Raw genomic sequence first — 55,150 nt, forward strand, 5'->3', positions numbered from 1 at the left:
AGTCGCTGACCCATTATACAAAAGGTACGCCGTCACCCCGAGGGGCTCCGACTTTTTGTATGCATACGGTTTCAGGATCTATTTCACTCCCCTCCCGGGGTTCTTTTCACCTTTCCCTCACGGTACTTGTTCACTATCGGTCGACTACGAGTATTTAGCCTTGGAGGATGGTCCCCCCATCTTCAGACAGGATTACACGTGTCCCGCCCTACTTATCGCATACCTAGTTCCGCATCAGGCATTTCACATACAGGGCTATCACCTTCTATGGCCGACCTTTCCATGTCGTTTTGCTATACCAAATGCTAAATTATGCAGGCTACTCCGATTTCGCTCGCCACTACTATCGGAATCTCGGTTGATTTCTTTTCCTCGAGCTACTGAGATGTTTCAGTTCGCCCGGTTCGCCTCTTTGACCTATGAATTCAGTCAAAGATACCCTTTCGGGTGGGTTTCCCCATTCGGAAATCTGCGGGTCAAAGCTTGTTTGCCAGCTCACCGCAGCTTATCGCAGGCTACAACGTCCTTCATCGCCTGTAGTCGCCAAGGCATCCACCGTATGCACTTAGTCGCTTGATCCTATAATTTTGACCACTGGTCATCAGGATTGAACTCAAGTTTGCGACGCAATCGCAATACGTGATTTATCACGCAATATCAGCTTTTGAATTGTTAAAGAACACAACGATGATTTCATCAAAAGAAATTGACTTTCTTTTGATGCCTGGTGGAGGTGAACGGGATCGAACCGATGACCCCCTGCTTGCAAAGCAGGTGCTCTCCCAGCTGAGCTACACCCCCAGGGCAAACTCCAGTGCTGGTGGGTCTGGTTGGATTCGAACCAACGACCCCCGCCTTATCAAGACGGTGCTCTAACCGACTGAGCTACAGACCCGCTTGGGCCACGAAGTTCGGTATCGCAACCACCATCAACGTTGACAACCGATAAGTGTGAGCGCTTGACCTGCTGCTTCTCTAGAAAGGAGGTGATCCAGCCGCACCTTCCGATACGGCTACCTTGTTACGACTTCACCCCAGTCACGAACCCTGCCGTGGTAGTCGCCCTCCTTACGGTTAAGCTAACTACTTCTGGCAGAACCCGCTCCCATGGTGTGACGGGCGGTGTGTACAAGACCCGGGAACGTATTCACCGCGGCAAGCTGATCCGCGATTACTAGCGATTCCGACTTCATGCAGTCGAGTTGCAGACTGCAATCCGGACTACGAACGGTTTTATGGGATTGGCTCCCCCTCGCGGGTTGGCAACCCTCTGTACCGCCCATTGTATGACGTGTGTAGCCCTACCCATAAGGGCCATGAGGACTTGACGTCATCCCCACCTTCCTCCGGTTTGTCACCGGCGGTCTCATTAGAGTGCTCTTGCGTAGCAACTAATGACAAGGGTTGCGCTCGTTGCGGGACTTAACCCAACATCTCACGACACGAGCTGACGACAGCCATGCAGCACCTGTGTCCAGGTTCTCTTTCGAGCACCAAGCCATCTCTGGCAAGTTCCTGGCATGTCAAGGGTAGGTAAGGTTTTTCGCGTTGCATCGAATTAAACCACATCATCCACCGCTTGTGCGGGTCCCCGTCAATTCCTTTGAGTTTTAACCTTGCGGCCGTACTCCCCAGGCGGTCGACTTCACGCGTTAGCTACGTTACTGAACAGTATCCCGTCCAACAACTAGTCGACATCGTTTAGGGCGTGGACTACCAGGGTATCTAATCCTGTTTGCTCCCCACGCTTTCGTGCATGAGCGTCAGTACAGGCCCAGGGAGCTGCCTTCGCCATCGGTGTTCCTCCGCATATCTACGCATTTCACTGCTACACGCGGAATTCCACTCCCCTCTGCCGTACTCTAGTCGGGCAGTCACAAATGCAGTTCCCAGGTTGAGCCCGGGAATTTCACATCTGTCTTACCCAACCGCCTGCGCACGCTTTACGCCCAGTAATTCCGATTAACGCTCGCACCCTACGTATTACCGCGGCTGCTGGCACGTAGTTAGCCGGTGCTTATTCTGCGGGTACCGTCATCACTGCATGGTATTAGCACGCAGCATTTCTTCCCCGCCAAAAGTGGTTTACAACCCGAGGGCCTTCATCCCACACGCGGCATTGCTGGATCAGGCTTTCGCCCATTGTCCAAGATTCCCCACTGCTGCCTCCCGTAGGAGTCTGGGCCGTGTCTCAGTCCCAGTGTGGCTGGTCGTCCTCTCAGACCAGCTACGGATCGTTGCCTTGGTAAGCCTTTACCCCACCAACTAGCTAATCCGCCATCGGCCGCTCCTATGACGTGAGGTCTTGCGATCCCCCACTTTCACCCGTAGGTCGTATGCGGTATTAGCTACGCTTTCGCGTAGTTATCCCCCATCACAGGGTACGTTCCGATGTATTACTCACCCGTTCGCCACTCGCCGCCAGGTTGCCCCGCGCTGCCGTTCGACTTGCATGTGTAAAGCATGCCGCTAGCGTTCAATCTGAGCCAGGATCAAACTCTATAGTTCGATCTTTTTGCATTGCGAACAATGCACACTCAAGGAATTACGGAAAATTTCCGTACTTCGTATGAGCGTTTGGTATATTTGCATCAAGCCAAACGCCCACGCTTATCGGTTGATTTCTTAATGAACTCGCCTACTTGGCGTTTGCTGCATAAGCAGCGAAGACATCAATTATTGCATCAATTTTATTTCCGAGTCAAGCGTAGGGGCTTTTCTTACGCTCACTTCGCTCTCGACGGAAACGAAAATTATTGCAGCTTTTCGGCGCTAAGTCAACAGGAAATTTCTGCCACTTCGCTTGCAGCGTCCTTAAGCAGCACATTCGCTTTTGAGCAACGCCGAAAAAGAAATTGTGCGACACGCCTGCCCAGCTGTCAAGTACATTGTGTGCAGCGGCGCAGATCAGATTGTTTGCTTGGTCTTGGCCTCTTGGTAGGCGGCATACAGAGCTTGGCCTACGTAGCCAGGTACACCGCCCGAGACGGGACGACCGTCCAGGGTGGTGACCGAGAGAACTTCCTTGGTAGCAGAAGTGAGCAGGATTTCGTCTGCGCAGCGCAGCTCCCATTCTCCAACGGGGCGGAAATCGAGATCAATGCCGATCTCTTGCGCCAATTCCTCGAGCAGGCCGATGCGGATACCCTCGAGCTTGTCGTGATCGCGAGGGGGCGCGCAAAGACGGCCGTTACGCACCACCCACACATTGGACGCGGAAGCCTCGGTCACCCAGCCGTCGCGGATCAGGATGGTTTCCGCCGCGCCCGACGCGGCCGACAACTGGCGTGCCAAGACATTGCCAAGCAGAGAGGTGGACTTGATGTGACCGCACCTCCAGCGCAGGTCGGGCGCGGTGAGACAGGCTACTCCGGTTTCGCGCATGGCCGCGGGAACATGTGGGAATGCAAAGCTCATCATGAAGACCGTGGGTTGGACGCCACGAGGAAATGCGTGGTCCCGCCGTGCGACACCCCGTGTCACCTGGATATAGATGCATTGATCATCGGGATCGTTGCGGGCGATGAGTTCGCGCACCAGCGCCTGCCAGTCTGCCCGGTCGCAGGGATTGGCGATCTGCACGGCGTCGAGACTGCGCGCCAAGCGTGCCAGGTGGTGCTCCGCGCGAAAGGCGCGTCGGCAATAGACCGGAATCACCTCGTACACCCCGTCACCAAAGATAAAGCCCCGGTCAAGCACGGACACCTGACATTTCGACAGAGCCTGGAAAGTGCCGTTCAGATAGCAGACGGAATCGGCGATCTCGGATGCTGCAGACATGAGGTTGTCAACAGGAGTGATTCGGGGCCTATCGATGGTGCATCAATTGCATGAGCAGACCCTAGCGAACCAGGCCGCGGCGGACCGCCTCGAGCGTGGCCTCGGCGCGCGACGAGATGTTGAGCTTGCGGTAGATCTGTTTGACATAGTCGGCCACAGTGTGGCGCGACAGGCCCAGTTGCACCGCGATTTCGGGCAGGGTGTAGCCCTTGCCGACCAGTTGCAGCACCTCGCTTTCACGCTCGGTGAGCGCCACATGGTCTTCGGGCAGCACATTGGGCTGTGCTTGGGTGGCGCTACGCAAATGGGTGAAGTGCTGCACCATGCGCCGCGCGATGCTGGGCGACAGCGGCGGCTCGCCGTCCTGGATGCGGCGCAGTTGGGCGCGCAGCTCGATCTTGGGGCGATCCTTGAGCAGATAACCGAAAGCCCCTGCCTGAAGCGCCGAGAACAGGTGATCGTCGTCATCGAAAATGGTGACTACGACCGAGCGCGCCTGCGGCCGCTTGTCCGCCAGGGCGCGGATCAGTTCGAGGCCGCTGGCATCGGGCAGGCCGAGGTCGACCAGCAGCAGGTCGACCGGTTCGCGCAGCAGGATCTGCATGGCGTCAGCCATCCGGCCCGCCTCGAAAACCTGCGCGCCGGGATAGCTTTCTCGCAGCAACTCGACAAAACCGGTGCGCACTGCCGGCAGATCGTCCACGACCAGCGCGCATTGCATGGTGCCCATAGGTGCCTTCCCTCGCTTGGCGCCGCACAGACAATGGCGGCTTGGGGCCGATACTATCAATACACGCCGCATGTTCCGGCAAATCTCGACGGGTCGGTCCGTCCAGCAGATCAACGCCATGTCCGCCTCCTCCGTGCAGCTTCGACACACCTTCTCCCCTCCCGACAACGCGCGACTTGCCCAGTTGTGCGGCCCGCTCGATGAAAACCTGCGGCAGATCGAAGTGGCATTCGATGTACGACTGACCCGCCGCGCAGACACCATCCGCATCGAGGGCGAAAGCGGACCGGCGCACCAGGCGCTGGACTTGCTGCAATCGCTGTGGTCGCGCGCCGATGCCCGGTTCGATCTGGAGGACATTCAGCTGGAACTGGTGCAGGCAGCGCAGGGGCTGCAGCCCAAACTTACCGCCGCGGCCGACGAGCCGGTGCTCTACACGCGGCGGGAAAGCCTGCACGGCCGCACACCCAATCAAGTGCAGTACATCCGCAACATCCTGCAGCACGACATCACCTTCGGCATTGGCCCGGCGGGCACAGGCAAGACTTTCCTCGCCGTGGCCTGCGCAGTCGATGCGCTCGAGCGCCATGCGGTCACGCGTCTGGTGCTGACCCGGCCCGCGGTGGAAGCCGGGGAACGGCTGGGCTTCCTGCCAGGCGACCTCACGCAGAAGGTCGACCCGTACCTTCGTCCGCTGTACGACGCGCTCTACGATCTGCTGGGCATGGAAAAGACACAAAAAATGTTCGACCGCGGCGTCATCGAAATCGCGCCGCTGGCGTTCATGCGCGGGCGCACACTGAACCAGTCGTTCATCATTCTGGACGAGGCGCAAAATACCACGCCGGAGCAGATGAAAATGTTTCTGACGCGCATTGGCTTCGGCTCGCGGGCGGTCATCACCGGCGACACCAGCCAGGTGGACCTTCCCCGCGGCGCGCAAAGCGGTTTGGCGCAGGCGCAGAAGGTGCTGGCAGACGTGCGCGGCATCGCGTTCAATCTGTTCACCAGTCAAGACGTGGTGCGGCACCCCCTGGTGGCGCGCATTGTCGACGCCTATGACGCGCATGCCCTGCACAGTCAGCCCGCCACGGCGCCTAATGCCGATGACAAGAGCGTTGCCGCAGCGCGCACCCGCAGACGCGCGCCGACGAAATCGTGAGCCGGTCTACAGGGCAAGCCCGCCGCGCCGCGCTGCGCCTGTCGGTGCAGTTTGCTGACCCCAGCCACCGCGCGCTGCTTCCGCGTGCGCTGCTGCTGCGCTGGGTACGCGCAGCTCTGCGCGTGGGCCCAGAGCCGACGGAGCCAGAGGCTGCATGGCATCGACCGACCGAGCCGCACCAGGTCACGCTGCGTCTGGTCGATGCGCAGGAGGGGCGTGCGCTCAACCTCGCATACCGTGGCAAGGATCACGCGACCAATGTGCTGACCTTCGATTACGGCCACTGGCCTGTGCAAGCCGATGTGGTGTTGTGCTGCCCGGTGGTCGAACGCGAGGCGGTGCAACAAGGCAAGCCTCTGCTAGCGCATTACGCCCATCTGGTGATTCATGGCATGCTGCATGCCCAAGGGTGGGACCATCAGACCGTACGCGAAGCGCAGCAGATGGAGCATCAAGAGGTGCAGGTGCTTGGGCGCCTGGGCTTTGCCGACCCCTATGCCGACGGCAGCGACATGCCGGCGGGTTAAAGTGTGGTCAGCTATCGGCCTTCCCTGACGTCCTGCAATCGCATGTCCGAGTTTCCTGCCCACGGCGCCAGCACGGCCTTGTCCGACACGACGCCGCGTCGCGGTCTGATGCGCTTTCTGGCTGCGCCGCAGCTTGCGCCCTGGTTGTCGATTGCCTTGGGCGCCGCGCTGGCGCAAACCTTCGGGCGACCGCGATTCGGCGCCTGGTCCGTGATCATCCTGGCGACATGGATTGCGCTGCTATGGGCGGACGCGCAGCCCGCCGTCGGCAGACGCGCCCGTCGGGGCGCCCTGCTCGGCTTCAGCCTGGGCTTGGGATGGTTTGCCGGCGGGCTGTGGTGGCTCTACATCAGCATGGCGGTGTATGGCGGCATGGCGCCGCCCATCGCCGGCGGCGCGCTGCTGTTTTTTTGCGCCTATCTCGCGGTTTACCCTGCACTGGCCGCGGCGCTGGCGGCAGCGTGGGCACCCCCAGCCGGGCGCTCGGCCTGGGCATTCGTCCCGGCCTTGGGCGCCGCGCTGATCCTGGCCGGCGGCTGGACCGTGGCGGAGTGGCTGCGCGGCACCGTGTTCACCGGATTTCCTTGGCTGGCTCTCGGCTACGCCCAGGTGAGCAATCCGCTGTCGGGCTATGCGCCGGTCATCGGGCAATATGGGGTGAACTTCGCCGCCGCGCTAGCTGCGGCGCTGCTGGCGTTGCTCACGCAGGTGAACCTGCCCGGCGCCGCGGCCAGCGTGGCGCTGCTGTGCGCGGTGGTTGCCGGAGGGTGGCAGTTGCAACAGGTGCACTGGACACGGCCGAGCGGCCCAGCACTCAGTGTCGCGCTGCTGCAGGGCGATGTGGCGCAGTCGGAAAAATTCCGCCCGGAATCACTCGGTCCGACATTGCGCTTGTATGGGCACTGGTTGCGCGACCTGCGCGCCGACCTGATCGTGACACCGGAAACCGCGGTGCCGGTGTTGCCCGACGATCTCGCCCCCGGCTATCTGCGAGAGATCGAGCGTGCGCTGCGCGCGCACCATGCCCAGGCGCTGCTGGGCATTCCGCTCACCCGCGGTGCGGCGCAGTACACCAACAGTGTGCTGGGGCTCGGGGGTAGCGCGCCTTACCGATACGACAAGGCGCATCTGGTGCCCTTTGGCGAGTTCATCCCATATGGCTTTCATTGGTTCGTCAAGCTGATGGATATGCCGCTGGGCAGCTTCGCCCGCGGAGACGACGATCAGCCGCCTTTCATTGTGCGCGGCGTGAAGATCGCACCCAATATCTGCTACGAAGACCTGTTCGGTGCGGAAATGGCGCAACGTTTTCGCTCGCCGGCAAATGCGCCCAACGTCTTTGCCAACCTGACCAATCTCGGCTGGTTCGGCAACACCATCGTCATCCCGCAGCATCTGGAGATCGCGCGCATGCGTTCGCTGGAATTCCAGATTCCCGGCATCCGCGCCACCAATACCGGAGCCACCGCGATCATCGGTGCCGATGGCCGGGTGCTTGCGGAACTGGCGCCGTACACCGTCGGCGTGCTCGCCGGCACGGTGCAAGGCCACTCCGGGCTGACACCGTATGCCTGGCTAGCCGCACACTATGGCGACTGGCCCGAGGTCCTGCTGGCGGCGCTGGCGGTACTACTCGGCTGGGTGTTGCGCCGTGCGCAGCGCGGCGGCACCGAGCGCCACAGCAGCACGGTGTAGAACCCGACCGCGAGATAGATCGCGGTGAACACTGGCAGCGGAAGATTCCAGTAGATCAGCCGGTCGACCCAGCTCTGGATCAGGCCGCCGTCCAATCCCTGTCGTCCTGCGCGCTGCATCAGCGCGCTTTGCCACAGGGTGAAAAAGCAGGCCCGACCGGCCGCCGCCTGCGCGGCGACCACGGCCATCGACAGCAGGTGCAACGCGCGCAGCGGACAGTTGCGCACCCAGGCCCAGCCACGCCATGCGCCCAGCGGGACGAGCAACAGGCCGCCGACATTGAACACAATGACCAGCAGATGCACCGCCAGCAGCAGGTGGGCGAGCTGCAGGGCGTCCAGATTCGGCATGGCAGGTGAAATCACGACCGAGGACAGCTTATTGATTCGGCACGCAGCGGTTTGAACTACTCCCCCTTCGAACTTTCCCCACACGGTGGGGGAGGATCCATACCTTTCTACGCTTGTCGGGAATGTGAGGTGGTGAAGTTGTTTTTGGCAGACACTCTTTATCCTTCATACATCTAACAGGCCGTTGAAAAACGTCGCGAGGATGGCCAGATGCACGGCGCGCAGCGACCGAGACATATCAAATAGATAGGCGAGGCAGCAAGCACCCCGCAACGCCCCAGATGGCCCACCGCAGTAGTTTTTCAACGGCCTGCTAAACCAGCGTGCCGAATCAACCAGCCTAATCGGTTCTACATGCAGTTACAGCAGGGCGCAGATGCGACCGCTATGGTTCTGACTAGATTTTCCCGCCGCGCACAACGTACATCATGCGGGATTGCAAGATTCATGCCCCGGAGTCGTCCCATGTCTTTCCGCTTTCGCCTTCTGTGCAGCCTCTGCGCGGCACTGGCCTTGTCGGCCATGTCCCTGCCAGTGCAGGCCGCAGCATTCACCTTCACGCCATATCCGAGCACACATGCGCTGCCGCTGGCGCAGGTGCACTTCGAAAACGCGCAGGGCAAGACCATGACCCTGGCCGATTTCAAAGGCAAGGTCGTGCTGCTCAATATCTGGGCGACCTGGTGCCCGCCGTGCGTGCGCGAGATGCCCACGCTTGACAAGCTGCAAAAACGGCTCGGCGGCAAGGATTTCGCCGTGGTGCCGCTGTCGATCGACAAGGGCGGCGTGTTCACTGTCAAGAGCTTTTATGACGACAACTTCATCAGCCACCTGCCGATCTATGTCGACCCGACGACGCAGGTGCTCGACACGCTCAACATTCTCGGCACGCCGACCACCATCCTCATCGACAAGCAGGGCCGCGAGGTCGCGCGCACGATGGGGCCGGAGGACTGGGATCAGCCCGCGGTGATCGCGCAGATCAAGCGCTACATCGCCGCGCCAGCGCCGAAACCGCCGCAGGCGCGCGCGGTGCAGATGGGCGGCGCACGCCTTGGCACGGCCGCAGTCCGCGCGCACACCGGCTGAGCCGCCCAGCCCCTGCACGATGAAGGCCGCACGGTCGGCGCTGCGCCCGGCCGCACCCGAGCGCAGCGCCTGGTCGCAGATTTCGCCGGCGACGCGGCGCGTCATCCTGGCGCGGGCGTCGCGCAGCGTCGGGCAAGGAGCGCTGGTGGCAGCGTTTGCGCTGTATCTGCATACGCTGCAGTGGAGCGCGTCGCAGATCGGCGCGGTGCTGAGCGGCGGGCTACTCGCTGGCGCAGTGCTGACGATCGGGATCGGGCCGCTGAGCGACCGGCTCGGCCGTCGCCAGTTCCTGCTCGGCTACGAGGCGGTGATGATCGCCTGCGCAGCGCTTGCGATCGTGACGTCTGCGCCGTGGGCGCTTGCCGTCGCGGCGGTGATCGGCGGTTTTGGCCGCGGCGCCAACGGCGCAGCCGGCCCCTTCGGCCCGCTCGAGCAGGCGTGGCTGGCGCACGGCACGCCTCCTGCGCTGCGCGCGCGCATGTTCAGCTTGAACTCGACGCTCGGCATGCTCGGCATGGCGCTCGGCGCGCTGCTCGGCGCGGCCCCCGCCTGGCTGCAACACTGGCTGCCGCCCGACTGGGCTTGGCGCAGCCTGTTCGTACTGCCGCTGTGCGGCTCAGCCCTGGGTTTCGTCTTGCTATTGCGCGCGCAGGATGCCCGCCCCGCAGCGGCCGAGTCTGCCACGAGCAAGCCGCAGTCGATGCAACCCGCCGCTGACCGCAGCGCGCAGCTAGCTCGCCAGCGTGAAAACGCCTTGCTCGTGCGGCTGGCGCTGGTCAACGCGCTCAACGGTCTGGGCATCGGCATCGTCGCGCCGCTAATGGCGTATTGGTTCATGCTGCGCTTCGGCCACGGGCCGGCGAGCATCGGCCCGGCGCTGGCGGCGAGCTTCGTCGCTGCCGCCGTCGGCGCGCAACTCGCCTCGCTGATTGCGCAGCGCATCGGCTTAGTGCGCGCGGTGGTGGCGATGCGCGCCGCGGGCCTCGTTCTGCTGCTGCTGACTCCGCTCGCCCCGACGTTCTGGCTGGCGGCGACGTTCCACGCGCTGCGCGCCAGCGCGAACCAAGGCACGATCGGCGTGCGGCAGGCGCTGAGCATCAGCCTGACCGCTGCCAGCCGCCGCGGGCTGGCAGCGACAATCAACAATGTCTCGATCCAGACCCCGCGCGCCATCGGGCCGCTGCTCGGCGCGCTGCTGCTGCAACGCGGCTGGCTAGTGGCGCCGTTTCTCGCCGTCGCGCTACTGCAGGCAGGGTATCTGCTGCTCTACCACCGCTTTTTCCGCACGGTCAAACCCATGCTGACGGCGGACTGAGGCCAGCGCTGGCCGCGCGCGGCTAAGGCCTGTGAACGCTATTGTGCACTCGCGTTGCCCCCAAGCGGGGCGTCTGCGGCGTTGTCGGGCCCTAGCGCTTCTTCGGCGGGCCGATGTCGCCGAGCAGCTTGCCGTTGATTCGCGTTCCGTACAGGCTGAACTTGCTGTCGTGATACTTGGCGCGGGTGGCGGCGACGCTCCCAGCCCAACGCGGGTCTTGCGCACGCTCGTGCGCGTCCATGAAATAGGCCACGTCCCAGGCCTCCTGCGGGGTGAGGCTGTAGCTCATGCCGTAGGGCATGTTCGCGTAGATGAACTTGGCGGCGTTCTTGTAGCTGCCCATCCCCGCGCCCCAGTTGAACGATTTGTCGCCCCACAGCGGAGGGAACACGGTCTGACCGTTGACATATTGCCCCTGACCATTCTGCGCATGGCAAATGGCGCACTTGGCCTCATAGACTTTCTGGCCGCGCACATAGTCGGGCGCCTGCGCCGGGTCGGGCAGGTTTGGGTAGCCCCGCCCCGGCACTTTTTCGTCCACCGGCAACCCCTTGGCCAGCCAGTAGGAATACGACTCGAGCGCGACCAGCACCTCACTGCCCAGCGGCGGTGCCTTGCCGTTCATACTGAAACGAAAGCATCCCTGCAGCCGCTCCTCGTAGGTGTTGACCTTCTTGTTCTTGCTGCGATAGGCGGGGTAGCTGACATACGCCGCCCACAGCGGGGCCGATCCGGCCATGCGGCCCGCGTCGGTATGGCAGTTGACGCAACTCAGCGCATTGCCGACGTAGGTCTTGGCGTATTTGGGGGTGTCGAGCATGATGTCGCGGCCGAGCTTGACCATCTTGCCAAACGCATCGTCCGGGATACTCGATTCCTGCGGCGGGGTGAACTTGACTCCGGTGCCGACCGAGGCATTGATTTCCGATTTGGGTGGCGCAGAAGGCGCATCGGCGGCGTGTGCGGCGCAGGCCATCAGGCCCATGGCCGACAGGCTGCAAGCCAGCAAAGACAGTTTGCGGCCAGGCGCAGGCCGGGATGCGGCAGGCCGCGCGGCGGTGGAGAAAGACGTCGTCATGGCGCGCTCCAGTTCAGGGTTTGACGGATGAGGACTTGCCCGGCGTGAGCGGCTGCGCAGCCAGCCACTGCGCCACCGCCTGCGTCTGCACATCGGTCATGCGCAGCGCCACGGTGTGCATCAACCCCAGTGGGTCGCCGCGTCGGCTGCCGTCCTTCCAGGCCTTGATCTGCGCCTCGATGTATGCGGCAGACTGTCCGACCAGCGGCGGAAAGTTTTCGCCGACGCCCACGCCCCCCGGGCCGTGACAGCGGTAACAGGCCGGGATGCCTTTTTCCCAGTCGCCGCGCAGCGCCAGCCGCTCGCCCTCGGCGGCGACGGCACCGGTAGGCATCGGTGCGGGCTGGCCGCTCGGTTTGAGCTTGGCGTAGTAGTCGGCCAGCGCAGTGATCTGCGCTGCCGACAGCGGCTTGGCCATGCCGGACATGACCGCGTTTTTGCGGGTGCCGTCGGCAAAGTAGCGCAGCTGATCGGCAAGATAGGTGGCTGGCAGGCCTGCCAGCCGGGGATAGCCGGCTGCTGCATTGCCCATGCCGCCGGCGCCGTGGCAAGCGGCACACGACGCGGCTTCAGGCGGAGAAGCCGCCCAGCTTGCTGGCCCGGCCAGCAGCAGGCCGCCCACAATGGCCCAGGCCTGCGGGCGGCGTTTTGACAGAGATCGACGCATGACGTGCTCCCAGTGGATACGGCCCTGCGATATATTCACGCAGATTCATCGAAGAGGGGAAACCCTCTTGGGGTTCGACCGCAGTCTAGGAGCAAATCGCCGGAAAAATCCAACGGATTGTGTCGATCAGCCTCAGAAACGATGTGAATGTCCCGACAAAATGTTTCGACCCCGATCAGCCCAAAAATTTGCCCAGCAGCTGCTGCACGCTGCCCATCAGTTCGCCCTCCGCGGGAAGTTGTCCGGTGGGGGTCAGTTTGTCGACCACCTCGGGCAGGGCCTGCGCCAGCTGGTCAGCCGCCTGGGCCGGCTGCACCCCAAGCTTGGCGGCCATGTCTTGCAGCACGCCGCTACCCAGCACCTGCTGGATCTGCTCGGCAGACACGGGAAGATTGGCCCCGGTGCCCACCCAGGACTGCACCACATCGCCCAGCCCGCCCTGCTGGAATTTTTCGAGCAGGCCGCTGAGCCCGCCGCTGCTGCCCAGCAGCCCCGCCACCGCATGGACGACCGGGCTGTCTGCCGCCCCAGTCTGCACCTGCTGCCCACCCAGCATCTGCCCCAATCCCCCTGCCACGCTATCGAACAGTCCCATGATGCTCTCCCGAAGTCAAAAACACATGCAGCATACCCAGGGCCCTTGACGCACAATTGCGACTTTCTCGGCCCCGGTATGGCGAGCTTAAGGCAACACTGAAGTGTCCTTGTGATGCTGCGCGACGGGCTGCGGGATGGGATGCAAGGTGAACACCGCTGCCGCAGCCGTGACTATGGCGAGCGAGGGTTGCGCCTCAGACCGCCCGCAGGCTGGATGCGCGGCACGCGAGGGACTTGTTCAGTGTTGTCTCAAGGCCAGCGCCTACATTTTTGCGCGCATCGGTGCCGCGGACATTCCACCCCCGGCAATTTTTACAGTCTCATGGACGCTTCCTCTGACCAGATCCACCCCCTGATGGCCGACCTCGGCGCACGCGCGCGGGCGGCCTCGCGCGACATGGCACGGGCTGCCACTGCAGCAAAAAACCGCGCACTCGCCGCGCTGGCCGCGGCGATTCGCGCCCACCGTCCGCAGTTGCAGGATGCCAATCTGCGCGACCTGCATGCGGCGCGGGAAGCCGGGCTGGAGGCCGCCTTCGTCGATCGCCTGACCCTGAGCGACAAGGTGGTGGAGCAAATGGCGCAGAGCTGCGAGCAGGTGGCCGCGCTGCCCGATCCAGTGGGCGAAATCGCGCATGTGCGCCGCCGCCCGTCGGGCATCAGCGTGGGGCAGATGCGCGTGCCGCTGGGGGTATTCGGCATGATTTACGAAAGCCGCCCGAACGTGACCATCGAGGCAGCGTCGCTGGCGATCAAATCGGGCAATGCGGCCATCTTGCGCGGCGGCTCGGAAGCCATCCACAGTAACCGTGCGTTGGCGGGTCTGGTGGTGCAGGCGCTGGGCAGCGCCGGTCTGCCGGCAGATGCGGTGCAGCTCGTCCCCACCACCGACCGCGCCGCTGTGGGCGCGCTAATCACCATGCCGCAATATGTGGACCTGATCATCCCCCGCGGCGGCAAGGGTCTGATCGAGCGCATCAGCGCCGAGGCTCGGGTGCCCGTCATCAAGCACCTGGACGGCAACTGCCATGTGTATGTGGACAGCGGTGCCGACCTGGACATGGCCGTGCGCGTGACCGAAAACGCCAAGACCCAGCGTTACAGCCCGTGCAACGCGGCCGAATCGCTGCTGGTTGCCGCCGACATTGCACCGCAGTTCCTGCCGCGCATCGGCGCGGTGTTCGTTCGCAAAGGGGTGGAAATGCGCTGCTGCCCGGCTAGCCACACGATCTTGTCGACCGTGCCCGGTGCAGCGCCACTGTTGCGCGAGGCCACCGAGGCGGACTGGTCGACCGAATACCTTGCGCCCATCATCTCGATCAAGCTGGTGGAGGACGTGAACGCCGCGATAGACCACATCAACCGCTACGGCTCGGGGCATACCGATGCCATTCTCACCCGCGACCATCCGCGCGCAATGCAGTTCCTGCGCGAAGTCGATTCCGCCAGTGTGATGGTCAACGCCTCCACCCGCTTTGCCGACGGCTTCGAATACGGCCTGGGGGCGGAAATCGGCATTTCCACCGATAAGTTCCATGCCCGCGGGCCGGTCGGGCTGGAGGGGCTGACCAGCATGAAGTGGGTGGTGCTGGGTGATGGCGAAATCCGCAACTGACGCACGGCCATGACGCCCCCCCAAATTGAAACCGCAGTCCTCACCCTGCCCACCCTCCTTCGCATCAACGCGGCCATCGGGGCGGGGTTTGGGCTGCTCAGCGCGCTGTTCACCGCCATTGTCAAATGGCGCGATTTCAACGCCCTGGAACTGCTGGCCATCCTGCCCGGCGCGGTGTTTTTCAACACCCTGGCGCTGCTGTTCGTGACCCTGGTGGGATACTGGCTGTACCGCTGGCTAGCCGAGCGACAGCATTGGAGCCTGCATCATCTGCACACCCGGCACACCCACCCGCGTCACAAGTCAGCCTGACACCCATTCGAGGAGACCCACATGAACCCACGCGATCGCATCCGCCTGCTCGGCGCCGGCTTCATCGGCCTGGGAGGTGCCCAGCTTGCGCAGGCACAAACGCAGGGCCCGGTGCCCGCGAAGCAGATTTCCAGCGAGCCGTGGAAAGTGGTGATGCAAATCAGCGACAGCCTGGAGCAGGCCTACGAGGGGCTGATCAACATCCAGAACGTGCTCGAGCTCGATCCCAAGATGCGCTTTGTCGTCGTCGGCTACGGCAAGGCCATCCACTTCCTGCTCCACGGCGCGAAAACTCCGCAGGGCGCGCTGTTTTCCGGGATGATCGGCGATCTGGCCAACCAGGGGGTGCAGTTCAAGGCCTGCAACAACACCCTGACCTATCTCAAGATTCCGCAAAGCGAACTGGTGCTCGAAGCCACTGTCGTGCCCGCCGGGGTCTACGAGCTGGTGAAGCTCCAGTCCGAGGGCTGGTATTACATCAAACCCTGAATTCGGCCGAGGTTCCCGTCTGGCATGGCCCGGCCAGCGCGCCAATGGCCGGTGAGCGCGCTGTGTGACCGTCATCACACAAACAATACACACTCCCCAGAGTACTTATCGCACTGGATTGCACGCCAGCATACGGATGGCCTGCTGGTTCTCCCGAATGTATCTATTTGCTACATTTCGATACCTTTTGCCTTAGATCAAAGACTTTTGATGTCTTTCGATCCCCAGGCCATCCCACCCAGGAGATATCGGATGTTGCGCAAACTGTTATTGAGTTTCCTACTGTGCGTCGCAGGCGCGGCGCAGGCGGCCACGCCCGTGGTCACTCCGAGCCAGTCGTTGGCTGCCACTTGCTACAACTGCCACGGCCCCAAAGGCGTATCGACCGCGGCCATCCCGTCGCTGGCCGGACGCTCGGCAGCATCGATCGTCCAGACCATGGCGGAATACAAGTCGGGCAAGCGCACCGGCACCATCATGCCGCAGATCGCCAAGGGTTACACCGACGAGCAGATCCAGCTCATCGCCACCTATTTCTCGCAGCAAAAACCCTGAGGGCGCCCCCATCATGCAAACCCGTCGTAAATTCCTCGCCGGTGCCGCAACCGTGGGCACCATCGGACTCGCGCCCGTGCTGTCGGGCTGCGCCAGCACCACCCGCAGCGCCGCAGGCAAGGGCAAGGTCGTGATCGTCGGCGCCGGCTATGGCGGCGCGACCGCAGCCAAGTACATCCGCGAATGGTCGGGCAACACGGTCGAGGTCACCGTGGTCGAACCCGGTGATGCCTTCGTCTCCTGCCCCGTCTCGAACCTAGTGATCGCCGGAGCCAAGTCGATCCAGGACATCACCGTATCGTACGACGATCTGCGCAAACGCCACGGCGTGAAGTGGTTCAAGAGCACTGTCGAGAGCATCGATCCGGCCGCGCATACGGTCAATCTCGCCAGTGGCGACACCCTCAAGTACGACAAGCTCGTCGTCTCTCCCGGCATTGAGCTGATGTTCGACACGGTCAAGGGCCTGAAAGAGGCGCAGGCCAGCGGCCGCATTCTGCAGGCGTGGAAGGCCGGGCCGGAAACGGTTGCGCTGCGCAAGCAGCTCGAGGCCATGCCCGACGGCGGCGTGTTCGCGGTGAGTGTGCCGCCGGTGCCGTACCGCTGCCCGCCCGGGCCGTACGAGCGTGCGACGATGGTCGCGGCGTACTTCAAAAAGCACAAGCCCAAGTCGAAGGTGCTGATCTTCGACGCCAACGACAAGGTTCAGTCGAAAGAGCCGCTGTTCAAGAAGGCTTGGGCCGAGTTGTATTCCGGGATGATCGAATACATCCCCAACCACAAGGCGGTCGGCGTGAACCCGCAGGCGATGCAAATCGAGTTCGAGGTGGACGCCCCGGTCAAGGCTGATGTGCTCAACGTCATCCCGATGCAACGCGCTGGTGTCATCGCGCAGAAAACCGGACTGGCCAACATGAACGGCCGCTGGTGCGCAGTGGACTACCGCACTTTCGAGTCTGCGGTGCACAAGGACATCCATGTGCTGGGCGATGCTATCCAGATCTCGCCGCTGATGCCGAAATCTGGCCATATGGCCAACCAGCATGCCAAGGTTGCCGCCGCGGCGATCGTCGCCATGCTGTACGACCAGCCGGTCAACCCCAGTCCAGTGGTGATGAACACCTGCTACAGCATGGTCAGCTTCGACCGCGCGATCCATGTCTCCAGCGTCCATCAGTACAACGAGAAGGAAAAAACCTTCCTCACCGTACCTGGATCGGGTGGCATTTCTGCCGGGCTGAGCGATGTCGAGGCCGCTTACGCCGAGGACTGGGCCGCCAACATCTGGCGCGACTCGCTCGGCTGAAGCCGCTTGCCCCGGCGCGCCACCGTTCCTTCCCGGATTGTGCGGCGCGCCATTCGCAGGCATCATGAGTGGGCCGATCTGATCGGCCTTTTTCATTTTGGCCACGGTTGCCACAGAGTGCCGGGTCACCACCCTAAGGAGGAGTGCATATGGAGAACACAACGAATCGCCGCAAGGCGCTGACCGCCGCGACCGTGGGCGCTGCTGCGCTGGTGGTCGCAAGCCCTGCACGCGCGCAGGGCCGCGCCGAAAAGGAGGGGCCGGTCAAGGTCGTCTACCACGTCACCCAGGGCGATGCCCAGGCCTCGCGCTGCCTGGGCAATGTGCGCAATCACTTGGCTGCAGATCAGACCGCGAAAATCGTGGTCGTGGGCAATGGCGCGGGCATTGACTTCATGCTCAACGGCGCGGTCGATGGCAAGGGCGCTGAGTTCGCCGGACTGGTCGGCGCGCTGGCCTCGCAGGGTGTGTCATTCCGCGTCTGCAACAACACCCTGACCAACCGCAAGATTCCCAAAGACCGCGTGCTGCTCGATGCCACCATCGTGCCCTCCGGCGTGGCCGAAGCGGCCAATCTGCAATACCGCGAGGGCTACGCCTACATCTGCCCCTGAGCGGTCGTCGCGCCGCGCCGGTCGGGCAGCAGGGTGGCGCCGATAATGTGCGGGTGACGTCGCTCGAACCACACACCGCAACCACACCCAGTCTTCGCCCACTGTGGCGGGACCTGCTCGCCGCCGCACGGCTGGTGGGGGCAGTGCAGGAGGGCGCGTCTCTGGCGACTGCGCTGCCGCAGGCTGCAGCTGCCAGCCGGTGGGACACCGCACAGCGCGGTGCGGCACAGGCGCTGAGTTTTGCCACGCTGCGCCATCTCGGCACAGCGCGCGCGATCTTATGCACGCTGCACCCCAAGGGCTTGCGCCCGCCATTGTTGCGCGATCTGCTGCACACCACGTTGGTGCTGCTGTTGCCCGAAGCGCCGGTGCACTATGCGGCGCACACCGTGGTCGACCAGGCCGTCGAAGCCTGCAAGCGCACCCCGCCGCTGCGCCATGCCGCCGGATTTGTCAACGCGGTGCTGCGCCGTTTCGTCGGCAGCCCAGAGTTGCGCGATGCGGTGCGCAACACCAGCCTCGAGGCGCGCTGGAACCACCCGCTGTGGTGGGTCCAGGCGCTGCAGCAGGCCTATCCGGCGCAATGGGAGGCCGTGCTCGACGTCGCGCAGCGCCCGCCGACCATGACCCTGCGGGTGAACACCCGGCGCATCAGCCGCGCGGACTACCAGGCCGCACTGCACGCCAGCGGACTGCTTGCCGTGGTCCCGGCCGATCCCCTGCTCGACCAGGCCTTGATGCTGCGGCAACCCGTGCCCGTCGATCGCCTTCCCGGATTTGCCGCCGGCTGGGTCAGCGTGCAGGATGCCGCAGCGCAATATGCCGCGCCCCTGCTCGACGTGCGACCGGGTCAGCGGGTGCTCGACGCCTGCGCCGCACCGGGCGGCAAGACCGCGCATCTGCTCGAGCGCGCCAATTGCGCGGTCCTCGCGCTGGACAAGGACGCGCAGCGCCTGACGCGCGTTGACGACACCCTGCAACGCCTGGGGCTGCGGGCCCAGACCCGAGTCGCCGATGCGGCGCAACCTGCGACATGGTGGGACGGCCAGCGCTTCGACCGCATTCTGCTCGATGCGCCGTGCAGCGCGTCGGGCATCTCGCGCCGCCATCCGGACATCCGCTGGCTGCGCCGCGCTTCGGACATTCCCGCGCTGACCGCTACCCAGACCGCGCTGCTCGATGCACTCTGGCCTCTGCTGCAACCGGGCGGCAAGCTGTTGTTCGTGACCTGCTCGATCTTTCCGCAGGAAGGCACGCAGCAGGCCGCAGCGTTTCTCGCCCGCCATGCCGATGCGATAGCATCGCCAGCGCCGGGCCAGTTGCTGCCGCAGGAACCTACGCACGGCATGGAGGGCAACGCGGACGGCGTCACCGCGCCGCATGCGCAAGACGGTTTTTTCTACGCCCTGTTTACCAAGTGCTCGTGAAACCCGCCCCCCTCCGCCCCGACCTGCAGCGCCGCAAGCTATTGCGCTCTGGCCTGGTTCTGGCCATCGGCGTCGGTGTGACGGTGTCGGCACAGGCGGTCACGGTGGACACCGAGCCCCTGATGCTGACCATGAGCCCGGAGGGGCTGTTCGTCACTACGGCGGCGGTCTTCGCAATGCCGCGCAGCCTGGAGGATGTACTGCGCCGCGGCATTGCGCTGTATTTCGAGACCGTGGTCACGGTGGTGCGGCCGCGCTGGTACTGGTTCAACGAAGATGTGGCGCAGGTCCGGCGCGAGGTCCGGCTGGCCTATCAGCCCCTGCTGCAACGCTACAGGGTGTCGGTCGGTGGTCTGCAGCAGAACTACGACAGCCTCGATGAGGCCTTGGGTGTGGTGCAGCGCACACGCCACCTGCGCGTGGCCGATGCCGCGCAGCTCGTGCCGGGGCAGACCTATCAGGTTGAGGCGCGCTTTCGGCTGGATCTGTCGCAGCTGCCGCGACCGTTCCAGATCAATGTATCGTCGCAGTCGGACTGGAAGATCGAGGCCAACTTCCCGCCGCAATCCTTCGTGTGGACGCCGTGAGCACACCGGCAGGCACCAGTTGGGACAGCCGCACCTCGCGCTGGGCGCTGCGCCTGGCCGTGGCGCTGGGCTTGCCGCTGGCGGTATTCCTGGTTTTTTTGCTGGCGGTGTCCACCGACAACACCGCGCAGCCCAGCCCTTTGTTTGCCTGGCTGTACTGGATCAATTTCGGCGTCGCCGGGTTGCTGCTGCTGCTGGTGCTTGCACTCGGGCTGCGGCTGGGGTGGCGGATGCACAAGCGACGCTTTGGCAGCCGGCTACTGTTCAAGCTCGCTGCGGTGTTCGCGCTGGTGGGGGTGCTGCCCGGGGTGGTGATCTACACCGTGTCGTATCAGTTCGTTGCCCGCAGCATCGAGACCTGGTTCGATGTCAAGGTCGAAGGCGCGCTGAGCGCCGGACTCAACCTCGGTCGGACCACGCTCAACGTGCTGCAGGCCGATCTGCAGAACAAGGCTCGCAACCTGGCCGTGCAGATCGCCGAAGACCCCACCCTGCTGTCCCCGCTGAGCATGGAGCAGTTACGGCAACAGCTCGGTCTGCAACAGATCACCGTGTTCGATGGCAACGGCACCGTGCTGGTGACTGCCGGCGGCAACCCGTTCTCGCTCATTCCCGACATCCCCGGCCCGAACAGTATGCGGCAGTTGCGCACCATGGGCACCTTCTCCGACATCGAGGGCGGCGATGACGGCGCCGGCAAGTCGCCGCAATCGCTCAAGCTGCGGGTGGTGGTCAGTCTGCCCACGCGCAACTTCATCCTACCCGGGCATGGGCGCTATCTGCAGCTCATCCAGAACGTGCCGCAGGCCATTTCCAGCAGCGCGCTCGAGGTGCAGCGCGCCTACGCCGAGTACCAGGAGCGCGCACTGGGCCGCGAAGGGCTCAAGCGCATGTACATCTCCACGCTGACCCTGACCCTGTTTCTCGCCGTGTTCCTGGCCGTGCTGCTGGCGGTGATGCTGGGCAATCAGCTCGCCAAGCCGCTGCTTTTGCTGGCCGACGGCATGAAGGCAGTGGCCGAAGGCGATCTACGCCCGCGCCCGCACCTGGAACGCAACGATGAACTCGGCGTGCTGGTGCGTGCGTTCAACACCATGACCAACCAGCTCGCCGAAGCGCGCGCGCAGGTGCAGATCAACCACGACGCGCTCGAAGCCTCGCGCGCCTACCTGCAAAGCGTGCTCGACAACCTCAGCGCTGGCGTGCTGGTGCTGGGCAGCGACCAGCGGCTGGCCCTGGCCAACCCCAGCGCCACACGGCTGCTGCGCGCCCCATTGCAGGGCATGATCGGGCAGCCGCTCGGCCAGCATCCCCATCTGGAATCGTTCGCCCGCACACTGGCCGAGGCCTTTGCCGCGCTGGACGAACAAGACCCGACGGGCACCAGCCCACACTGGCTGCAGCAGATCGACTATCAACTACCGGGCAGCGATGCCAGCATCACCCTGCTGGTGCGCGGAGCGCGTCTGGTGCTGCCGGGGCAGAGCGCATCGGTCGTGGTGTTCGACGACATCACCGAGGTCATCTCCGCGCAGCGCTCGGTGGCCTGGGCCGAAGTCGCACGGCGGCTGGCGCACGAGATCAAGAACCCGCTCACCCCCATCCAACTCTCGGCCGAGCGTCTACAGATGAAGCTCGCCCCCAAGCTCGAGGGTGCCGACCGCGATCTGCTCAATCGCAGCACTGCCACCATCGTCAACCAGGTGCAGGCCATGCAGCACATGGTCAACGACTTCCGCGACTACGCCCGGCTGCCCGCGGGCGAGCCCGAGGCCATGAACCTCAACACCCTGATTCGCGACGTACTCAACCTCTACGCCAGCCTGCCCGCGCACGACGGCGCCAGCCCCGAAGACGACCCCGAGATCGAGGCCGATCTGGCTCACGCGCTGCCCGACATCCTGGGCAACGCCACACAGCTGCGACAGGTCATCCACAACCTGCTGCAAAACGCCATCGACGCCGTGTCCGCGCAGCCCGAACGCAAGGTGCGCATCCGCACCGAAGTCCTGCCCGCACAACCCGGCGGCACGCTGCGCGTGCGACTGAGCGTGAGCGACAACGGCCCGGGCTTCAGCGACAAAATCCTGCAGCGCGCCTTCGAGCCCTACGTCACCAGCAAGCCGCGCGGCACCGGCCTGGGCCTTGCCGTGGTGAAAAAAATCGCCGATGAACATCATGCCCGCATCGAGATCCAGAACCTGCAGACAGAAGGATCGGTCTGCGGCGCGCGCGTTTCCCTTATATTCCCTGCGCTGGCGCAGCAAGCAACGGTGCAAGTGCCACAGCAGCACACATGACCGCCCGCGGGTCGGCCGCGCCCAGCCCATCTCCCAGGCGGATCACACCACCCGGGAGGGACGGCGTTTTCCTGTGAGAGTGAATTGGTATGGCAAGCATTTTGGTGGTCGATGACGAGATGGGAATCCGGGAACTGCTCTCCGAGATTCTCAACGACGAGGGACACAGCGTGTCCCTGGCCGAAAACGCTGCGCAGGCCAGACAGCTTCGCGCCCAGGCGCGGCCCGACCTCGTGCTGCTCGACATCTGGATGCCCGACACCGATGGCGTGACCCTGCTCAAGGAATGGGCTAGCAATGGCCAGCTGACCATGCCGGTCATCATGATGTCAGGCCACGGCACCATCGATCATGCCGTCGAAGCCACCCGCATCGGGGCCCTGGCCTTTCTCGAAAAACCCATCGCCCTGCAAAAACTGCTGCAGGCCGTCTCCCAGGCCCTGACCAAACCCACCCCCCGCCCGCTCGCCGGCAGCCCGGCGCCCGCCGGCAGCGCCGCCAGCACCGAGACGTCCCAAGCCCCGTCCCTGCCGGCCGAGCGTGCTTTCCTGCTCGACCGGCCGCTGCGCGAAGCGCGCGACGAGTTCGAGCGCGCGTACTTCGAGTTCCACCTCGCGCGCGAAAACGGCAGCATGACGCGGGTCGCAGAAAAGACCGGCCTGGAACGCACCCACCTGTACCGCAAAATCAAGCAGCTTGGCGTCGATCTGGGACGCAGCGGCCGCAACAAAACCGACCCACCCGACGACCCCAACTCCGGCCCCACCGCCAACTGACATCACCTGCCAACAGGAAGAACGCCCTGCGAAATTTGGTAATATGGCCGTTTTTCCAAGACATGCTCAGCGCAATGTCTTGCCAAACAGCCTTGGCCAGGTAGCTCAGTTGGTAGAGCAGCGGACTGAAAATCCGCGTGTCGGCAGTTCGATTCTGCCCCTGGCCACCAATCCCAAAAGCCCGAACCCGTTTCGGGCTTTTTTACGCCTGCCCGGAACGCCCGTGTTGGCGCGCCTGCGCGGGTTGGCCTCGCGCGCGCCACCCTGCCCATTCTTGGACTTTTGGCCCGCTACCGCCTCTCTGTTCTCTGTTTTTCTCTGCTTGCCTCGCGCGCGTGCGCGAGGCCGTGTCGTTATGAATCAATGCGTGACGAACCATGGGTTGGCGATGCAAACTGCCGGGCGGCGGCGACTGAAAACACGCCTGTGACATGGCGCCGACGCTGTTGGGCAAGATCATGCTGGCCCGTTTGCTGGAGTTGTCCTTGCGCCAGTTCGAGCGCTACGTCGCCCGGGTGGAGGCCAGCGCTTCATTTGCCTTATTGCGCGAGTCCGGTCGGGTAATGGCGGGCACCTGGAGCGGGGCGGTGAGGGTGGACGTGGGGGAGGTCAACGCCGCGCGCGCGGCCTGTCTGGGACAGGTGTGCGACCACGCCGGGGGCCTGTCGTTCGTCTACGCCAACACCTGCCATGTGCGCGCGTACCGCTTCGACGAGGCGCTGCTGCGGGCGCTCCCGTCGCGCCAGGCCTTGCCCAAGGAACTGACGGCCACGCTTCATCGGCTGCGTCTCATCAACAGCCGTAACCGGCTCACGCACGCGCTGATCGAAGCGCTGCTCGACATCCAGGCGCCCTATCTGATCTCTGGCGACCCGCTTATGCGGGTGCTGCTCCCCCAGGCGCACCTGTCCAGGCGGCTCGTGGCGCGCGGCGATCTTCCCCTGGTCGCGGATGCAGGACGGCTGTCCCGCCTCATCCGCGGCTTGTCGTTCAAAATGACGGATGGAAGGACCCTGCCGTTGAACGTGCTGTTTCCCAACGAGCGGCAGCTTCACTGCCTTCGTGTCGATGCCTTGATCAAAGGCGAAAAAACGCAGATTCGGGAAGGGCATTTGGCACGTCCGCTGTCCGACGAGGCGATTGCAGCGCTTCTGGAGAGCCAATACGGGGTTGTGCTTTCGCGGCGCTCGGTGGCGGCCATACGGCACCAGCTGGCGATTCCTGACTGGCGCCGGCGGGGTGAGCGCAAGGACTATCTGGCGGCCACGGAAGGATTCTCCCCCTTGCTGCCCTTGACGCCGCAGGCGACTACGGCCCGGACTATATCCGCCACCGCCTGCGGGTGGGCATCGCGCACCAGCGCGTGGGTCTTAAGACCCAGTGGTATCTGGGCGCCTATGCCAAGTATCTCGTCGATCTGCTCCCCGAGATCTTTCAACGGCTGGAAGGGGAGCAAGAACGGCTGGCCGCCATCCAGTCCCTCATCAAGATTGTCCTCCTGGACATGGCACTCGCCATCGACACCTATATCCACGCCGACCGGCAGGCCATCTTGGCGCTCGAGGAATACGCGGAACGGGTGTTTTCCGCGATTCCCGACGGGCTGGTCGTATTGGCTTCGGATCTGACGGTCCTCTCCGCCAACCGGGCGTTTCTCGAGCGGTTCGATCTGCGGGATACCGACGTGCGCGGCCGCCCCCTGCCGACCCTCATCGCTGCCGAGGGACTGGAAGCCCGCTTGCATGAAGTGCGCGACTCTAGCGTGACCCTGCGCGATTTGCCGTTCGAGATGGGTCTGGCCAACGCAGCCATGCGCATGCCGGTACGCAGCCGCGCAGACTCATCCGAGTGCGTACGCATCCAGACTGAGCGGCCGATCTCGCCGCCGTCTTGCGACAGGAACAGGGCGATCAGATCGTTGTCGTTGAGCTGTTCGGCGACGGTGGCGAGGATGGCCGAACCGCGCGGCGACGCGAGACGCAGCACCCGCAGCGCCTCGCGCTCGGCCGGATCACGCTGTTCTTTGCGGAGATGCTTGATGTGTTCGACCAGGGCCGCCGGAAGCGCGCCATCATCCTGCGGCCAGTCGAAGCCGCGGGCCAGCGCTTGGCATTCGGGCAATCCGCTAAAGGCTTTGAGGACACCTGCCTGCGCCTTCTCGGTCAGTTCCAGCAGGCAGTGCGAGTTGGTCAGGGTCTTCTTGCCCATGCTTTCTCCCTTGGCCGTTCACATGGCCACGATCCATTGGCGCATCACCGCCACCGATTGCGTCAGCCCCTGCGCCAGTAGGGTGTCCAGATATTCGTCCGCCGTCTTGGGCGGGTTCTTCAGTGATCGCCGGTGGCTGGCTACAGCCTCCAGCACTCCTGCCGGATGCAGGTCCAGCAGATCGACGATGAAGTCGTCCGGATGCTGGGCGGCGAGGTTGTAGGGCCTGAGCGCCTCGGGCGGGAAGTCCTTGAGATTGAAGGTCACGATCAGGCTGGCCCCGGAGTGGATGGCGGCCGCCACCACATGGCGGTCGTCCGGATCGGGCAGATCGATCGAGGGAATCAGGTACTCGAAGCCGGTGACCAGGCAATCCCGGACGTGGGCGTTCATCAGCTGGCGCGTCCGGTTCAGCTGGTCTTGAGTGAGATCGGGACGGCTGGCCAGTACGTTGCGCGTCCACTCATCGTGAATCATGTCGCTCCAGCGCGCCCGGTACAGATCCGACAGCGCCAGATGCATCAACAACAGGTCGCGCAGGGGTGCCGGATAGAGCACGCAGGCGTCATAGACGACGGTGAAGTGCGAACTCATCCAGTCAATACCCCATGCCGAGTTCCTGGGCCTGGGCCGCCAGTTCATCGAGCGCCTTGCGGCGCTCGGCGTCGATCCGGTTCTTGTAGGCGATCACGTCCTGGTAACGCACGCGGCGATGCGTGCCGATCTTGTGGAACGGGATCTCGCCTTTCTCCAGCAACTGGACGAGAAAGGGGCGCGAGACGTTGAGCACGTCGGCAGCCTCCTGCGTCGTCAGCTCGGCATGGATGGGGATGATCGACACGGCGTTGCCCTGGCCGATCTCGGTCAGGACGTCGAGCAGCAGGCGCAACGCCGAAGTCGGGATCGACACGGTGCGCACCGCGCCCTTTTCGTCATGGAAGTCGATCTGCTGGGTTTCGGCGCGGGTCTGGAGCACGGTCGAGAGCACGCGCCCGGATTCCCGGGCGAGCGCGATGTCCTCGGCTGACGGCAGCGTTTTCGGGATGGCGGGAGTGTTCATGAGGCTCTCCTCAGCGGCTCAAAGTTGGGTCTGAGGCCATTATAAACGAAATATCCGAAATCGCAATAACCGAAACGGCGCGACGAAAGCATTGTGAATCAACGGCTTAGCCGTTCATGGGTTGCACTTGCCCCGACGAGCCCGGCATATCGGCGCCCGCTGGCGGCCTGTCGGTCAAAACCCTGCGCCGCTGGCGCGACATCTACACCCGCTTGGGCTGCGACCGCACCACGGCGTGGCGGCGGTGGCAGCGGGCGTTGCAGATCGTGGCCAACCGTCTGAACGGAGAGCAAGGAACCTCTCGACACATAGTGCCACTAAGTGGCATACTTTATAGATGAGAAGAGTCTTCAAGACGCGCCACTTCGCCCGTTGGATGCGCAAGACCGAACTGACAGACGCCGGTTTATGTCAAGCGGTCGAGGAGATGGCCGCGGGCCTCATCGATGCCGACCTGGGCGGTGGCGTCGTGAAAAAGCGCGTGGGCTTGGCTGGCCGCGGCAAGCGTGGTGGCGCGCGCACCTTGATCGCCACCAACAAGGGCGATCGCTGGTTCTTCGTCTACGGCTTCGAGAAAAACGAGCGGACCAACATCGATGACGAGGAACTGGAGGCGCTGCAGGATCTGGCGGCCGATCTGCTGGCCCGTCCCGCGCGCCAGTTGGATGAATCCGTTGCCGACGGAACATTGCAGGAGATTTGCCATGACAACCAAAGCTAAGTCCAAGAGCCGCCTGCTGCAGGCCGTTCATGAGACGGCGCGTGACCTGCATCGCCTGGGCTTCATCGACAAGCGCAAGATGCGCAAGTACGACGCGCTGTGCCTGGAGCCGGTGCATGAATACGACGCTGAGAAAGTGCGCGCCTTGCGCGAACGCCTGCACTTGAGTCAGGCCGTGCTGGCATCGGTCCTCAACACCAGCGTCTCGACCGTGCGCAAGTGGGAAGTGGGCGACAAGAAACCCAGTGGTCCCTCGCAGAAGCTGCTCGACCTCATCGAACGCAAGGGGCTGGAGGCCGTGCTCTGAAGTCGATGGCGCGAGCGCGTGTCCCACGCGCCTGCGTGTTTTGGCGTGATTTGGCGGGTTGGATCGTGCCTCCGCGTGCATCTGCGGCGAAATGCGGCTTTGGCCGCTGCAACAGATCCGCCGGTCCGGAGGTGCGCCTAGCTGGCGCAATCGTGTCGCGCTGGCCTCACGCCTTTGCGCGTCGAGGTCGCCTATGTAGACGTGCGTGAATGGAGCGCCGCCCTCGCAGCCCTTCTTCCAGGCAGCTACCGCGCCCCCGTCAATCCATTCGCTTGTCTCACGAACTTTCGAGCGCCCTGGGCCACAAAACGGATCGATGAATGTGGCGCCAGCTTTGCCTGGCGCCGTCCATCCAGAGCAGACCGCCCGCGAAATATCGATGTAGCGACAGAGGTACTGGTGCTTCTCTTTCGCCCAGACACCAACGTCCTCAGCGGGCAAGCCGTCATCCCCATCAATCAGTCGTCCCATGGTGGCGGCTTCCTCGGTTGCTGTGACCCAGTCGAAGTGGTTAACCCTACCGGACTTCCCTTTGAGCGGGGACGGAGCACAGTTTGCAGGTCGCCCAGACAAGATCGGGCTCTGCGTTGCCACCACCTGACCACGTCATGTCGAAGCGCTCGAACTTCGCGCCACTCTGCCAGTGTGAACCGCTCCAGTTCGACCCCTTGTCGAGTACGTCGGCCGTTTCAGCCGCGCCGCACTGCGGGCACGTGAGGCAGTGGGTGGTCTTGTCGATGATGCCCACAGCAGATCTGCTGCTCCCTCAGGCGCACCTGTCCAGGCGGCTCGTGGCGCGCGGCGATCTTCCCTTGGTCGCGGATGCAGGACGGCTGTCCCGCCTCATCCGCGGCTTGTCGTTCAAAATGACGGATGGAAGGACCCTGCCGTTGAACGTGCTGTTTGCGGCGGTGCCGGAAAACTGGACAGTTGGATACGCCAAGGCCGACCGGACAGTTGAGGTGTGAAACATGGGCGTGAAACGCAAGCAGCACAGCGCGCAGTTCAAGGCGAGGTCGCGATGGCGGCGATGAGCGGGGAGAAGACGCTGGCCGAGTTGTCGGCCGAGTACGGGGTGCACCCGACGATGATCAGCACCTGGAAGCAGGAGCTGGCGCGGCGGGCAGCGGAGCTGTTCGAGCGCGGGGCGAAGAAGGCCGAGGGCGACCCGCAAAAGACGATCGACGAGTTGTATTGGCAGATCGGGCAGTTGAAGGTAGAGCGCGATTTTTTGGCCGGGCAGCCCGCACACTCCCGGCTGCTCAGAGGCGGGCGATGATTGGGCGCGGCTAGGGCGAACTGTCGGTGGTGCGCCAGTGCGCGCTGCTGGGCGTGGCGCGCAGCAGCCTCTACTACCGGCTGACGGGCGACTCGGCCGAGGAACTGGCGCTGATGCGACGCATCGACCGCATCTTCACCGACCACCCGATGTACGGCAGCCGGCGCATGCAGGGGGTGCTCGCGCGAGAGGGCACGCCGGTCGGGCGAAGGCGGATTCGGCGGCTGATGCGCAAGATGGGGCTGTGGGCGGTCGGGCCGCGGCGCAACACGAGCCGGCCGCATCCTGCGCACCCGGTCCATCCGTACCTGCTGCGCGGGCTGAAGATCGACCGGCCCAACCACGTGTGGGCCACCGATATCACCTACATCCCGATGGCCAAGGGCTTCCTGTACCGGGTGGCGATCGTCGACTGGGCCACCCCTCGGGTGCTCGCGTGGCGGCTGTCGAACACGCTCACGACCGACTTCTGCGTGGCCGCGCTCGAGGAAGCCATCGCCCGCTACGGCGCACCCGAGATCTTCAACACCGACCAGGGTTGTCAGTTAAACGCCCGACGAGGCGTACTTCGGGCAACAGGAGACCGCCCTGCGGGCGGCCTGAGGGAGGGACGCTGTGGATTTGTGGACAATTCGCCTGCGGTGAACCGGGGTGCTTGCCGTGGAAAAGTCTGGCGACTCTCCCACCGCGCGCCCCTTTGCCCACAAGCTCCACAGCGCTCGTGCCATTTTGGATAAAAACCGGGAAAGTCAAAACCAACCCCCGGCCACCGGCCTTAGCTTATTCCGACCCGGTAGCTGTCCAGACGACCGGAACCACCGCAGCGGAGCACAGAATGATGGACATTCTCTGATGTGACGTTTGCGCGCAGCGCTGCGTCCGAACAGTCGACCTCAGGCTGTCAACTCGAACGGAGACCATGACATGACATCCACCGACCATGATTTCGAGCACCGTCTGGCGCAGCAGCTGCATGCCGCGCCGGAGGATTTGCCGGATTTGCCCGGCGTGCTGCGGCGGGCGCGGCGTCGCGTGGACGCGCGCAATATGCTGTCGCTGATCCTGGGGCGGATCTGGCTGGCCCTTGCCGGCTTGCTCGCCCCTGCCGCGGTGCGGCTGCACCGCTTGAGCAGCACGCGCCGCGCTGGCTGAATGACTTTCTGGAGATCGATGATGGAAACCGTCAACCAAACCCTGACCTATCTTGGCAACCCGCTGCTGGCCCTCTATGGCCGCTTGGCTGCGGCATTGCCCAATCTGCTCGGTGCGCTGTTGCTGGTGGTCGATGGCCTTCGCGGTTTGTGTTGACAGGCCCTAACAGGCTGTTGAAAAACGTCGCGAGGATGGCCAGATGCAAGGCGCACGGCGCGCAGCGACCAAGACATATCAAATAGATAGGCGAGGCAGCGCGCACCGCGCAACGCCGCAGATGGCCCACCGCAGTAGTTTTTCAACGGCCTGTTACAGTGCAGACATGGCGTTGCAACCCTCAACTGACCCGGCAGTGGAAGACGGTCTGGAAATCGCAGCCCGGATTCGTCGCGGCGAATTGACGGCGGCGCAGGCGTTGGAAGCGGCGCTGGCGCGGTGTGATGCGGTCAATCCGCGGATCAACGCGGTGATTGCCGATTTTCGTCAGCAGGCAGCGGCGCTGGTGCGGCAGCAGACGCCCAACTCGGGAGCGTTTGACGGGGTTCCCTTCCTGCTCAAGGACCTAGGCATGGATCTGGCCGGCGTACCCACCAGCCAGGGCAATGCCCGTCTGGCCCGCATCCCCGCCAAGCAGACCGATGCCGTCGTGCGGCGCTGGCAGCGGGCGGGGCTGGTCATGTTTGGCAAGACCAACACGCCGGAGCTGGGTCTGAAGGCCATCACCGAACCGGTGGCATTCGGGCCCGCGCGCAATCCCTGGAATCTGGATCACACGCCGGGTGGATCGTCCGGCGGAGCGGCCGCGGCGGTGGCTGCGGGCATCGTGCCGGTGGCCGCCGCGTCGGATGGCGGGGGCTCGATCCGCATTCCTGCGGCGTATTGCGGCCTGTTCGGACTCAAACCCTCGCGCGGGCGGGTGAGCTGCGCGCCCCAGTTCGACGAGCTGTGGGAGGGGGCGGTCAGCACGCATGTGATTTCGCGTTCGGTGCGCGACAGCGCGGCGCTGCTCGATGTGATCACCGGCAACGAGCCCGGCGATCCGTTCATCGTCAAGCCACCGGTGCGCCCGTATGCGCAGGAGGTGGGTCAGCCGCCGGGACATTTGCGCATCGCGCTGAGCACCGCCTCGCCGATCAGCGGTGCGGTGGATGCGGCCTGGTCGCAGGCCGCAGCCGATTGCGCCGAGCTACTGCAGTCGCTGGGCCACAGTGTGGAGCGGGTCGATCCGGTGGGCGACGGCATGCAGATCGCGCGCGACTATCTCACCATGTACTTCGGTCAGGTGGCTGCGCAGCTGCAGTGGTGGCAGACGCAGGGCGTGCCACGCTCGGCATTCGAAACCGACACGCAGGCGCTGGGGCTGATCGGGCGTCATCTGCCGGCCGGCACATATGCGCTGTCACGGACCCGCTGGAACGCGCCAATGCGCGCGCTGGGCGCGCTGTTCTCGCGTTTCGATCTGTACCTCACGCCGACCTGCGCGCAGCCGCCGGCGCGGATCAAGGAACTCGCTGCCCCACCCTGGCAGCAGGCCGCGCTGCGCCTGATTCTGCGCTTTGGCCTGGGCGGACTGCTGCGCCGCACCGGTCTGGTGGAACAGCTGGCGTTCGACAACCTGCACCGCACCCCGTTCACCCAACTGGCCAACCTCGCCGGCGTGCCGGCGATGTCGGTGCCCTGGGCGATCGACCATCGCGGCCTGCCGACGGGTGTGCAGTGCGTCTCGGCCTGGGGCAGGGAAGATCTGCTGCTGCGCGTGGCCAGCCAGATCGAGCAAGCCCGGCCCTGGGGCCACCTGCGCCCGCCGGTGTTCACAGGCCCTCATCCTGCACGCCCGGGCGCCGGATCAATCGGCGAGACCCGAGCACCGCGCAACACCGCCAGCGGGCTGCGCAGCAGAAAGATTCACAACTTCTGAGTTGATTGACCGCCTGCGCCGCCTCAGGCCGAGGCCCATTGCAGACCCGGCTTGAACAACAGCTTGACGACCAGCCGCACAAACACCTGGATGGTCTTGGCCTGCACGAGGACGAATGGCGTCATCAGCAGGAAATACCCCAGCGATCCGTCCTCGATCAGCTGCGGATTGACCAGACCAAAGGTGATGAAAAACATGCCAAAAACGAAAAAGGCCGCGCCGGCCAGATGTAATTGAAAGTCGCCATCGGCGTATCCGGGTGCGGCAGCAGAAACATTGGATAGTTGAAAAAGGACACCGACAGACCTCCTGCACCGAGCGCGGCAAGAAAGTACAAGGGTGAGTAGCGCTCTCAAAGATTGTTGACCAGCATGCGAAGTTCTCCTGAAAAAGACGTGTGGATCGTTGGGCGCCGCGCTCGTCTGGCGTGGCTCCCAAAGTTTCATCTCATTACAAATATTCAAACATTTGGATGCTTGATGGATCGCAATTCTGCGAAATGATCCGGGCGCGAATCGCGAAGTGTTGCCGCGAGCTCACGGCGATTCGCGAGCTTATTCACTCCACGGACAAGAACACCTCGCTGACCCACAGCGCGCTGCCGCCAAAGACAAAAGCCGAGCGGCGCGCCCACAGCGGGCTGCCGCAGGCGTGCGCTGCGGCCAGGCGCAGCAGGGGATCGCGCGAGGTGAGGCGCTTGACGCGCATGATGCTGCGCCGGGTTTGCGCGCGGGTGAACACCGCGTCACCCACGGGCTTGATGCCCAGATGCCGCAGCAGCCGCCACGGCCCGCGCAGCGCGGAAAGCTGGCACACACTGTGGCCGAGCACACGTGGCATGCCGTCGGCGATCAGCAGCACGTCGCGGCGCCACACCTTGCGGCCCGGCGGCAGGCCAAGCAGCGGGTATTCATCGCGCAGCGCGCGCGCCGGGCCCTGCCGCAGCAGCCGCAGTTCGAACCGGGTGCTGTGCTGCCGCAGGCGGTGGGTGAGCGAACCGGGATGGGTCAGCCAGCGCTTTATGCCGCTGCGCCGCCCGCAAGGCAGGGCAGGCAGCCAGGTTTCGGCAGGCGGCGCGGGAATGCGGCGGATACGGTGCAGGGCCATGGGCGAAACGGTGAAAACGCGCAGTATCGCCCATCGCCGCGCGCTCCTTCATTTCAAGTGTTTGGCGAAAAACGCCAGGGTGCGCCCGCGCGCCAGTGCCGCGGCCTTGGCGTCATAGCTTGCGCGGGCGTCGCAGTTGAAACCGTGGTCGGCGTCGTACACATAGAACTCCGCGGTGGGGTTGGCCGCGCGCACCGCCTCGCGCTCGGCCTCGGAGATGTGTGCATCGCGCAGGCCGTAGTGGAACAGCAGCGGCCCCTTGGCCTTTTCGCCGATCAGTTGCACATTGCGGCCGCCGTAGTAACTCACCGCGGGTAGGCCATTGCGGATCGCAGCCAGGTAGGCGACGCTGCCGCCCCAGCAAAAACCCACCACGCCGACCTTGCCGGCAAAGGCCACCGCCTTGGCCGCAGCCCGCACCGATTCCAGCGCACGGTCGAACCCCAACGCGGCGACCAGGGCGATGCCCTTTTCCATGCCGGCCTGGTCGTAGCCGAGCTCGACATCTTTTTCGATGCTGTCGAACACCGCGGGGGCAATGGCCGCATAGCCCTCTGCGGCATAGCTGTCGGCCACGCTGCGGATGTGCGCGTTGACGCCGAAGATTTCCTGAACGACGACAATGCCGCCCCGCGGCTTGCCAGCGGGTTCGGCGAGGTAGGCGCCGATGGTCTGGCCGTCGGCAGTGTGCAGGGTGAGGGTCTTATGTGGCATGCCTTGCTCCTTCAGGGGTTGGAAAATTTTGGGCAACACTGCACAAGTCCTTGTGATGCTGCACGCCGGGCTGCGGGATGGGATGCAAGGCGCACACTGCAGCCATAGCCGTAACGACGGCCAGCGAGGGCTGCACCGCAGACCGCCCGCAGGACGGATCGCAGCGCGCAGGGGACTTGTTCAGCGTTGCTTTTGATTGTGCGGCGCTGCCGCCAGACGTGCACAGCGTGTCAGCTTGCCCTGCGGACCGCACTGCCCTTGCGCTCACAGCAGTTGCACGCCGTCCAGACGTGTGGCAATGCTCTGCCGGGCGATGTCCACCAGGTCGTGCACATACGGTCGCTGTGCCAGATCGCGCGGCACGGTGGCATACAGCTCGCTCCACAGCCCGCGCGGGCCGATACGCCGCGCCTGCACATAGCCACTGTCCACCGAGGGCTTGAGCGCCCAGTTTGGCAGCGCGGCCACGCCGCGGCGACTGGCGACGAGCTGCAGGATGGCGATCGTCAGCTCGGCGGTGCGACGCGGCAGGGTGATTCCGGCGGGCTGCAGCACCTCGCGGATGATGTCGATGCGGGCATCGGGCGCAGGATAGGTGATCAACGTCTGTCCTACCAGATCGGCCGCGCGCACCGAACGCTTGCTGCACAGCGGATGGCCAGGAGGCAGCGCCAGCAGGATTTCGAAGCGAAACAGCGGCAGCGACACCCACTGCCGGCCCGCGGGCCGCAGCGCGCCGATCACCAGATCAGCCTTGCCCTTGCTGAGCAGCGCCTCGGGGTCGCTGTGGAAGCCCGACACCAGGTCCACCTCGACATCCGGCCAGCGCTGGCGGAACGCGTCCATCACCGGCATCAACCATTCGAAGCAGGTGTGGCATTCGAGCACCAGCCGCAGGCTACCGCGGGTATCGCCCTGGATGCGCTGCAGATCCAGCTCGGCGGCCTGCACCGCCTCGCGCATCTGCCGCGCCAGCGCCAGTAGCCGCTCTCCCGCCGGGGTGAAGCGCAGACCACGCGCATCGCGCAGCAGCAGCGGCATGCCGTAATGCGTTTCCAGCGCACGCAACTGGTGCGACAGCGCCGACGGCGTGAGGTGCACGGCTTCGGCAGCAGCGTTGATCCGCCCGGTTTCGGCAATCGCCAGCAGCGAGCGCAGGTGGCGGAGTTCGAGCATCGCAGCCTCCAGGTTGAATGGATTTCAGCATAACCTAAAAATTCATCGCTTGATTCAATTGCGTCCGTTGCGCACACTGCCGGGCTGTTTCGTATTTCCCTCTGGAGAATCGGCATGACCACCACCCACATCCTCGGCTATCCCCGCATCGGCCCACAGCGCGAACTCAAGTTTGCACTCGAGAGTTTCTGGCAAGGCAAAAGCGACGCAGCCGCGCTGCAGGCCACTGCGGCGCGACTGCGTGCCGGCAACTGGGAGGTGCAACGCGCCGCCGGGCTGGGCTTTGCTACCGTGGGCGACTTTGCGCTGTATGACCACATGCTCGACACTGCGGCGCTGCTGGGCGCGCTGCCTGCGCGCTTCGGCTTCGACCCCAAGACGCTGGACCTGACGCAGTATGTCGCGCTGGCCCGCGGCAACGCGGCGCAGCCGGCGATGGAAATGACCAAATGGTTCGATACCAACTACCACTATCTGGTGCCCGAGCTGGACGCGGCCACCCGTTTCGACGGCGGCGTGGACTGGCTGTTCGACCGCGTGCGCGAGGCGCAGGCCGCCGGGCACACGCCTAAGCCGGTGCTGGTCGGGCCGCTGACCTTTCTATGGCTGTCCAAGTCGCACCAGCCGGGATTCGACCGCCTGAGCCTGGCCCCGGCGCTGTCCAGGGCCTATGCACGCATCCTTGCGCGCCTGGCCGAACTCGGGGTGCAATGGGTGCAGCTCGACGAGCCGGCGCTGACCCTGGACCTCGACACAGCCTGGCGCGACGCGCTACCCACGCTTTACGCCGCGCTGCCGGCTGTCGCGTCCACCTCTGCCGGAACGCTGCGGCCCAAGCTGCTGTTGACCACATATTTCGAGTCGATCAGCTTGTCCCCGGCCACGCTGGCCGCGCTGCCGGTCGACGGGGTGCATCTCGATCTGGTGCGCGCGCCGCAGCAGCTGACCGCCTGGCGCGACGCGCTACCGCCGCACTGGGTGCTGTCCGCAGGGGTGATCGACGGCCGCAATGTGTGGCGCAGCGATCTGGCCGCGGCGTTGTCCACCTTGAAGCCGCTGCACGCCGCGCTAGGCGAGCGGTTGTGGATCGCGCCGTCGTGCGCGCTGCTGCATGTGCCGGTGAGCCTGCGCGGCGAGGACGGCGGCCGGCTGAACCCCGAGGTACGCCCGTGGCTGGCCTTCGCCGAGGAAAAGCTGGAGGAACTGCGCGTGCTCGCCACCGCCCTCGACCACGGGGAGGATGCGGTGCGCGATGCGCTGCAGGCCAATGCGCAGGCGCTGCAGTCGCGCCGCAATAGCCCGCGTATCACCCTGCCGCAGGTGCGTCGCCGTGTGGCCGCGCTCACCGAGGCCGACGCGCGCCGCGCCGCGCCGTATGCGGTGCGCATCGCCGCGCAGCATGCACGCCTGCAACTGCCTGTGCTGCCCACCACCACCATCGGCTCGTTCCCGCAGACCGCCGAAATCCGCGCCGCACGCGCCGCGTGGCGTCGCGGCGAGCTGCGCCCGACCGACTATCTGCAGAAAATGCGCGCGGAAATCGAAATGGTCATCCGCAAGCAAGAGGACATCGGCCTGGACGTGCTGGTGCATGGCGAGGCCGAGCGCAACGACATGGTCGAGTTTTTCGGCGAGCAGCTGTGGGGCTACACCTTCAGCGCCAACGGCTGGGTGCAGAGCTACGGCTCGCGCTGCGTCAAGCCGCCCATCCTCTGGGGCGATGTCTGGCGCCCCGAGCCGATGACCGTGGACACCGCGCGCCATGCGCAGTCGCTGACCACCAGGCCTGTCAAGGGCATGCTCACCGGCCCGATCACCCTGCTGCAGTGGAGCTTCGTGCGCGACGACATGCCGCGCAGCGAGGTGGCACTGCAACTGGCGCTGGCGGTACGTGACGAGGTGGACGATCTGCAGAACACCGGCATTGCCATCATCCAGATCGACGAGCCCGCGTTCCGCGAGGGCCTGCCGCTCAAACGGGCCGACTGGGACGGGTATCTCGCCTGGGCGGTGCGCGCGTTCGGCGTGTCCGCCGCTGTGGCGCGCAACGACACGCAGATCCACACCCATATGTGCTACTCGGAGTTCAACGACATCCTGCCGTCGATCGCCGCGATGGACGCCGACGTCATCACCATCGAAACCTCGCGCTCGAACATGGAACTGCTCGACGGTTTCAGCGACTTTGCCTACCCCAACGACATCGGCCCGGGCGTCTACGACATTCACTCGCCGCGCGTGCCCTCGGTGGACGATATGGTGCAACTGCTGCGCCGCGCGGCGCAGCGCATCCCGGTCGAGCGGCTGTGGGTCAATCCGGACTGCGGGCTGAAAACCCGCGCCTGGCCGGAAACCGAGGCTGCGCTGCGCCACATGGTGCAGGCCGCGCGGACGCTGCGCGAAGAACTGCAGCGCACCGGGCGCATCGCGCCGCCAGCGGCCGCGGCTGCCACAGGTCATCCGGAGCACGGCACGCACGCCGCCTGCTGCGCCCGCGCGCAGGATTGATCTGTCGCAACACCGCACGGCCCGGGTACAGCGCAAGGCGCGCCCGGGCCGTGGATTTTGCGCAAAAGGAGGAAATCGCCGCGTAAATCGGATTACATTGTGCAAAGTGTCCGAGGTTCACCGAGGACTGCAGGACGTCGCCCTCGCATTGCACCATGCTACCGTCCAAAATTTTTCAGTCGTGCATCGACGATGCCATCCAGCGTTCAGACGAACTGATGCGCTCGGTCGTGCGCCGGGTGATCGAAACGCTGGAACAACAAGCCGAGACTGCCGGCAGCGGCCGCGACCGACAGCAGTTTTCCGACATGAGCCACGCGTTGCGGCAAAACGAGGCCCGGCTGGTCCAAGCCTTTGCCGAACGCTTTCGCGCGGTGCTCGACGAGGAACTGCACGGCAAAAAACCGGTTGCCCCGAAGGAACTGCAGCTCGACGTGCTGGAACTGGTTGATGAATCCGACCTGGAAGAGGGTGTGGAAGTTTCGCGCCTGACCCATCTGCTCGAATCGGAAGCGCAGTGGGAGGTGCGTGACCTCGGCGCGCGCCTGGACAGCCTGCGCGCGGGCACGCACGCTACGCCGCAACCCAACCCACTGCGCCCGGAGGTATTCAGCAAATCGCTGCATCACGCTCTGGGCGTGGTCGAACTCGAGGCCGAGGAACGCCTGGGTCTGCTGCGCGCGTTCGGCAAGGGCATGTCCGCGGCGCTGAAAGACACCTATGCGCTGTACAACAAGCGGCTGGCCGAGCTGCATGTCGAGCCTGCGCACTACCGGCAGCCGCGCCGCGACCCGGCGCGCGCCGCCGCAGACGTGGCGGGCGACCCAGCGCCGCAGGCCGTTGCCGGCAGCGGTGCCGAGCTCAACCTCGACGCGCTGCAGCAACTGCTGTCCGGGAGAATCAGCAGCGCACCGGCTGGCGGCGAACCGCAGGGCGCGCCTGCGTCCGGACTCGGCCCCTCCGTGTTCGGCCAGGCCGTTGGCCTGAACCCGCAGCTGCGCGACACCCTCGACCGCCTGCTGCTGACCGACCGCCTGGGCCTGCGCGACGTGCACTGGCCAGACGAGTCGGCCAGCGCCGCCGCAACGGTCAACCTCATCGAACAGCACCGGCAAAGCCTGTACGAAGCCACCAACCGACCCCTGGAGCGGTTGACCATCGACGTGGTGTCGCTGCTGTTCGATCACATCCTGGCCGACCCCAAGCTGCTGCCCGCGGTCAAGGCACAGCTGGCGCGGCTGCAGATTCCGGTGCTGCGCCTAGGTCTGCGCGACGCCAGCCTGTTTTCATCGCGCAACCACCCCACGCGCAAACTGCTCAACCGCGTGGCCGAATACAGCGCCGGATTCAGCAGCGTGGACGAGCCCGCGGCGCAGCGCTTTCTGCCGTTTCTCTCGCGCATGGTCGAGGCCATCGTCAACGCCGAGGAGGACGATGCCACGGTGTTCGCGCAGCAGCTTGCCGACCTGCAGCGCCACATCGCCGACACCGCCGCCGCGGTCGAGCAGCAGCAGGCCGACGCGGTGGAAGCGCTCAAGCGCGCCGAGTTCCGCAGCCTGCTGCACGGCGCGCTGTACCGCCATCTGCAGGAGGTGTTCTCCCGGCTGCAGACCCACACCCAGCTGCGCGACTTCATGCTCAAGCACTGGTCCACGGTGTTGGCCGAGTCGGTGCTGCGCTTTGGCGAGGAAGCCCAGACCACGCAGACCTACAAGCAGACCGCTAGCGACCTGATCTGGAGCGTGCAGCCCAAGACGCAGGAGGCCGACCGCAAGGCGCTGCTCAAGCTGCTGCCCACTCTGGTGCAGCGGCTCGGGCAGGGGTTAGACCTGATCTCGCTGCCCGCCGAGCGGCGGCAGGAATTCATGAGCTGGCTGATGCAGGCGCAGGCGCAGGCGATCCGTGGCCAAGGCGCGGCGCAGCAGGCAGTGTCGCGCGAGGATGCCTTGCTGCTGCAGCGCGAATGGTCGCGGCTGCTGCACCCGCAGCCCAGCCCCGCAGCCGCCAGCGCCATGCCCGAAGCCCTGGTGCGCAACGAGGAAAAGCTCACCAGCGGCCTGATCGAAGCCAGCGACATCCCCGCAGAAGCCCAGCCGACTGCGGCCGACGCGGCACCGCCCTCGGCCGATGGCCCGGCCGGCGCACCACCTGCCCAGAGCGGCGCGCTGCTGTCGCCCGCCGAAGTCGCCGGGCTGATCGCCTCGCTAGACATCGGCACCTGGGTGCAGCTGCAGATCCAGGGGCGCAGCGCCCGCGCACAGCTCACCTGGCGCAGCCCGCAGGGGCTGTTTTACATGTTTTCCAGCAAGGTCGGCGGCCGTGCCCATTCCATGACCCGCCGTGCGCTCGAACGTATGGCCGCGCAGGGGCAGATTCTGCCGCTCGAAGCCCAGGGCCTGATGGACCGCGCGATGCAGGGCGTGGCCGACCAGCTGCGCGAGCGCCAGACCGGCGAATCGACCGGACCGGCCAGTGCAGCTTGATGCACGGCTCGACGGTGCGCAAGATCAAGCACCCCAAGGGTCAGGAAAACCGTTTTCCACAAGCTGTGCAGAGCGTGCAGATGCATGCGGTAGCGCAAGCCAGTCGACGAAACGGACGAAATGCCCTTCGATGAACAGGCTCCCCTTGGGCAGCCCACCCATCAGCTGCCGCTTGCCGGTGTGCATCTGCACGCCAAGTTTGGCCAGCTCTGCCGCTGCGGCGGCAATCGGGAATCGACAGCGGTCTGTGGCATGGTCTTGTACTGTGGTTGCGATGGCGTTCATTGGAGACCGGCTTGGCGGCAGGCGCAAGCGGCGGCGCGAACACTAACATGGCGGTTCGTGCCGCAGCCCGCCCGTTTGGGGCATCCCCGCGGCCCCAACCCGCAATCCACCCGATGAACGAGAAGTACGACGCCAGCGCGGTCGAAGCCACCGCGCAAGCCCACTGGCAAGCCACCGATGCCTACCGCGTGCGCGAGGACAAGCCGGGCACCAAGTTTTACGCCTGCTCCATGCTGCCCTACCCTTCGGGCAAGCTGCACATGGGCCATGTGCGCAACTACACCATCAACGACATGCTCGCCCGCCATCTGCGCATGAACGGCCATAACGTGCTCATGCCCATGGGCTGGGATGCATTCGGTCTGCCCGCGGAAAACGCGGCGATGAAAAACCGGGTACCGCCGGCGAAGTGGACGTATGACAACATCGCCTACATGAAGCGACAGATGCAGGCCATGGGGCTGGCGATCGACTGGAGCCGCGAGGTTGCCACCTGCTCGCCCGACTACTACAAGTGGAACCAGTGGCTATTCCTCAAGATGCTGGAAAAGGGCATCGCCGAACGCCGCACCCAGGTGGTGAACTGGGACCCGGTCGACCAGACCGTGCTGGCCAACGAACAGGTGATCGATGGCCGCGGCTGGCGCAGCGGCGCGCTGGTGGAAAAGCGCGAGATTCCCGGCTACTACTTCAAGATCACCGACTACGCCGAGGAACTGCTCGCCGCGGTAGCCGACCCGCAGAGCAAGAACTATCTCTCCGGCTGGCCCGAGCGCGTGCGGCTGATGCAGGAAAACTGGATCGGCAAGAGCGAAGGGGTGCGCTTTGCCTTCGAACATCAGATCCGCGACGCCGACGGGCAGCTGATCCAGGGCGGCCGGCTGTATGTGTTCACCACCCGCGCCGACACCATCATGGGCGTGACCTTCTGCGCGGTCGCCCCCGAGCATCCGCTGGCGGCGCATGCCGCGGCGGGCAACCCGGCGCTTGCCGCGTTCATCGCCCGCTGCCAGCAGGGCGGCACCACCGAGGCGGAGCTCGCGCTCAAGGAAAAAGAGGGCATGCCCCTGGGCCTGTCGGTCACCCATCCGCTGACCGGCGAGGCGGTGCCGCTATGGGTGGGCAACTATGTGCTGATGAGCTATGGCGACGGCGCGGTGATGGGCGTGCCGGCGCATGACGAGCGCGACTTCGCGTTCGCCAAGAAATACGGCCTGCCGATCAGGCAGGTGATCCAGGTTGACGGCGAGACCTTTTCCACAGACGCCTGGGCCGACTGGTACGGCGACAAGCAGCGCGGGGTGTGCGTGCACTCGGGCGTGCTCGATGGCCTGGCGCACAAGGCCGCGGTGGACAAGGTCGCCGAGCTGCTTGCCGCCAAAGGCCTGGGCGAAAAGCGCACGACGTACCGGCTGCGCGACTGGGGCATTTCCCGCCAGCGCTACTGGGGCACGCCGATTCCCATCATCCACTGCCCGGACTGCGGCGCGGTGCCGGTGCCGGAAAACGACCTGCCGGTGGTGCTGCCTGAAAACCTGATCCCCGACGGCTCGGGCAACCCGCTGGCCAGGTGCGCCGAGTTCGTCAACGTGCCGTGCCCACGCTGCGGCAAGCCAGCGCAGCGCGAGACCGACACCATGGACACATTCGTCGACTCGAGCTGGTACTTTTTGCGCTACACCTGCGCCGACAACCACGCGGCGATGGTCGATGCCCGCACCGACTACTGGATGCCGATGGACCAGTACATCGGCGGCATCGAGCACGCCATCCTGCATCTGCTGTATGCGCGCTTCTGGACCAAGGTGATGCGCGACCTCGGGCTGTTGAACATCGACGAGCCGTTCCAGCGTCTGCTCACCCAGGGCATGGTGCTCAACCACATCTACTCGCGCAAGACGCCGCAGGGGGGCATCGAATACTTCTGGCCGCACGAGGTCGAGAACATCCTCGACGCGCACGGCCGCATCGTCGGCGCGCGGCTCAAGGCCGACGGCTCGGCGGTGGACTACGGCGGCGTGGGCACCATGAGCAAGAGCAAGAACAACGGCGTCGATCCGCAGGACCTGATCGACCGCTTCGGCGCCGACACCGCGCGGCTGTTCACCATGTTTGCCGCGCCGCCCGAGGCCACACTGGAGTGGAACGATGCTGCAGTCGAAGGCGCGCACCGCTTTCTCAAGCGGGTCTGGGCCTTCGGCGTGAAGCTGCACGGCATGGCGGCAACCTCCGGCGAGCCGGGTGAGGCCACGCGCAGGCTGCGCCGCCAGGTGCACCAAACCTTACAGCAGGTGGATTCCGACTACCAGCGCATGCAGTACAACACCGTGGTGTCGGGCGCGATGAAACTGCTCAACGCCCTCGAGGGGGTAGACGCCGCGGCAGCCGGCATGCCCGCCGCGCTGCGCGAAGGCTTCGGCATCCTGCTGCGCGTGCTCTACCCTGCCACGCCGCATATCGCGCATGTGCTGTGGGCCGAGCTTGGTTACGTCCGCGAATTCGGCGACCTGATCGATGCGCCGTGGCCACAGGTGGACGCTGCCGCGCTGGTGCAGGACACCATCGAGCTGGTGCTGCAGGTCAACGGCAAGCTGCGCGGCGCGATCGCCGTGCCGGCGGGCGCCGACCGGGCCGCGATCGAGGCCGCCGCCTTGGCCAGCCCCGACTTTGCCCGGTTCAGCGAAGGCAAGGCGGCGAAAAAGGTGATCATCGTTCCCGGCCGGCTGGTCAATGTGGTGGTCTGAATGCAGCGGCGCAGCGTCTTCACCCTCGCCCCGCTCCTGTTGCTGGCCGCCTGCGGCTTTCAGCTGCGCGGCTCGACCAATCTGGCCTTCCAATCGCTGTATGTCCAGGGCGCGCCGACCTCGCCCTTCGTCATCGCACTCGAGCGTCGGATCGCCTCGACCACCTCCACCCGCATCGCACCGAGCGCCGAGTCGGCGCAGGCGGTGTTCACCGTGCTGGGCGAATCGCAGACCCAGACCCCGCAGGCGTACAACGCCGACGGCACGGTAGCGCAATACCAGCTGCGCTACACCGTGCGCTTTCAGCTGGCCACGCCGCAGGGCAAGGTGCTTATCGCACCCACTGAGCTGACGCAGACCAGCAACCTGAGCTACAGCGCCAGCGCCACGCTGGCCAAGGCCAACGAGTCCGATCTGCTCTACCGCGGCATGCGCGAGGAACTGATCAACCGCCTAATGTTTCAGCTCGCCGCAGTGAGGATGCCAAGCTGATGCAGATCACCGCCGACCAACTCGACGCACATCTCGCCAGCAAACTCGCGCCGCTCTACACCGTGCACGGCGACGAGGTGCTGCTGGTCAACGAAGCGATCGACGCCATCCGTGCCCGTGCACGGGCACAGGGCTTCGACGAGCGCGAGAGCCACACGGTCGAGCGCGGCTTCGACTGGGCGCGGCTGCTCGCCGGCAGCCGCGAGATCAGCCTGTTCGGCGGGCGGCGGCTGATCGAGCTGCACATCCCTGGCGGCAAGCCTGGGCGCGACGGTGCCGAGGCGCTGGCGGCGCTGCCAGGACATCTGTCGCCGCAGGTGATGGCGCTGATCGTGTTGCCCCGGCTGGACACCGCCACACAGAAATCCGCTTGGTTCGGCGCGCTGGCGCAGGCCGGTGTGGTCGTGCGGGTGGACAGCGTGGAGCTGGTCCAGTTGCCGCGGTGGATTGCTGCCCGGCTGCAGCGCCACGGCTTCACCCTGCCGTCGGGCGACGCCAAGCGCGCACTGCTCGACTTTCTGGTCGCACGGGTCGAGGGCAATCTGCTGGCTGCACATCAGGAAATCGAAAAGCTCGCGCTGCTGTGCCCGCCGGGCGAGCTCGACCCCGAGACCGTGGAGCAGGCGGTGCTCAACGTGGCGCGCTACAGCGTGTTCAAGCTCGGCGAAGCGGTGCTCGGCGGCGATGCGCCCCGGCTGCTGCGCATGCTCGCCGGACTGCAGGCCGAAGGCGTAGCCCCGGTGCTGGTGCACTGGACTCTGTCCGACGACATCCGCGCCTGGCTGCGCATCCGCCAGGGGCTGGACGGTGGCCAGCCGATGCCCGCGCTGCTGCGCGCCAACCGCATCTGGGGCGTGAAGGAAAAGCTGCTCGAGCGGGCACTGCCGCGCCTGCGCACCCCCGATCTGGAGCGGCTACTGCAGCTTGCCGCGCAATGCGACCAGGCGGTCAAGGGACTGCGCCCCGACGCCCTGCCGCACGCGCCGTGGGACGCGCTGCAGGTGCTGGCCCTGACCATGCTCGACGCGCTGTGGCCCACGCCGCCGAGCGCGCGGCAGGGGCGCCGACTCGTGCTGCATCCGGTGCTGACCTGAGAAGTGTGAAGATGTCATCGCGAGCGGCCTGCTGCCCATGCGCACGGCGCGCAGGGTCCAGACAGATCAGCCCAATCGGCCAGACCCGGGTACCGCGCTTTGCGGCCAGCGGGCCGCGCAGCAGAAAAATTCACACCTTCTGATTTGGCCGCCCAGCGGCGATCGCCATGCCCAAGCCTTTCAGCACCCCCGACGCGCAAGCGGTTGCCGTCGCGCTGGCCGAGGCGCTCGGCGGCAGCTGGTCGGCGCGTCCGCTGGGGTTGAGCGGCTTTTGCGCCACCTGGCGGGCCGAGTCGGCGCAGGGGGCTTGTTTTGTCAAGGTCGCCAGCGGCGCGGCGGCCGAAGCGCTGCGCTGCGAGGCCGACGGCCTAGCCGCAATCGAGGCGACCGGCTGCATCCGCGTACCCGCGGTGCGCGCGCTAATCGATCCTGCGGCCGACGGCAGCACCCTGCTTGCGCTGGAGTGGCTGGCGCTGCAGCCACCGGGCGCCGGCTTTGGCGCCCGCTTCGGCGCTGCACTCGGCGCACTGCATGCGGCCCCCGCCGCGCCGGCGTTCGGCTGGGCGCGCGACAACATGCTGGGCGCAACGCTGCAGGACAACCGTGCGGTCGATCCGCCGCAGGACTGGGTGCGTTTTTTCAACCAGCGCCGCCTGCAACCGCTACACGATCGCCTGGCCGCGCGCGGGGCCGGCGCCGCGCTGCTCGACGCGGTAGAGCAGGTGATCGCGTACTGGGGCGCGCTTGCCCCGGCTGCGGTGCGCCCCAGCCTGATCCATGGCGATCTGTGGAGCGGCAATTGGGGCATGCTGGCCGACGGCAGCCCGGTGATCTTCGACCCCGCGGTGTCACGCAGCCATGCCGAGGCCGAACTGGCGATGATGGAACTGTTCGGCAGCCCGCCTGCGGATTTCTGGCTGGCGTACGCCGACGTCGCCGGGCATGAGGCCGTGGGCTACGCCCGGCGCCGTCCGGTCTATCAGCTCTACCACGTGCTCAACCATGCCCTGCTGTTCGGCGGCGGCTATGGCGAACTGGCGCTGGCCTGCGCCCGGCAAATCTTGCGGCAGGGATGAGCCGGGCCGGCGCGGCGGAACTCTGCGCGCCGCGGCGGCTCTGAAATTGGGCCGCAGGTGTTGCGGCGCCTGTCTGCATTGCTGATCCATGCGTTTTCACCCACCGCTGAAAAGTCGTGAAGATGACGTCGCGAGCGGCCAGCAGGCCGCACAGCAGAAAAATTCACAATTTCTGACCTCGCGCGGCCGTGGTCTTGTCGCACTTTGCCTGGCGGGGCTGTGCGCTGCGATGCTGCCCGCACACGCCCAGTCTTCCCCCGATACATTGCGCAGCCTGACCGCGGGACCTGACGACCTAATGCGCATCCTGCCTGCGCAGCTGCTCGCTGGGCTGCAGCCCGACTGCGACGGCATGCGGACCGCCGCACCGGCCTGGTCTGCGCAGCTCGATGCGTCTGTCGCGTTGCTGCACCGGCTCAATCAGGCCTCGGTGCCAGCGGCCCAGGCCGTGCTGCCGACGGCCATGCTGTGCAGCCGCCCGAGGGCGCTGGCCGCAGCCTGGATGCGCGCGGCAGACCGGGCGAGCAATCTGGTTCAGCTCGACTTTGCCGGCGGGCCGCGGCTGGCCGGCCCGGGGACTGAAGGCGCGGCCGCAGTGGTCGGCGCCAGTTTCATCGGCACCAGCGGCAGCCGGGTGCTGGTGATCAACCGCGGTGCGCAGCCGGTGCGCGTGCTGCTTGGAAGCTGGATCGGCAAGACCGCGCGGCTCGATCAGTACACCGCGCCAAACGCGGCGCAACCGGCGCTGGTGCGGCATCTGCGCCGTGCAATCGGGCCGCAGGATGCGCAGGGCATCGTGCTGCCGCCGCTGTCGCTGAGCGTGATCGGATAGGGCGCGCGCGTCGCGCTCAATCCGCCCACTGGCGCAGCTCGGCCAGACCGACCACGCCCGACCACGGCTGTCCACGCACCCGGCCATGCGCCGGTGCATCGGCTTCGCCCAGGCCATCGAGCCAGGCGAGCGCACCGTCGAATCGTTCGTGGTGGGTGTAGGCACCGGTGGTGATCACGGTGCGCAGCCCTGCACCTTGCGCGGCGCGCAGGCCGTTGCTCGAATCCTCGAACGCCAGCGCCTGTTCGGGATGCAGATCCATGCGCTGCAGCACCCAGGTGTAAATGCTCGGGTCGGGTTTCTTGCGCGGCACGACATCTCCGGCGCCAACCACCTCGAATTGGCGCATGCCCTGCACGCCCAGTGTGGCGTGGATCAGCGCCTGGACATTGTCCGGCGTGGTGGTGGTGGCGATCGCCAGCCGCAGCCCGGCGTCATGCGCCTGCTCGAGCACGCGGTGCACACCCGGGCGCAGGCCGATGCCACCTTCGGCCACGAGACGCACATAGTGCGCGGTCTTGCGCCGGTGCAGCTCGGCGATCAGCGCGGGCGCGCCCGCGCTGGATGCGGCCTTGGGGTCGATCTCGTGCCAGTAGGCCAACATACGCTCCTTGCCGCCGGTGATGGCCAGCAGCCGGCCGTAGGTGGGTATGTCCCAGTGCCAGTCCAGACCGAGATCGGCAAAGGCCTGGTTGAAAGCGATGCGGTGGCCGTCGCGTTCGGTCTCGGCCAGCGTGCCGTCGACATCGAAAATCAGTGCCTGCAGCGACTGCGCGCTCACGCTGCGTCCTTCCACTTGATCGAGCAGCCGATGCTCGGGTATTGCTCCTCGGGGCCGATGCCGGTGGCGGCGATCTGTTTCATCGCCTCGAACAGATCGCGCCGTGCATCAGGCGGCGCGGCCTGCTTGCGCGAAGCGTCGAGCTGGCCGCGGTACTGCAGCTTCAGGTCGGCGTTGAAGCCGAAAAAGTCCGGGGTGCACACCGCGCCGTAGGCCTTGGCCACGACCTGCGATTCGTCGAACAGATACGGGAAGGAAAAGCCGTGCTTCGCGGCAAACAGCTTCATGTTGTCGAAGGAGTCCTCGGGATAGGCGATCACGTCGTTGCTGTTGATCGCCACGGCATGCACGCCCAGCGCGCGCAGCGCATCGGTATCGCGGCGGATGCGGTCGGCCACGGCCTGCACATACGGGCAGTGGTTGCAGATGAACATGACCAGCAGGCCCTTGGGGCCGCGCACGTCGGCCAAGGTGTAGGTGCGCCCGTCGATGCCGGGCAGCGAAAAGTCGGGGGCGGCAAAGCCGCGTTGCAGAGGGTCGGCGGTGGCAGCCATGACGGTCTCCTTCGCACAGAGGATCGTGTTGGTCGAGGCACAGACGACAACCCCGGCGGGTGCCGGGGGTGTGCGTGGGCAAAGCGATCAGGCCGGAATCAGTTGACCTTGGGGTCGAGCTGGCCCTTTTCGTAGCGCTTGTACATGTCTTCCAGGCTGATGGGCTTGATCTTGCTGGCCTTGCCCGCGGTGCCGAAGGCTTCGTAGCGCGCCTTGCAGATTTCCTTCATCGCCTTGGTCGAGGCGGCGAGGAACTTGCGCGGGTCGAATTCCTTCGGATGGTCGTGCAGGAATTTGCGGGTGGCGCCGGTGGAGGCCATGCGCAGGTCGGTGTCGATGTTGACCTTGCGCACGCCGTGCTTGATGCCCTCGACGATTTCCTCGACCGGCACGCCGTAGGTCTCGCCCATGTCGCCGCCGTACGCGTTGATGATCTTGAGCCATTCCTGCGGCACGCTCGACGAGCCGTGCATGACCAGGTGCACGGTCGGGATGCGCTTGTGGATTTCCTTGATGCGGTCGATGGCGAGAATGTCGCCGGTCGGCGGGCGAGTGAACTTGTACGCGCCGTGGCTGGTGCCGATGGCGATCGCCAGCGCGTCGACATGCGTCTTTTTGACGAAGTCGGCGGCTTCGTCCGGATCGGTCAGCAGCTGGCTGTGGTCGAGCTTGCCTTCGGCGCCGATGCCGTCTTCCTCACCGGCGGTGCCGGTTTCGAGCGAGCCCAGGCAGCCGAGTTCGCCCTCGACCGACACGCCGCAGGCATGCGCCATTTCGACCACCTTGCGCGTGACCTCGACGTTGTATTCATAGGTAGTCGGGGTCTTGCCGTCGGTGCCGAGCGAGCCGTCCATCATCACCGACGAAAAGCCGAGCTGGATCGAGCGCTGGCACACCGCCGGGCTGGTGCCGTGGTCCTGGTGCATGCACACCGGGATGTCAGGGAATTCCTCGATCGCGGCGAGGATGAGGTGGCGCAGGAACGGTGCGCCGGCGTATTTGCGCGCGCCGGCCGAGGCCTGGACGATGACCGGCGAGTCGGTTTCGGCAGCGGCCTCCATGATGGCGCGCATCTGCTCCAGGTTGTTGACGTTGAACGCGGGAACGCCGTAGGAATGCTCGGCAGCATGGTCGAGCAGTTGACGCAGGGAAATCAGGGCCATGATGGTCTCCTCAGAGAAGGAAAATCGGGGAATCGAATGCGACAACAGGTTCAGGACAAGAGCTGCTTGGCGCGCTGCTGCAGGATGTCGAAGGCGGGCAGGGTCTTGCCTTCGAGCACCTCGAGGAAGGCGCCGCCGCCGGTGGAGATATAGCCGATCTTGTCGGCGATGCCGTATTTGGCGATCGCCGCCAGAGTATCGCCGCCACCGGCAATCGAAAAGGCCGGGCTTGCGGCAATGGCCTCGGCCAGGGTCTTGGTGCCGTTGGCAAAGGCGTCGAACTCGAACACGCCCACCGGGCCGTTCCAGACGATGGTGCCGGCGGACTTGAGCTTGTCGGCGAGCAGTTGCGCGGTTTTCGGCCCGATGTCGAGAATCATGTCGTCAGGGCCGACGTCCTTGGCATCCTTGACCGTTGCGGTCGCGTCGGCGGCAAAGCGGTCGGCCACGACCACGTCGACCGGGATCGGCACCTCGGCGCCGCGCGCCTTCATCTTGTCCATCACCTTCTTCGCCTCACCCACCAGATCGGGCTCGGCCAGGCTCTTGCCGATCGGCAGTCCGGCAGCAAGCATGAAGGTGTTGGCGATGCCGCCGCCAACGATCAGGCCGTCGACCTTGTCGGCCAGCGCCTGCAAGATGGTCAGCTTGGTCGAGACCTTGGAGCCGGCGACGATGGCCACCAGCGGGCGCGCCGGCTTTTCCAGCGCGCGGCTGATGGCGTCGATCTCTGCAGCGAGCAGCGGGCCGGCGCAGGCGATCGGCGCGTATTTGGCGATGCCGTGGGTCGTCGCCTCGGCACGGTGCGCGGTGCCGAAGGCGTCGTTGACGTAGATGTCGCAGAGCTTGGCGATTTTTTGCGCCAGCGCGTCATCGTTCTTTTTCTCGCCCTTGTTGACCCGGGCGTTTTCGAGCATGACCACCTCGCCAGGGCGCACCTCGAAGCCGCCATCGACCCAGTTGGCCTGTAGCCGCACCGGCAAGCCGAGCAGCTCGCTCAGGCGCCTGGCCACAGGGGCCAGCGAATCTTCGGGCCGGAGCTCGCCCTCGGTGGGACGGCCCAGGTGCGAGGTGATCATCACCGCGGCGCCGGCGTCGAGCGCCATTTTCACCGCGGGCACGGAGGCGCGCACGCGGGTGTCCTCGGTGATTTCGCCCTTGTCGTTGAGCGGGACGTTCAGATCGGCGCGGATGAACACCCGCTTGTCCTGCGCCAGGCCGCGCTTGCACACTTCTTCAAAGGTCAGGATCTGCATCGGACTCTCCTCGGTTCGACACCCCGCAAGTCTGCGCACAGGCTGCGGGGCGGGGACATCAGTGGCTGGCGACGTGCTTGACGAAGCGCATCATGTTGCAGGTGTAGCCGTATTCGTTGTCGTACCAGGACACGACCTTGACGAAGGTGGGATCGAGCGCGATGCCGGCCTCGGCGTCGAAAATCGACGGCATCGAGCAGCCGCGGTAGTCAGTGGAGACCACCTTGTCCTCGGTGTAGCCGAGCACGCCCTTGAGCGCGCCTTCGGAGGCGGCTTTCATCGCTTTGCAAATGTCGTCGTAACTGGCCGCCTTCTCGAGCTCGACGGTCAGGTCGACCACCGACACATCGGGGGTGGGCACGCGAAACGCCATGCCAGTGAGCTTTTTGTTCAGCTCGGGGATGACCTTGCCGACCGCCTTGGCCGCGCCGGTGCTCGACGGGATGATGTTGTCGAGGATGCCACGGCCGCCGCGCCAGTCCTTGCTCGATGGGCCGTCGACGGTCTTCTGGGTGGCGGTGGCGGCGTGCACCGTGCTCATCAGCCCGCGCTTGATGCCGAAGCTGTCGTGCAGCACCTTGGCAACCGGCGCCAGGCAGTTGGTGGTGCACGAGGCGGCGGAGACGATTTTCTCGCCGGCGTACTTGGTGTGGTTGACGCCGTAGACGAACATCGGCGTGTCGTCCTTCGACGGGGCGGACTGCACCACCTTTTTCGCGCCGGCGTCGAGGTGTTTCTGGCAGGTGTCCAGGGTGAGGAAAAAGCCGGTCGCTTCGACCACCACGTCGGCATTCACCTCATTCCACTTGAGGTTGGCCGGATCGCGCTCGGCGGTCAGGCGGATTTTTTTGCCGTTGACTACGAGATGGTTGCCCTCCACGCCCACGGTGCCGTTGAAGCGGCCGTGCACCGAGTCGTACTGCAGCATGTAGGCCAGGTAGTCGGGCTCGAGCAGGTCGTTGATCGCGACGATTTCGAGGTCCTTGAATTCGGCCTCCTGTGCCACGGCGCGGAACACCATGCGGCCGATGCGGCCGAACCCATTGATGGCAACACGAATGGTCATGTGAGATCTCCTGAATGAACGGTGAAAGAAAAGGGCGAAGTCATGGACATGGGGGGTTCAGCCTGCCGACGGTAGCGCGACGGCCTGCACCGCCTCGGCCACCGCGGCCACGGTCGGGATCACGCGGTCGGGCGCGGCCAGGGCGATGGGCTTGCCGTGGTTATAGCCATAGGGAACGGCCCACACCGCCACGCCAGCAGCGCGTGCGGTGGCGACATCGATTTCGGAGTCGCCAACCAGCAGCGCGCGGCGGGCGTCCACTTTGAATGCATCCAGGCAGTAGCGTACCGGCAGCGGATCGGGCTTCTTGGCCTCCAGGGTGTCGCCGGCGACCACCATGTCGAAGTAATGCCGGATGCCGTGCACCATCAGCACCGTGGTGGCAAAGCGCTGCTCCTTGTTGGTGACCAGGGCGATGCGCACCTGCGCGCCGCGCAGCGCCCGCAGAGTGTCCAGCACGTCGGGGTATAGGCGGCTGCGCTGCCCGGTACGCACCGCGTAGAACTCGGAAAACCGCGGCATCAGGATGTCGAGCGTGCCGGTGCGCCGCACAGTGTCTTCTTCCAGACCGGTGGCGTGGGCATAGGCATGCAGCAGCAGTTCGCGCGTGCCATGCCCGATCCAGGCGCGGATCAGATGTTCGGGGACTTCGGGCAGTTGCTGGTCGCGCAGCAGGTCATTGACCGCGTCGGCGATTTCCGGTGCGGTCTCGACCAGCGTGCCGTCCAGGTCGAACATCACGAGGTCGAGCGGGGTGGACATGGTGCACGACATGCTTGGCTTCAGGCCGCCTGCAGCACCGACCGGGCCACGGCCACGGTGTGCTCGGGCGTGATCTTGAAGTGCTGGTAGAGCTGCGGCGCCGGAGCGGATTCGCCAAAGGTGGAAATGCCGACGATGCCGCCACTCAGGCCCACGTACTTGTGCCAGAAATCGGGATGTCCGGCCTCGATGGCCACGCGTGGCACGCCTGTGGGCAGCACGGTGTTGCGGTAGTCCGCGTCCTGCCGGTCAAAGGCATTGGTGCATGGCATGGACACCACGCGGGCGGCCACGCCCTGCTCGGCCAGCAGGCCCTGCGCCTTGAGCGCGATCTCGACTTCCGAGCCGGTGGCGATGAGCACGATCTGCGGCTTGCCGCCGGCGGCTTCGGACAGCACGTATCCGCCGCGGGCAATCAAGTGCTCGGCCTGCTCGGGGTGCTGCGTGGCCACCAGGTTCTGGCGCGACAGCAGCAAGGCGCTGGGGCCATGCTTGCGCTCGATCGACTGCTTCCAGGCCACGGCAGTCTCGAGCACGTCGGCCGGGCGCCACACGTCCAGATTGGGGATCAGGCGCAGGCTGGAGGTCTGTTCGATCGGCTGGTGCGTCGGTCCGTCCTCGCCCAGACCGATGGAGTCGTGCGAGAACACGTGGATCACGCGCTGCTTCATCAGCGCGCTCATGCGCACACCGTTGCGCGAATAGTCGGAGAACATCAGAAAGGTGCCGCCGTAGGGCAAAAAGCCGCCGTGCAGCGCCATGCCGTTCATCATCGCGACCATGCCGAACTCGCGCACGCCGTACGACAGATAGTTGAACGGCGCCCCCGGTGCAGCCTTTTCGAACGAGACCGAGGCCTTGGCCGCGGTGAGGTTCGAGCCGGTCAGGTCGGCCGAGCCGCCGAACAGCCCGGGCAGCGCCGGCACCAGCGTTTCCAGCGCGATCTGCGAGGCCTTGCGCGTGGCGGTCGGAGCGGTGACTTCGCGCGCCTTGGCATAAAGGGTCTGCACGGTCTGCCCCCAGCTCTGGGGCAGTTCGCCGGCCATGCGCCGCTTGAATTCGGCAGCGAGCTCCGGGTGTGCCTGCTCATAAGCGGCAAAACGCGCGTTCCAGTCGGCCTCGAGCTTGGCGCCGTGGAACCTGGCGTCCCAGGCTTGATAGATATCTGCCGGGATCTCAAACGGAGCATAGTCCCAGCCGAGCGCGCGGCGGGTGGCGTCGGCCTCTGCCTGGCCAAGCGCCGCGCCGTGCACATCGTGCGTGCCGGCCTTGTTCGGCGCGCCCCAGCCGATGGTGGTGCGACAGATGATCAGCGTCGGCCGCTCGCTCATTTTGGCCTCGGCGGTGGCCTTTTCCACGGCGACTGCGTCATGCCCGTCGATCGGTCCGATGACGTTCCAGCCGTAGGCCTCGAAGCGCTTGGCGGTGTCGTCGGAGAACCAGTGCTCGACATGACCGTCGATCGAGATGCCGTTGTCGTCGTAGTAGGCGATGAGCTTGTTCAGCTTGAGCGTGCCGGCCAACGAGCAGGCCTCGTGGCTGATGCCTTCCATCAGGCAACCGTCGCCGAGGAACACATAGGTGTGGTGATCGACGATGGTGTGGCCCGAGCGGTTGAACTGCGCGGCGAGTACCTTCTCGGCCAGCGCCATGCCGACTGCGTTGGCGATGCCCTGGCCGAGCGGGCCGGTGGTCGTCTCCACACCCGGGGTGTAGCCCACTTCTGGGTGGCCGGGAGTCTTGCTGTGCAGTTGACGGAAGCGCTTGAGCTCGTCGATCGGCAGGTCGTAGCCGGTCAAGTGCAGCAAGGCATACAGCAGCATCGAGCCGTGGCCGTTGGACAGCACGAAGCGATCGCGGTTGGGCCAGTGCGGATTGGCTGGGTTGTGGTGCAGGTGGTTGCGCCACAGCACCTCGGCGATGTCGGCCATGCCCATTGGCGCGCCGGGGTGGCCGGAGTTGGCGGCCTGCACCGCGTCGATGGCGAGAAAGCGAATGGCGTTGGCCAGACGGCGGCGTTGTTGGGTGTCGATTTGCAGGGTGGTCATGGTGCGTATCCCAGGTTTAACCGGCACGGCGCTTGAGGTCCATCAGGCGCAGGATCATCGGAGTGAAAATGAGCTGCATCGCCAACCCCATCTTGCCGCCGGGCACGACCAGGGTGTTGGGGCGGCTCATCCACGAGTCATGCAGCATCGACAGCAAGTAGGGAAAGTCGATGCCCTTTGGATTGGCGAAACGGATCACCACCATGCTCTCGTCCAGACTGGGAATGTCCTTGGCGATGAAGGGGTTGGAGGTGTCGACCGTGGGCACGCGCTGGAAGTTGACATGGGTGCGCGAGAACTGCGGGGTGATGTGATGCACATAATCGGGCATGCGGCGCAGGATGGTGTCCATCACCGCTTCCTGCGAATAGCCGCGCTGGATCTGGTCGCGGTGCAACTTCTGGATCCACTCGAGGTTGATGATCGGCACCACGCCCACCAGCAGGTCCACATGCTTGGCAACATTGATCTTGTCGTCGGCATAGCCGCCGTGCAGACCTTCGTAGAACATCAGATCTGAGCCAGGCGCGATCTCTTTCCACTCGGTGAAGTTGCCCGGCTCGACGCCGAATTCGGCGGCCTCGCTTGCATCGTGGATGTATTTGCGCACCTTGCCGCCGCCGGTTTCACCATAGGTCTTGAACACGTTTTCGAGTTCATCGAGCAGGTTGGCCTCGGGGCCGAAGTGGCTGAAATGGCGGTTACCGGCGGCTTCCTGCTTTTTCATCTCCTCGCGCATTTCGGCACGGTTGTAGCGGTGGAAGGAGTCGCCCTCGACGATCTGCGCGGTGAGCTTTTCGCGGCGGAAAATGTGCTGGAAGCTGCGCATCACCGTAGTGGTGCCGGCGCCCGACGAGCCGGTGATGGCAATGATGGGATGTTTGACAGACATGGTGCGAGCCTCTTTTCAATACAAGGAAATCTGTGCATGCCGCGCCCGCTCGGATGCGGGGCGCAGCAGGGATCGGTGATGCCGGCCGCTGCCGCCGCCGGGCCTGCGCTGACCCGGCGCGGACAGCGCAAGAATCAGCCGCGGGCCTCGTCGCGATACAGCGAGCGCTCTTTGAACAGCGGGGATTCGAAAGCCTTGTCCTCGCCCCGATCATATTCGCCGTGATAGCGCTCCAGACGCTCGATTTCGTTTTTCGAGCCGAGCATCACCGGCACGCGTTGGTGCAGTGAGGTCGGCTGCACCTCCAGGATGCGGCCGCGACCGGTGGAAGCCGCGCCGCCGGCCTGCTCAACGATCATGCCGATCGGGTTGGCCTCGTACATCAGACGCAGGCGGCCGGGCTTGCTCGGGTCTTTGGTGTCCTTAGGGTACATGAAGATGCCGCCGCGCATCAGGATGCGATGCACATCGGCCACCATCGACGCGATCCAGCGGGTGTTG

Annotated in this window: 52 protein-coding genes, 3 tRNA genes, 2 rRNA genes and 4 pseudogenes (2 of these 61 only partly in view); 33 read left to right on the forward strand and 28 right to left on the reverse strand. The window is 65.2% G+C overall.

The window, feature by feature from the left end; all coding sequences use genetic code 11:
• The 6 genes from ACZ47F_RS03305 to ACZ47F_RS03330 all read right to left on the reverse strand — a co-directional run.
• Positions 1-579, reverse strand: a 23S ribosomal RNA gene (locus tag ACZ47F_RS03305) (it extends 2,295 nt beyond the left edge of the window).
• A 146-nt stretch (positions 580-725) separates the two neighbouring features.
• Positions 726-801 (reverse strand) — tRNA-Ala (locus tag ACZ47F_RS03310).
• Between the two features lie 17 nt (positions 802-818).
• A tRNA-Ile gene (locus ACZ47F_RS03315) sits at positions 819-895 on the reverse strand.
• 84 nt (positions 896-979) lie between these two features.
• A 16S ribosomal RNA gene (locus tag ACZ47F_RS03320) occupies positions 980-2,508 on the reverse strand.
• The 16S and 23S rRNA genes sit together here with 2 tRNA genes alongside, the layout of an rRNA operon.
• 399 nt (positions 2,509-2,907) lie before the next feature.
• Positions 2,908-3,780 (reverse strand): D-amino acid aminotransferase, encoded by an 873-nt coding sequence (locus ACZ47F_RS03325; RefSeq protein WP_464925883.1) that lies wholly within the window; start codon positions 3,778-3,780, stop codon positions 2,908-2,910.
• 61 nt (positions 3,781-3,841) lie between these two features.
• On the reverse strand, positions 3,842-4,510 hold the full coding sequence (locus ACZ47F_RS03330) for a response regulator (RefSeq protein WP_464925884.1): 669 nt from the start codon (positions 4,508-4,510) through the stop codon (positions 3,842-3,844).
• A 118-nt stretch (positions 4,511-4,628) separates the two neighbouring features.
• Between ACZ47F_RS03330 and ACZ47F_RS03335 the strand changes: the two genes are divergently transcribed.
• The 3 genes from ACZ47F_RS03335 to lnt are packed head-to-tail and all read left to right on the forward strand — an operon-like array spanning position 4,629 to position 7,894.
• On the forward strand, positions 4,629-5,672 hold the full coding sequence (locus tag ACZ47F_RS03335) for a PhoH family protein (RefSeq protein ID WP_464925885.1): 1,044 nt from the start codon (positions 4,629-4,631) through the stop codon (positions 5,670-5,672).
• The gene (ybeY, locus tag ACZ47F_RS03340) at positions 5,669-6,199 is read left to right on the forward strand and encodes an rRNA maturation RNase YbeY (protein ID WP_464925886.1); all 531 of its coding nucleotides are present in this window, start codon (positions 5,669-5,671) and stop codon (positions 6,197-6,199) included. The genes ACZ47F_RS03335 and ybeY overlap by 4 nt, the downstream gene beginning before the upstream one ends.
• A gap of 42 nt (positions 6,200-6,241) precedes the next feature.
• The gene (gene lnt / locus ACZ47F_RS03345) at positions 6,242-7,894 is read left to right on the forward strand and encodes an apolipoprotein N-acyltransferase (protein WP_464925887.1); all 1,653 of its coding nucleotides are present in this window, start codon (positions 6,242-6,244) and stop codon (positions 7,892-7,894) included.
• Here the strand turns inward: lnt and ACZ47F_RS03350 are convergent.
• The gene (locus ACZ47F_RS03350; RefSeq protein ID WP_464925888.1) at positions 7,786-8,244 is read right to left on the reverse strand and encodes a DUF2784 domain-containing protein; all 459 of its coding nucleotides are present in this window, start codon (positions 8,242-8,244) and stop codon (positions 7,786-7,788) included. The two genes, lnt and ACZ47F_RS03350, sit on opposite strands and share 109 nt — an antisense overlap.
• A 465-nt stretch (positions 8,245-8,709) precedes the next feature.
• Here ACZ47F_RS03350 and ACZ47F_RS03355 point away from each other — a divergent pair, with 465 nt between their 5' ends.
• On the forward strand, positions 8,710-9,333 hold the full coding sequence (locus ACZ47F_RS03355) for a TlpA family protein disulfide reductase (RefSeq protein ID WP_464925889.1): 624 nt from the start codon (positions 8,710-8,712) through the stop codon (positions 9,331-9,333).
• Positions 9,334-9,352: 19 nt separating this feature from the next.
• Positions 9,353-10,648 carry an MFS transporter gene (locus tag ACZ47F_RS03360; RefSeq protein ID WP_464925890.1) on the forward strand — a complete coding sequence of 432 codons (1,296 nt, stop codon included), beginning with the start codon at positions 9,353-9,355 and terminating at the stop codon, positions 10,646-10,648.
• A gap of 91 nt (positions 10,649-10,739) precedes the next feature.
• Here the strand turns inward: ACZ47F_RS03360 and ACZ47F_RS03365 are convergent, their stop codons facing one another.
• The 3 genes from ACZ47F_RS03365 to ACZ47F_RS03375 all read right to left on the reverse strand — a co-directional run bounded on the left by ACZ47F_RS03365 (position 10,740) and on the right by ACZ47F_RS03375 (position 12,988).
• Positions 10,740-11,633, reverse strand: coding sequence for a c-type cytochrome (locus ACZ47F_RS03365; RefSeq protein ID WP_464926564.1), 894 nt, complete (start codon positions 11,631-11,633; stop codon positions 10,740-10,742).
• A gap of 106 nt (positions 11,634-11,739) precedes the next feature.
• Complete coding sequence (locus tag ACZ47F_RS03370; RefSeq protein WP_464925891.1) at positions 11,740-12,393, reverse strand: c-type cytochrome; 654 nt, start codon at positions 12,391-12,393, stop codon at positions 11,740-11,742.
• A gap of 175 nt (positions 12,394-12,568) precedes the next feature.
• The gene (locus tag ACZ47F_RS03375; RefSeq protein WP_464925892.1) at positions 12,569-12,988 is read right to left on the reverse strand and encodes a YidB family protein; all 420 of its coding nucleotides are present in this window, start codon (positions 12,986-12,988) and stop codon (positions 12,569-12,571) included.
• A gap of 324 nt (positions 12,989-13,312) precedes the next feature.
• Here ACZ47F_RS03375 and ACZ47F_RS03380 point away from each other — a divergent pair, with 324 nt between their 5' ends.
• From ACZ47F_RS03380 to ACZ47F_RS03440, 13 genes and pseudogenes are all read left to right on the forward strand, one after another.
• Entirely contained in the window at positions 13,313-14,605 is a 1,293-nt protein-coding gene (locus ACZ47F_RS03380; RefSeq protein ID WP_464925893.1) for a glutamate-5-semialdehyde dehydrogenase, read from the forward strand.
• 9 nt (positions 14,606-14,614) lie between these two features.
• Positions 14,615-14,917, forward strand: a complete 303-nt coding sequence (locus tag ACZ47F_RS03385; protein WP_464925894.1) for a hypothetical protein — start codon at positions 14,615-14,617, stop codon at positions 14,915-14,917.
• A gap of 21 nt (positions 14,918-14,938) precedes the next feature.
• Positions 14,939-15,406: a DsrE family protein gene (locus ACZ47F_RS03390; protein WP_464925895.1), complete on the forward strand. Its 468-nt coding sequence runs from the start codon at positions 14,939-14,941 to the stop codon at positions 15,404-15,406.
• A gap of 252 nt (positions 15,407-15,658) precedes the next feature.
• Positions 15,659-15,961, forward strand: coding sequence for a c-type cytochrome (locus ACZ47F_RS03395; protein ID WP_464925896.1), 303 nt, complete (start codon positions 15,659-15,661; stop codon positions 15,959-15,961).
• Between the two features lie 13 nt (positions 15,962-15,974).
• Entirely contained in the window at positions 15,975-17,267 is a 1,293-nt protein-coding gene (locus ACZ47F_RS03400; protein WP_464925897.1) for an FCSD flavin-binding domain-containing protein, read from the forward strand.
• A gap of 149 nt (positions 17,268-17,416) precedes the next feature.
• Positions 17,417-17,881, forward strand: a complete 465-nt coding sequence (locus tag ACZ47F_RS03405) for a DsrE family protein (protein WP_464925898.1) — start codon at positions 17,417-17,419, stop codon at positions 17,879-17,881.
• Positions 17,882-17,928: 47 nt separating this feature from the next.
• Positions 17,929-19,308 carry a 16S rRNA (cytosine(967)-C(5))-methyltransferase RsmB gene (gene rsmB / locus ACZ47F_RS03410; RefSeq protein WP_464925899.1) on the forward strand — a complete coding sequence of 460 codons (1,380 nt, stop codon included), beginning with the start codon at positions 17,929-17,931 and terminating at the stop codon, positions 19,306-19,308.
• Entirely contained in the window at positions 19,305-19,895 is a 591-nt protein-coding gene (locus ACZ47F_RS03415) for a DUF4390 domain-containing protein (RefSeq protein WP_464925900.1), read from the forward strand. Before rsmB ends, ACZ47F_RS03415 begins: the two co-directional genes overlap by 4 nt.
• Entirely contained in the window at positions 19,892-22,195 is a 2,304-nt protein-coding gene (locus tag ACZ47F_RS03420) for a sensor histidine kinase (protein WP_464925901.1), read from the forward strand. The genes ACZ47F_RS03415 and ACZ47F_RS03420 overlap by 4 nt, the downstream gene beginning before the upstream one ends.
• A gap of 89 nt (positions 22,196-22,284) precedes the next feature.
• Positions 22,285-22,971: a response regulator gene (locus tag ACZ47F_RS03425; RefSeq protein ID WP_464925902.1), complete on the forward strand. Its 687-nt coding sequence runs from the start codon at positions 22,285-22,287 to the stop codon at positions 22,969-22,971.
• Between the two features lie 94 nt (positions 22,972-23,065).
• Positions 23,066-23,141, forward strand: a tRNA-Phe gene (locus tag ACZ47F_RS03430).
• Positions 23,142-23,966: 825 nt separating this feature from the next.
• Positions 23,967-24,149: pseudogene (locus ACZ47F_RS03435) on the forward strand (hypothetical protein); the annotation flags it as partial.
• Between the two features lie 185 nt (positions 24,150-24,334).
• A pseudogene (locus ACZ47F_RS03440) lies at positions 24,335-24,655 on the forward strand (protoglobin domain-containing protein); the annotation flags it as partial.
• A gap of 143 nt (positions 24,656-24,798) precedes the next feature.
• Here the strand turns inward: ACZ47F_RS03440 and ACZ47F_RS03445 are convergent.
• From ACZ47F_RS03445 to ACZ47F_RS03455, 3 genes and pseudogenes are all read right to left on the reverse strand, one after another.
• A pseudogene (locus ACZ47F_RS03445) lies at positions 24,799-25,179 on the reverse strand (hypothetical protein); the annotation flags it as partial.
• A gap of 18 nt (positions 25,180-25,197) precedes the next feature.
• Positions 25,198-25,773: a PIN domain-containing protein gene (locus ACZ47F_RS03450; RefSeq protein WP_464925903.1), complete on the reverse strand. Its 576-nt coding sequence runs from the start codon at positions 25,771-25,773 to the stop codon at positions 25,198-25,200.
• Positions 25,774-25,777: 4 nt separating this feature from the next.
• A complete protein-coding gene (locus tag ACZ47F_RS03455; RefSeq protein ID WP_464925904.1) occupies positions 25,778-26,239 on the reverse strand; it encodes a helix-turn-helix domain-containing protein in 462 nt (153 codons plus the stop codon).
• A 376-nt stretch (positions 26,240-26,615) separates the two neighbouring features.
• On the opposite strand from ACZ47F_RS03455, the gene ACZ47F_RS03460 reads away from it, so the two are divergent.
• A complete protein-coding gene (locus tag ACZ47F_RS03460; protein ID WP_464925905.1) occupies positions 26,616-26,960 on the forward strand; it encodes a type II toxin-antitoxin system RelE/ParE family toxin in 345 nt (114 codons plus the stop codon).
• Entirely contained in the window at positions 26,944-27,267 is a 324-nt protein-coding gene (locus ACZ47F_RS03465) for a helix-turn-helix domain-containing protein (protein WP_464925906.1), read from the forward strand. The genes ACZ47F_RS03460 and ACZ47F_RS03465 overlap by 17 nt, the downstream gene beginning before the upstream one ends.
• A 180-nt stretch (positions 27,268-27,447) precedes the next feature.
• Here the strand turns inward: ACZ47F_RS03465 and ACZ47F_RS03470 are convergent.
• Positions 27,448-27,738: pseudogene (locus tag ACZ47F_RS03470) on the reverse strand (hypothetical protein); the annotation flags it as partial.
• 137 nt (positions 27,739-27,875) lie between these two features.
• Here ACZ47F_RS03470 and ACZ47F_RS03475 point away from each other — a divergent pair.
• The 6 genes from ACZ47F_RS03475 to ACZ47F_RS03500 all read left to right on the forward strand — a co-directional run bounded on the left by ACZ47F_RS03475 (position 27,876) and on the right by ACZ47F_RS03500 (position 31,616).
• On the forward strand, positions 27,876-28,235 hold the full coding sequence (locus ACZ47F_RS03475) for a hypothetical protein (RefSeq protein WP_464925907.1): 360 nt from the start codon (positions 27,876-27,878) through the stop codon (positions 28,233-28,235).
• A 53-nt stretch (positions 28,236-28,288) separates the two neighbouring features.
• Positions 28,289-28,546: a transposase gene (locus tag ACZ47F_RS03480; RefSeq protein ID WP_464925908.1), complete on the forward strand. Its 258-nt coding sequence runs from the start codon at positions 28,289-28,291 to the stop codon at positions 28,544-28,546.
• 26 nt (positions 28,547-28,572) lie between these two features.
• Positions 28,573-29,283 (forward strand): IS3 family transposase, encoded by a 711-nt coding sequence (locus ACZ47F_RS03485; protein WP_464925909.1) that lies wholly within the window; start codon positions 28,573-28,575, stop codon positions 29,281-29,283.
• A 187-nt stretch (positions 29,284-29,470) separates the two neighbouring features.
• The gene (locus ACZ47F_RS03490; RefSeq protein WP_464925910.1) at positions 29,471-29,698 is read left to right on the forward strand and encodes a hypothetical protein; all 228 of its coding nucleotides are present in this window, start codon (positions 29,471-29,473) and stop codon (positions 29,696-29,698) included.
• Between the two features lie 21 nt (positions 29,699-29,719).
• Entirely contained in the window at positions 29,720-29,854 is a 135-nt protein-coding gene (locus ACZ47F_RS03495; RefSeq protein WP_464925911.1) for a hypothetical protein, read from the forward strand.
• Between the two features lie 166 nt (positions 29,855-30,020).
• Entirely contained in the window at positions 30,021-31,616 is a 1,596-nt protein-coding gene (locus ACZ47F_RS03500) for an amidase (protein WP_464925912.1), read from the forward strand.
• 23 nt (positions 31,617-31,639) lie between these two features.
• On the opposite strand, the gene ACZ47F_RS03505 is transcribed toward ACZ47F_RS03500, so the two are convergent.
• From ACZ47F_RS03505 to ACZ47F_RS03520, 4 genes are all read right to left on the reverse strand, one after another.
• The gene (locus ACZ47F_RS03505) at positions 31,640-31,813 is read right to left on the reverse strand and encodes a hypothetical protein (RefSeq protein WP_464925913.1); all 174 of its coding nucleotides are present in this window, start codon (positions 31,811-31,813) and stop codon (positions 31,640-31,642) included.
• 361 nt (positions 31,814-32,174) lie between these two features.
• The gene (locus tag ACZ47F_RS03510) at positions 32,175-32,723 is read right to left on the reverse strand and encodes a chorismate--pyruvate lyase family protein (RefSeq protein ID WP_464925914.1); all 549 of its coding nucleotides are present in this window, start codon (positions 32,721-32,723) and stop codon (positions 32,175-32,177) included.
• A 48-nt stretch (positions 32,724-32,771) separates the two neighbouring features.
• A complete protein-coding gene (locus tag ACZ47F_RS03515; RefSeq protein ID WP_464925915.1) occupies positions 32,772-33,437 on the reverse strand; it encodes a dienelactone hydrolase family protein in 666 nt (221 codons plus the stop codon).
• Positions 33,438-33,701: 264 nt separating this feature from the next.
• The gene (locus ACZ47F_RS03520; RefSeq protein ID WP_464925916.1) at positions 33,702-34,613 is read right to left on the reverse strand and encodes a LysR family transcriptional regulator; all 912 of its coding nucleotides are present in this window, start codon (positions 34,611-34,613) and stop codon (positions 33,702-33,704) included.
• Between the two features lie 114 nt (positions 34,614-34,727).
• Between ACZ47F_RS03520 and metE the strand changes: the two genes are divergently transcribed.
• Together metE and ACZ47F_RS03530 are read left to right on the forward strand one after the other, a co-directional pair.
• Complete coding sequence (gene metE / locus ACZ47F_RS03525) at positions 34,728-37,121, forward strand: 5-methyltetrahydropteroyltriglutamate--homocysteine S-methyltransferase (RefSeq protein ID WP_464925917.1); 2,394 nt, start codon at positions 34,728-34,730, stop codon at positions 37,119-37,121.
• A gap of 155 nt (positions 37,122-37,276) precedes the next feature.
• Entirely contained in the window at positions 37,277-39,604 is a 2,328-nt protein-coding gene (locus ACZ47F_RS03530; protein ID WP_464925918.1) for a DUF1631 family protein, read from the forward strand.
• A gap of 24 nt (positions 39,605-39,628) precedes the next feature.
• Here ACZ47F_RS03530 and ACZ47F_RS03535 read toward each other — a convergent pair whose 3' ends face one another.
• On the reverse strand, positions 39,629-39,889 hold the full coding sequence (locus tag ACZ47F_RS03535) for a hypothetical protein (RefSeq protein WP_464925919.1): 261 nt from the start codon (positions 39,887-39,889) through the stop codon (positions 39,629-39,631).
• Positions 39,890-40,002: 113 nt separating this feature from the next.
• Between ACZ47F_RS03535 and leuS the strand changes: the two genes are divergently transcribed.
• From leuS to ACZ47F_RS03560, 5 genes are all read left to right on the forward strand, one after another.
• Positions 40,003-42,633, forward strand: coding sequence for a leucine--tRNA ligase (leuS, locus tag ACZ47F_RS03540; RefSeq protein ID WP_464925920.1), 2,631 nt, complete (start codon positions 40,003-40,005; stop codon positions 42,631-42,633).
• Complete coding sequence (locus ACZ47F_RS03545; RefSeq protein ID WP_464925921.1) at positions 42,634-43,125, forward strand: LPS-assembly lipoprotein LptE; 492 nt, start codon at positions 42,634-42,636, stop codon at positions 43,123-43,125.
• Positions 43,125-44,219: a DNA polymerase III subunit delta gene (gene holA, locus ACZ47F_RS03550; protein WP_464925922.1), complete on the forward strand. Its 1,095-nt coding sequence runs from the start codon at positions 43,125-43,127 to the stop codon at positions 44,217-44,219. The genes ACZ47F_RS03545 and holA overlap by 1 nt, the downstream gene beginning before the upstream one ends.
• Positions 44,220-44,386: 167 nt before the next feature.
• On the forward strand, positions 44,387-45,295 hold the full coding sequence (locus ACZ47F_RS03555) for a fructosamine kinase family protein (protein ID WP_464925923.1): 909 nt from the start codon (positions 44,387-44,389) through the stop codon (positions 45,293-45,295).
• 298 nt (positions 45,296-45,593) lie between these two features.
• Entirely contained in the window at positions 45,594-46,127 is a 534-nt protein-coding gene (locus ACZ47F_RS03560) for a hypothetical protein (RefSeq protein WP_464925924.1), read from the forward strand.
• 16 nt (positions 46,128-46,143) lie between these two features.
• Here the strand turns inward: ACZ47F_RS03560 and ACZ47F_RS03565 are convergent, their stop codons facing one another.
• The 9 genes from ACZ47F_RS03565 to ACZ47F_RS03605 form a co-directional block, all read right to left on the reverse strand.
• Positions 46,144-46,908, reverse strand: coding sequence for an HAD family hydrolase (locus ACZ47F_RS03565; protein WP_464925925.1), 765 nt, complete (start codon positions 46,906-46,908; stop codon positions 46,144-46,146).
• Positions 46,905-47,462: a thioredoxin family protein gene (locus ACZ47F_RS03570; protein ID WP_464925926.1), complete on the reverse strand. Its 558-nt coding sequence runs from the start codon at positions 47,460-47,462 to the stop codon at positions 46,905-46,907. The genes ACZ47F_RS03565 and ACZ47F_RS03570 overlap by 4 nt, the downstream gene beginning before the upstream one ends.
• Before the next feature lie 98 nt (positions 47,463-47,560).
• Positions 47,561-48,625: a class II fructose-bisphosphate aldolase gene (gene fba / locus ACZ47F_RS03575; protein ID WP_464925927.1), complete on the reverse strand. Its 1,065-nt coding sequence runs from the start codon at positions 48,623-48,625 to the stop codon at positions 47,561-47,563.
• Between the two features lie 50 nt (positions 48,626-48,675).
• The gene (locus ACZ47F_RS03580) at positions 48,676-49,881 is read right to left on the reverse strand and encodes a phosphoglycerate kinase (protein WP_464925928.1); all 1,206 of its coding nucleotides are present in this window, start codon (positions 49,879-49,881) and stop codon (positions 48,676-48,678) included.
• Positions 49,882-49,939: 58 nt separating this feature from the next.
• Positions 49,940-50,947 carry a type I glyceraldehyde-3-phosphate dehydrogenase gene (gap, locus tag ACZ47F_RS03585; RefSeq protein ID WP_464925929.1) on the reverse strand — a complete coding sequence of 336 codons (1,008 nt, stop codon included), beginning with the start codon at positions 50,945-50,947 and terminating at the stop codon, positions 49,940-49,942.
• Between the two features lie 57 nt (positions 50,948-51,004).
• Positions 51,005-51,709 carry a phosphoglycolate phosphatase gene (gph, locus tag ACZ47F_RS03590; protein ID WP_464925930.1) on the reverse strand — a complete coding sequence of 235 codons (705 nt, stop codon included), beginning with the start codon at positions 51,707-51,709 and terminating at the stop codon, positions 51,005-51,007.
• A 20-nt stretch (positions 51,710-51,729) separates the two neighbouring features.
• Positions 51,730-53,757: a transketolase gene (tkt, locus tag ACZ47F_RS03595; RefSeq protein WP_464925931.1), complete on the reverse strand. Its 2,028-nt coding sequence runs from the start codon at positions 53,755-53,757 to the stop codon at positions 51,730-51,732.
• Between the two features lie 16 nt (positions 53,758-53,773).
• Positions 53,774-54,649: a phosphoribulokinase gene (locus ACZ47F_RS03600; RefSeq protein WP_464925932.1), complete on the reverse strand. Its 876-nt coding sequence runs from the start codon at positions 54,647-54,649 to the stop codon at positions 53,774-53,776.
• Between the two features lie 134 nt (positions 54,650-54,783).
• A protein-coding gene (locus ACZ47F_RS03605) for a class 1 fructose-bisphosphatase (protein WP_464925933.1) crosses the window boundary here: on the reverse strand, positions 54,784-55,150 show its 3' end. The gene runs 713 nt beyond the window's last position; only the last 367 of its 1,080 coding nucleotides appear in the window; its start codon lies off the right edge, out of view; its stop codon occupies positions 54,784-54,786.

It is taken from the genome of Thiomonas islandica (genome assembly GCF_055383445.1).

Excerpts from the sequence above, each read along its gene's own strand:
- ACZ47F_RS03325 (WP_464925883.1), bottom strand. The coding sequence starts at position 3,780 with ATGTCTGCAGCATCCGAGATCGCCGATTCCGTCTGCTATCTGAACGGC.
- ACZ47F_RS03330 (WP_464925884.1), bottom strand. The coding sequence starts at position 4,510 with ATGGGCACCATGCAATGCGCGCTGGTCGTGGACGATCTGCCGGCAGTG.
- ACZ47F_RS03335 (WP_464925885.1), top strand. The coding sequence starts at position 4,629 with ATGTCCGCCTCCTCCGTGCAGCTTCGACACACCTTCTCCCCTCCCGAC.
- lnt (WP_464925887.1), top strand. The coding sequence starts at position 6,242 with ATGTCCGAGTTTCCTGCCCACGGCGCCAGCACGGCCTTGTCCGACACG.
- ACZ47F_RS03350 (WP_464925888.1), bottom strand. The coding sequence starts at position 8,244 with ATGCCGAATCTGGACGCCCTGCAGCTCGCCCACCTGCTGCTGGCGGTG.
- ACZ47F_RS03355 (WP_464925889.1), top strand. The coding sequence starts at position 8,710 with ATGTCTTTCCGCTTTCGCCTTCTGTGCAGCCTCTGCGCGGCACTGGCC.
- ACZ47F_RS03360 (WP_464925890.1), top strand. The coding sequence starts at position 9,353 with ATGAAGGCCGCACGGTCGGCGCTGCGCCCGGCCGCACCCGAGCGCAGC.
- ACZ47F_RS03365 (WP_464926564.1), bottom strand. The coding sequence starts at position 11,633 with ATGGGCCTGATGGCCTGCGCCGCACACGCCGCCGATGCGCCTTCTGCG.
- ACZ47F_RS03370 (WP_464925891.1), bottom strand. The coding sequence starts at position 12,393 with ATGCGTCGATCTCTGTCAAAACGCCGCCCGCAGGCCTGGGCCATTGTG.
- ACZ47F_RS03375 (WP_464925892.1), bottom strand. The coding sequence starts at position 12,988 with ATGGGACTGTTCGATAGCGTGGCAGGGGGATTGGGGCAGATGCTGGGT.
- ACZ47F_RS03380 (WP_464925893.1), top strand. The coding sequence starts at position 13,313 with ATGGACGCTTCCTCTGACCAGATCCACCCCCTGATGGCCGACCTCGGC.
- ACZ47F_RS03385 (WP_464925894.1), top strand. The coding sequence starts at position 14,615 with ATGACGCCCCCCCAAATTGAAACCGCAGTCCTCACCCTGCCCACCCTC.
- ACZ47F_RS03390 (WP_464925895.1), top strand. The coding sequence starts at position 14,939 with ATGAACCCACGCGATCGCATCCGCCTGCTCGGCGCCGGCTTCATCGGC.
- ACZ47F_RS03395 (WP_464925896.1), top strand. The coding sequence starts at position 15,659 with ATGTTGCGCAAACTGTTATTGAGTTTCCTACTGTGCGTCGCAGGCGCG.
- ACZ47F_RS03400 (WP_464925897.1), top strand. The coding sequence starts at position 15,975 with ATGCAAACCCGTCGTAAATTCCTCGCCGGTGCCGCAACCGTGGGCACC.
- ACZ47F_RS03405 (WP_464925898.1), top strand. The coding sequence starts at position 17,417 with ATGGAGAACACAACGAATCGCCGCAAGGCGCTGACCGCCGCGACCGTG.
- ACZ47F_RS03425 (WP_464925902.1), top strand. The coding sequence starts at position 22,285 with ATGGCAAGCATTTTGGTGGTCGATGACGAGATGGGAATCCGGGAACTG.
- ACZ47F_RS03450 (WP_464925903.1), bottom strand. The coding sequence starts at position 25,773 with ATGAGTTCGCACTTCACCGTCGTCTATGACGCCTGCGTGCTCTATCCG.
- ACZ47F_RS03455 (WP_464925904.1), bottom strand. The coding sequence starts at position 26,239 with ATGAACACTCCCGCCATCCCGAAAACGCTGCCGTCAGCCGAGGACATC.
- ACZ47F_RS03460 (WP_464925905.1), top strand. The coding sequence starts at position 26,616 with ATGCGCAAGACCGAACTGACAGACGCCGGTTTATGTCAAGCGGTCGAG.
- ACZ47F_RS03465 (WP_464925906.1), top strand. The coding sequence starts at position 26,944 with ATGACAACCAAAGCTAAGTCCAAGAGCCGCCTGCTGCAGGCCGTTCAT.
- ACZ47F_RS03475 (WP_464925907.1), top strand. The coding sequence starts at position 27,876 with ATGTCGAAGCGCTCGAACTTCGCGCCACTCTGCCAGTGTGAACCGCTC.
- ACZ47F_RS03480 (WP_464925908.1), top strand. The coding sequence starts at position 28,289 with ATGGCGGCGATGAGCGGGGAGAAGACGCTGGCCGAGTTGTCGGCCGAG.
- ACZ47F_RS03490 (WP_464925910.1), top strand. The coding sequence starts at position 29,471 with ATGACATCCACCGACCATGATTTCGAGCACCGTCTGGCGCAGCAGCTG.
- ACZ47F_RS03495 (WP_464925911.1), top strand. The coding sequence starts at position 29,720 with ATGGAAACCGTCAACCAAACCCTGACCTATCTTGGCAACCCGCTGCTG.
- ACZ47F_RS03500 (WP_464925912.1), top strand. The coding sequence starts at position 30,021 with ATGGCGTTGCAACCCTCAACTGACCCGGCAGTGGAAGACGGTCTGGAA.
- ACZ47F_RS03505 (WP_464925913.1), bottom strand. The coding sequence starts at position 31,813 with ATGTTTTTCATCACCTTTGGTCTGGTCAATCCGCAGCTGATCGAGGAC.
- ACZ47F_RS03510 (WP_464925914.1), bottom strand. The coding sequence starts at position 32,723 with ATGGCCCTGCACCGTATCCGCCGCATTCCCGCGCCGCCTGCCGAAACC.
- ACZ47F_RS03515 (WP_464925915.1), bottom strand. The coding sequence starts at position 33,437 with ATGCCACATAAGACCCTCACCCTGCACACTGCCGACGGCCAGACCATC.
- ACZ47F_RS03520 (WP_464925916.1), bottom strand. The coding sequence starts at position 34,613 with ATGCTCGAACTCCGCCACCTGCGCTCGCTGCTGGCGATTGCCGAAACC.
- metE (WP_464925917.1), top strand. The coding sequence starts at position 34,728 with ATGACCACCACCCACATCCTCGGCTATCCCCGCATCGGCCCACAGCGC.
- ACZ47F_RS03530 (WP_464925918.1), top strand. The coding sequence starts at position 37,277 with ATGCTACCGTCCAAAATTTTTCAGTCGTGCATCGACGATGCCATCCAG.
- ACZ47F_RS03535 (WP_464925919.1), bottom strand. The coding sequence starts at position 39,889 with ATGAACGCCATCGCAACCACAGTACAAGACCATGCCACAGACCGCTGT.
- leuS (WP_464925920.1), top strand. The coding sequence starts at position 40,003 with ATGAACGAGAAGTACGACGCCAGCGCGGTCGAAGCCACCGCGCAAGCC.
- ACZ47F_RS03545 (WP_464925921.1), top strand. The coding sequence starts at position 42,634 with ATGCAGCGGCGCAGCGTCTTCACCCTCGCCCCGCTCCTGTTGCTGGCC.
- holA (WP_464925922.1), top strand. The coding sequence starts at position 43,125 with ATGCAGATCACCGCCGACCAACTCGACGCACATCTCGCCAGCAAACTC.
- ACZ47F_RS03555 (WP_464925923.1), top strand. The coding sequence starts at position 44,387 with ATGCCCAAGCCTTTCAGCACCCCCGACGCGCAAGCGGTTGCCGTCGCG.
- ACZ47F_RS03560 (WP_464925924.1), top strand. The coding sequence starts at position 45,594 with ATGCGCATCCTGCCTGCGCAGCTGCTCGCTGGGCTGCAGCCCGACTGC.
- ACZ47F_RS03570 (WP_464925926.1), bottom strand. The coding sequence starts at position 47,462 with ATGGCTGCCACCGCCGACCCTCTGCAACGCGGCTTTGCCGCCCCCGAC.
- fba (WP_464925927.1), bottom strand. The coding sequence starts at position 48,625 with ATGGCCCTGATTTCCCTGCGTCAACTGCTCGACCATGCTGCCGAGCAT.
- ACZ47F_RS03580 (WP_464925928.1), bottom strand. The coding sequence starts at position 49,881 with ATGCAGATCCTGACCTTTGAAGAAGTGTGCAAGCGCGGCCTGGCGCAG.
- gap (WP_464925929.1), bottom strand. The coding sequence starts at position 50,947 with ATGACCATTCGTGTTGCCATCAATGGGTTCGGCCGCATCGGCCGCATG.
- gph (WP_464925930.1), bottom strand. The coding sequence starts at position 51,709 with ATGTCCACCCCGCTCGACCTCGTGATGTTCGACCTGGACGGCACGCTG.
- tkt (WP_464925931.1), bottom strand. The coding sequence starts at position 53,757 with ATGACCACCCTGCAAATCGACACCCAACAACGCCGCCGTCTGGCCAAC.
- ACZ47F_RS03600 (WP_464925932.1), bottom strand. The coding sequence starts at position 54,649 with ATGTCTGTCAAACATCCCATCATTGCCATCACCGGCTCGTCGGGCGCC.